Raw genomic sequence first — 56,167 nt, forward strand, 5'->3', positions numbered from 1 at the left:
CCCCGCAGGGGGTCATCAGGTAGAAGGGTTCCTCACGGATCAACCGCCAGCTGAGTTGTTTGCGGCGGGCGCCGTCCGGCTCCGCCACCACCGCCGCGCCGATCTCGCCGGTCTTGACCGCCTCGATCAGATCCCGGGAGCGCCCGGGCACGCAGCGGATCAGGATGTCATGCCCCCGGTCGCGCAGGGTCCGGTACAGCGTCGGCAGCACCGACGGCTGCATCATCCTCACCACGCCCAGCGCCACGCAGCCGCCCAGTGCATCCCGGTCGCCGCCTTTCATTTCAAGAAGGCAGTCCACCGTCGGCCGGATCCGGTCGCTCAACTCCAGGGCGAACCGGGTCGGGCGTACGTGCTGCCCGGAGCGATGAAACAGCGCCTTCCCGAAATAGCGCTCCAGGGATTTCATTTGCATGCTGACCGCGCTGGGCGTGACATGCACCGCCTTCGCCGCCATCGCGAAGCTGCCGGTATCGATGGCTTTCTGAAGCGTGATGAAAAAATCGATCTTCATGGGTTCAGCTCCGCACTAAGGCCCGGGAAAGAACCGCCCCGGGCGCGGCATGGAACCCATCAACTTAATCCATCGCGACGGCGGCGCAATTTAAATGTTTAACCCGCAACAAAAAACACATAAGAAAATGTTTATTCCATAACGAATTTATTTCGTTTGTTCCCGGCACCGTATTTTTCCTACCTTTTCCGTCGCTCCCGGCAATCTTCCAAAAATTATCCATCAAACAATTTTTCGAAAAATCCGGGAATCGTCATCGCATTTAATGACAGGAAAAGGCCAAGTGATGAAAACAAAAATCCATCCGGCCTGCGTTCTGGTGCCACTGTTTCTGTGCACCGGGGTTCAGGCGTCTCCCGAGGTAACGGTTTCCGGCCACATCAACCGCGCGATCCTGGCGCTGGATGATGGAGAAGGGGCCGAGACGTACTTTGTCGATAACAAGAACAGCGCCAGTCGCTTCCGGATCGTGGCCAGCGACCGCATCCACGATGGCCTGCGGGCCGGCGCACGGTTCGAGATGGGCTATGAATCCAACCCCTCGTCGTCGATCTCCCGCACCCGGCCCAGCGTTTCCGCCGAGCTCAAGGAGCGCCGCGCGGAGCTGTTCATAAGCGGCGGCTTTGGCGCCGTCTATCTGGGCCAGGGCGATGGCGCCGCCAACGGCCTGACCCACGTGGATCTGTCCGGCACCAACATGGTGTCGCTGCTCGGCCACGCCCACCTGATGGGCGGAAGCTTCACGTTTTTCGAACAGGGTAACGCCGGCCCGACGCTGAGCGACGTGATGGCCAACTTCGACTTCGAAAGTCGCTACGACCGTATCGCCTATCACAGTGCCGGGCCGGGCCCGTTGACGCTGCGCGCCAGCGTCGGTCGCAAGGACGACATGGTCTATGAAGCCTCCGCGCTGTACAGCGCCCGGGCGGATTTCGCCAAGGTCTCGGTGGGCGTCGGTTATTCCAGCGAAAAGGTCCCCGGCGCCGACGACAACGAAACCCTGGGCGGCTCCGCCTCGGTACTGCTCGACAACGGTCTCAATGGCGCGATTTCGTATTCGCGCCTCGACACCGACGCTTCCCGTTCCGCCACCAACACCACCTTCCGGCTCGGCTACCGTGCCGGCAAACACGCTTCATCCGTGGATTACGGCATCACCGATGACCTGGACCGGCGCGGTGACCGCGCCACCTATGTGGGCGCCAACTATGTCTACAAGCCGTTGGACTGGCTGGAGGTGTTCGGCGCGGTGCGCCGTTTCGAGCTGGACCGCCGCCATGCCAGCTACGACGACATGGCCATGGTGGTCACCGGCAGCCGCATCAAATTCTAGAAATACTCACAACAAAGGAGACCCGCCATGTTCTCTAACCACCCCGCCATCGCCGCGATCACCGCCGGAATACTGTTCCTCTCCGCGCAGACCGCCAGCGCCGACTACCCGAACCGCGATATCGATCTGATCGTCGGCTACTCCGCCGGCGGCAGCACCGATGTACTGGCGCGCACGCTCACTCCCTATCTCGAAGACGAGCTGGGCGGCGACATCACCATCAACGTGGTCAACCGGCCCGGCGGCAGCGGCGAGATCAGCTTCACCGAAATCGCCCACGCCAAACCGGACGGCTACACCCTGGCCATGTCCAATATGCCGGGCATCATCAATCCACTGATCGAGCGGGAGCCGGACTACGCCCTCAAGGACTTCACCTTCCTGGGCAACATCATCCTCGACCCCACCGCCATCCTGGTGAACGCCGACAGCGAGTTCGACAGCCTGGATCAATGGGTGGAGAACGCCCGCGCTCATCCCGGTGAGGCCCGGGTCGGCAACCCGGGCCGGGGCGGCGCCCAGCACACTACCTTCGAACGCTTCCTGCTGGCGGCCGGCGTGGAAGCCACCAGCATTCCCTTCAACGGCGGCTCCCGAAGCCGGGCGGCGCTGATGGGTGGCCACATCTCGGCCAGTTCCATGGGCCTGGCGGAAGCCGCCGGCAACGTGAAATCCGGTGGTATCCGGGTGCTCGCGGTGATGGCGGAGCAGCGCAGCGATCTGCTGCCCGAGGTGCCCACCGCCAGGGAGCTGGGCTACGACGTGGTGGGCGGCTCCTATCGCGGCATGATCGCGCCGGCCGGCCTGGACACGGAGGTGGAGGCCAGGCTGCACGATGCGCTGGCGCGCGCGGTCGCCAACCCGGAATTCCGCGAAGCGGCACGCAAGCGGCTGTATCTGCTGCGCTATATGTCCGGTCCCGAGCAGCAGCGTCTCGCCGACACCCTGTACCAGGAAATGACCGCCCTGTGGGAAAAGCGACCCTGGGTGGACCAGTAACAGGTGCCACGACCGGCCCGACGGATAGGGCCGGTCCCCATTCACCAACGTAAAGGGAGTCCTCATGAGCCGTCACCCCGATGCAGCGGATACCGCCCCCTGGCACGATCTGGTGTTCGCCGTTCTGGTCCTGGCCGGTACCTCCGTTCCGTCGTTCAGCGCGCTTCGCCTCTCCGGCGCCGGTCGCTGGTTTCCTCTGGCGGTGTGCGCCGTCATGGCACTGGCCGGCATGTCCATGCTCTGCGTCTGCGCGCTCAAGCTGCTGCGCCACCGCCCCGCGCGCCCCCCGTTCCCCGAAGGCGGCGCCCTCAAACGCGGCGCCGGCGCCGGCCTGGCTTTCCTTCTGACCTGTGTGCTGACGCCCTGGGTCGGCTACTTCCCGGCGACCACCCTGCTGCTCATCATCGTGCCTTTGGTTCTGGATTTCCGGCACTGGCGGGTGATCGCCTTTACCGCCCTGACATTCGAGGCGCTGGTGTACCTGGTCTTCATCGAGGGCTTCGGCAGGCAGCTTCCCTCGGGCGTTCCGTTTTCGTAATCAGCAACCGGTTTCCCTATGTTTGACTCCATTCTCTCCGCGTTCCTGGTGATCCTGGAACCGGCTAACCTCATCGCCATGCTGGGCGGCACCCTGCTGGGCATCTGCATCGGCGCCCTGCCCGGTCTCAGCGCCACCATGGGCATCGCCGTGCTGATCCCGCTGAGCTTCGGCCTCGATCCCCTGGTCGGGCTCGGGCTGATGGCGGGCATCTACAACGGCGCCATGTATGGCGGCGCGATTCCCTCCATTCTGCTGGGCGTGCCGGGCACACCGGCTTCCGTGGCCACCATCTTCGATGGCCGGCCCATGGCGGAGCAAGGCCGGGGCAAGCTGGCGCTGCGCGTGGCGGTGTTTTCCTCCGCCATCGGCGGGCTGATCAGCGGGCTCGTGCTGTTGTTGCTGGCACCACCGCTTGCCCGGGTAACCCTGTTGTTCGGGCCCTCGGACTATTTCTGGGTGGCCCTGTTCGGGCTTTCCAGCCTCTCCCTGTTGCTGGGCAAAAGCATCGCCAAGGGCGTTTTCGCCGCCGGCTTCGGCTTGCTCATCGGTCTGATCGGCATCGACACCATCGGCGGCCAGGAACGCTTCACTTTCGGCTTCGTGGAGCTGGTGAACGGCGTCAATATCGTGGTGGTGCTGATCGGGCTGTTCGGTATTCCGCCCACCCTGAAGCTTGCCGCGGGTGCCCTCCCCGGCGGGCGGGAAACGGACCGGGCGGAGGACGCCGGCGATGGCCGGCTTCGTCCCTATCTGCCCCAGCTGCTGCCCACCTGGCTGAAATCGTCGTTGATCGGTGTGTTCGTGGGATTGCTGCCCGGGGTCGGCGGCAACATGGCGTCTTTTCTCAGCTATAACGAAAGCAAGCGCTCCGCCCGCGACCCGGCACGGTTCGGCTACGGCGCCGAGGAAGGCGTGGCCGCCGCCGAGTGTGGCAACAACGCGGACAATGGCGCCGCCCTGGTGCCCGCCCTGACCCTGGGCGTGCCGGGCAGCTCGGTGTCGGCGGTGATTCTCGGCGGCCTGCTGGTGCACGGCCTGCAACCCGGACCGGAACTGTTTCAGAGCAACCCCAACGAAGTGTACGGCTTCATGCTGCAGATGGTGATCACCGCCGCGCTGCTGATTCCCCTGGGGCTGCTCGGCTCACGGTTATTCGTGCGGGTGCTCGACATTCCGCCGGCTCTGCTGATCCCGATCGTGCTTTCCCTGAGCATGGTCGGTGTTTACGCGGTCAACAACAGCCTGTTCGACATCCAACTGCTGCTGGTGTTCGGCGCCATTGGCATGGTGCTGTCCCACTTCCAGGTGCCGCTGGCGCCCATTGTTCTCGGCGTCCTGCTCGGCCCCATGGCCGAGGAGAACCTGCGACTCGCCTTCATGCTGAGCGTCGATCCCTGGACCGCGCTATTCCCTTCCCCGCTGTCCGTCGGGCTGGCGTTGTTCACGGTTTCGGTGATCGCCTTTTCATTGCTTAAGCCCCTGACCCGATTCACCCGCGCCCGCCTTCGGCGGGCCGCGGCCCATTGACCGACCGATGTAAAAGGAGAACTCCATGAACCGGAAAACCCAGTGCCGCCCATGGCTGGCCGACGACGTCCGCAACGACCGGAGCTGGATTCGACCGCTCGACCCGACCCTGGGCGACGATCTCGATCGCGCCCTCCAGCACGCCGATGAAACGGGCAAAGCAATGCTCGACTGGACACCGGACGATTTCCCCCTCCGCGAACACGCCCGCGCTTTCTTCAAGAATGCCTTCGACAGCACCCAGCGCGACTGGGGCTTCTGCCTGATTCGCGGCATGCCCGTGGAACGCTGGTCGGTGGAGGAGGCCCGGCGGATCTACTGGGGCCTGGGGCTGCACATCGGCGTGTGCCGGACACAGAACCGGGCCAGCGACATCATGACCTCGGTGAAAGACGCCAGCGGCAGCTACAAGGTCAACGGCGGGCGCGGTTACAACACCAACGCCGGCCTGGATTTCCACGTGGATTTCTGCGACGTGGTGTCGCTGCTGTGCCTGCACCCGGCCAAGGCCGGCGGCACCAGCCTGATCACCAGTTCCCTGGCGGTGATCGACGAGATCCGCCGGACCCGCCCGGACCTGGAAGACGCCCTGCGCACGCCCTTTTATTTCAGCCTGCAAGGCGCCGGCGCCGACGACGAGCCTCCGGTCTACCCCTGCCCTCTGTACGGGGAAAAGGACGGCTTCCCCGCGTTCCGCACCAACCGAAAGAACATCACCGCCGCCCAGGAATACTTCGAGCAGGTGCCCCGGCTCACCGACCAACAGGTGGAGGTGCTGGATCTTCTCGACACCCTGCTGCCGGACCCGCGCTTCTGCTTTTCCATGAACATCGAGAAGGGCGACATGCAGCTTCTCAACAATTACACCGTGGTACATTCGCGAACCGATTTCGAGGACTTCGAGGAGGAAGAAAAAAAACGGCACATGCTGCGCCTGTGGATGACGCTCCCCAATTCCCAGCCGCTGCCGGACGACTGGGTGGCCGCCTTCAAGGACACCCGCCCAGGCTCCGTGCGCGGCGGCAATCGGGGCAAGCACATCACCGAGACGTTCCTTGACTATGAGCGTCGTCAGGCCGGCTACCATGGCATGCGCAACGTGTTTTCATGATGCCGTTCGCATCGACGCCGCCGTCCACCGGGAGCGCAACGCCATGGCCCCGGGGATGACGGATCGCTGGGGCCCACCTTTGCTACGCTCACTGATGGTGGGCACCGTCGGCGGCGTACTGGCCGCCCATATCGGTCTGCCCCTGGCCTGGATGCTCGGCCCCCTGGTGGCCAACCTGGCGGCTTCCATCGGCGGGGCCCGGGTGGCGGTGCCGGAGAATCTGCGGCTGGCTTTCCTTGGCGTGCTGGGGCTGGTCCTGGGCAGCCGGATGACACCGGAGCTGGTTGCCCGGCTGGTGGATTGGCCGATCTCCGGCGCCTTGCTGCTGGCCGGGGTGGCGGCGTCCACCAGTGTCGTCGCCGCCTGGTTCCGGCGTTGCGGTTTCGACCCGGTTACCGCCTGGTTCTCGGCGGCGCCGGGCGCGATGACCGCGATGATCATGATGGGCGAAGCCAGCGGCGGCGATCCGCGCCGGGTGGCGATTTCTCAGTCCCTGCGCATTATTCTGGTGCTGCTGATCCTGCCACCGCTGTTCTGGCTCTACGAAGGCGTGGACGGAGGCCGGGGCGACAACGCCGCGCCGCATTTCGAGAACCTCTGGCTGATAGCCATGCTGCCGCTGCTGATTCCGCTCGGTAACCGGCTGCGCATCCCCACCGCCGCCTTGATGCTGCCCCTGGTGGTATCCGGCCTGTTGTCCGGCTTTGGAGTCGCCTCCCTGCGGATGCCGGACTGGGGCATGAACCTGATGCTGTTGGTGCTGGGCTGCGCCATCGGCTCCCGGTTCCGCGGGTTATCCCTGTCGCTGCTGCGCCGCCACCTGTTGGAGTCGTTCGTGGCGACGCTGCTCTCCCTGCTGATTCTGGCGCTGTTCGCGGAGCTCGTGCATCAAGCCATCGAGGTACCCCGGGACGTGGCGCTGATGGCCATGGCCCCGGGCGGCATCGGCGAGCTGGCGATCCTGGCGGTGGCCTTGAACCTGGACCCCATGTTCGTGGCCTTCCATCACTTACTGCGCATCGTGGCGCTTATGCTGGTGGCACCGCTGTGGGCGAAGTACCTCACCCGCCGCCAACCGCCCGCCCCATAGGAGCAGTGAGGGCCTGGAGGAAGGCGTCGGCCACCGGCGTCAGGTGGCGGGCACGGGGGTGCACCACGCACCAGGAGCGCTTCAGGGGCAGTCCGTCCACGTCCAGGGTCACCAAACGCCCGGCCGCCAGTTCCTCCCGGCAGGCGTCCCGGGGCAGCACCGCCAGCCCCAGGCCGGCGATCACCCCGGCCTTGACCGCCTCCTGGGAGCCCAGTTGCTGCCGGCGGCCGGGGCGCAGCCCACGGCTCTGGCACAACTCCTCGAACACCAGCCGGGTGCCGGAGCCGGGCTCCCGGCTGAGCAGGGGGAATTCCAGGAAACGGGTCAGCGGCACCGCTTCGGTGTCCCGCAGCGGATGCCCCGGACCGGCCACCGCCACCAGATCGTTCTGGCGGAAGGGCACGAAGCGCAGCCGCCGGTCGTCCGGCACCTGGCCCATGATGGTCAGGTCGTAGCGGTCCTCGCGCAGGCTCTTCAGGGCCTCGCCGTGGTTGAGCACGCGCATTCGCACTTCCACTTCCGGGTGACGCCGGCAGAAGGCCGCCAGCCGCTCGGGCATGAAGTACTGAGCGCTGCTTTCCACCGCCAGGGTCAGGGTGCCCTGCATCACCCCGCGCAGTTCCGCCAGCTCCATTTCCACCCGTACCAGGCGGCGCATCAGATCCTGGCCGGCGCGGCGCATGGCCCGTCCCGCCGGGGTCAGGGAAAGCCGTTTGCCTACGTAATCGAACAGTGGCTCGCCGATCAACTCCTCCAGATTGCGCACCTGGGCGCTCACCGCCGGCTGGGTGAGAGCCAGTTCCTCGGCGGCCCGGGAGTAGCTTTCCTGCTGACAGACGGTGAGGAAGATACGCACCTGGCGCAGGGTCAGACGATTCAGATAGGCCGTACTCATTGCTTTCCCAAGAGAGCGAGCGCTCACACATAATGAATTGGTTATGCCTGATGATAGTAATATCAATTTCTTTTGGCCGCCATGTTCCCGGTACCTTGCGGAACATTAAGCGGCCCTTGGGCTGATCGGGAGTACACGCATGGCCATAACAAAAATCCTCATCGCCAACCGTGGTGAGATCGCGGTGCGCATCGTCCGCGCTTGCGCGGAGCTGGGCATTCGTTCGGTGGCGGTTTACACCGAACCGGACCGCTACGCGCTGCACGTGAAACGCGCCGACGAGGCCTACAGCCTGGGCGACGACCCGCTGGCGGGCTATCTGAACCCACACCATATCGTCAACGTGGCGGTGCAGACCGGCTGCGATGCCCTGCACCCGGGCTACGGCTTCCTCTCCGAGAACGCCGAACTGGCGGACATCTGCGCCCAGCGCGGCATTACCTTCATCGGCCCGCGGGCGGAGGTGATCCGCCGCATGGGCGACAAAACCCGCGCCCGCCAGGCGATGATCGAAGCCGGCGTGCCGGTGACGCCGGGCTCGGAAAACAACCTGGCGGACCTGGACGAGGCCCGCCGCGAAGCGCGCCGGGTGGGCTACCCGGTGATGCTCAAGGCCACCTCCGGCGGCGGCGGTCGTGGCATCCGCCGCTGTGACAACGAGGACGAGCTGGCGCGCAACTACGAACGGGTGGTCTCGGAAGCCACCAAGGCGTTCGGCAGCGCCGACGTGTTCCTGGAAAAGTGCATCGTCGACCCGCGACATATCGAGGTGCAGATCCTCGCCGACCATCACGGCAACACCATTCATCTGTTCGAACGGGACTGCTCGATCCAACGCCGCAATCAAAAGCTGATCGAGATCGCTCCGTCGCCCCAGCTCACCCCGGAGCAACGCACCTACGTAGGCGACCTGGCGGTACGCGCCGCCGAGGCGGTGGGCTACACCAACGCCGGTACCGTGGAGTTCCTGTTCACCGGCAACCAGGTGTACTTCATGGAGATGAACACCCGGGTGCAGGTGGAACACACCATCACCGAGCAGATCACCGGCGTGGACATCGTGCGCGAACAGATCCGCGTGGCCGCTGGAGAACCCCTGGCCCACCAACAGAGCGACATCCGCCACCAAGGCTTCGCGCTGCAGTTCCGCATCAATGCCGAGGACCCGAAGAACAACTTCCTGCCCAGCTTCGGCCGCATCAGCCGCTACTACGCGCCGGGTGGCCCGGGCGTGCGGGTGGATACCGCCATCTACACCGGCTACACCATCCCACCCTACTTCGATTCCATGTGCCTGAAACTGATCGCCTGGAATCTGAGTTGGGAAGGCGCCCTGGATCGCGCCAAGCGCGCCATCCACGACATGCGCCTGCAGGGAGTGAAAACCACCGCGCCCTATTACCTGAAAATTCTCGACGATCCCGGTTTCCGTAGCGGCCAGTTCGACACCGGCTACGTGGACGCCCATCCGGAACTGCTGAGTTACTCGGAAAAATCCAATCCCGAAGAGATCGCGCTGGCCATCGCCGCGGCGATTGCCGCTCACACCGGGCTTTAAGCGCAGGAGATCCCGCCATGAATACGAACGCCACAAAAAGCAAGAAAATCGAAGTCACCGACGTGGTGCTGCGCGACGGCCACCAATCGCTGATCGCCACGCGTATGCGCACCGAGGACATGCTGCCGATCTGCGAACAACTGGACACGGCGGGCTTCTGGTCCCTGGAAGTCTGGGGCGGCGCCACCTTCGACGCCTGCGTGCGGTTTCTCAAGGAAGATCCCTGGGAGCGGCTGCGGCAACTGCGCCAGGCGCTGCCCAACAGCCGCCTGCAAATGCTGCTGCGCGGCCAGAACCTGCTCGGCTACCGCCACTACGGCGACGACGTGGTGGACGCCTTCGTGGAACGCGCCGCCGCCAACGGCATCGACGTATTCCGGGTGTTCGACGCCATGAACGACCCGCGCAACCTGGAAACCGCCCTGCGCGCGGTGAAGGCCAACGGCAAGCACGCCCAGGGCACGCTCTGCTACACCACCGGCCCGGTGCACACCCCGGAGCGGTTCGTGGCTCTGGCTCGGCGCCTCGCCGACATGGGCAGTGATTCCATCGCCATCAAGGACATGGCCGGCCTGCTCACACCTTATGCCACCGGCGAGCTGGTGGCCGCCCTCAAGGACGCGGTGGACCTGCCCCTGTTCCTGCATTCTCACAACACCTCCGGGCTGGCCCCGATGTGCCAACTGAAAGCCATCGAGAATGGCGTGGACCATATCGATACGGCCATGTCGCCGTTCGCCGGCGGCACCAGCCATCCGGCCACTGAGTCCATGGTGGCGGCCCTGAAAGGCACGCCTTACGACACCGGGCTCGATCTGGAAAAGCTGCAGCCCATCGCCGACTACTTCCGCGAGGTGCGCAAGAAGTACCATCAGTTTGAAAGCGACTATACCCGCGAGGACATCGGCGTGCAGGTCAACCAGGTGCCCGGCGGCATGATGTCCAACCTGGCCAACCAGCTTAAGGAACAGGGCGCCCTGGACAAGATCGACCAGGTGTTCGCGGAAATCCCCCGGGTGCGCAAGGACCTGGGATACCCGCCGCTGGTCACGCCCACCTCGCAGATCGTCGGCACCCAGGCGGTGATGAACGTGCTCGCCGGCGAGCGCTACAAGACCATCACCAACGAAGTGAAGCGTTATTTGCTGGGCCACTACGGCGCCGCGCCGGCGCCGGTGGACACCACCCTGCAACGGCGCGCCGTGGGCAACGAGGAGGTCATCGACCAGCGCCCGGCGGACCTGCTGCCCCGGGAACTGGACAAGCTGCGCCGGGACATCGGCGAGCTGGCCGGCAACGAAGAGGACGTGCTCACCTTCGCCATGTTCCCGGACATCGGCCGTGCCTTCCTGGAAGAACGCGCCGCCGGCACCCTCAAGCCCGAGCCGCTGCTGCCGCCGGACAGCGGCCAGGCCGCCGCCGAAGTGGCCGGCCAGCCCACCGAGTTCATGATCGACGTACACGGCGAAACCTATCAGGTGGCGATCACCGGGGTGGGCCTGAAGGGCAGCGACAAGCGCCGCTTCTTCCTGACCCTGGACGGCATGCCCGAGGAAGTGATCTTCGAGCCGCTCAACGCCTACCAGAAAGGCGACGGGGAAGGCGGCCGCAAGCAGGCCGGCGGCCCCGGCGACGTGACCACCAACATGCCCGGCAACATCGTCGATGTGCTGGTGGCGGAAGGCGACGAAGTGAAAGCCGGCCAACCGGTGCTGGTGATCGAAGCAATGAAAATGGAATCCGAGGTACAGGCCCCCAGCGGCGGCACCGTGCAGGGCATCTTCGTCGCCAAGGGCGACCGAGTGACGCCGGGGGAAGTATTGATCGAAGTGCGCTGATTTTTCCCTTACGGGGTTCGACTCCACCGGCGCCCGCCCCGGGCGCCGTTTTCACCGCCGCGACGTTCGCCTTAACCGTCGCGGCGTTTTTTTATCCCACCAAAAAAGTAGGCGCGTTCTATCGCGCTTCCAGGAACGCGAGATCCACGTGGTAACGGCGCGGATTGTCCGGCGCCACCCAGACGGTCAGCGGCTGACTGCCGAGGGCCGGGCTCGGGTCGGCCCAGAGCGCGTCGCTGCGAAACACATGGGTCTCGCCACTCACCGGATCGCTCCACTGGCATACGATCCGGTAGGGGTGGCGGCCATTCACTTGCAGTGAGTGGTCCAACACCACCTCCACCGGCTCGGCGGCCACCTTCTGGCCATTCTTGCGCAGCCAGGCCACCTTGCGCGCTTTCCATCTGGGCCACAGCAGCAAGCCGGTTCCCACCACGGTCAGAATGAGGCCCACCACCCCGGCGATCAGCGATAAGCCCCACAGGGAAAAGAAACTCCTGATCCGGGCGTCACCGCTGTCGCCGGGCGCGTACAGCACTTCCACACCCTCGCCCACCGAGTAAGCCGGTGGGCGGCTGCTCATATTGGGCACGAACACCACGCTGCGACCGTCACGGTCGCGGAAATGCACCTTCGGGCTGTACAGGACGTCTCCGTCACTGTCCCGCTTGGGCACCAGGTCGGTAACCACGCCGGAGGTGGTCACCGCCGTCTCCAGAAAACGGGAAGTACTCACCGCCGACGCACCGCTGCCCGCCAGGGTCAGGACACCAAAAAGCAGCAGGCCGCCACCGGCCACGGTAGTGACTTTCATGATTCAGTGCCTCGTGCACGGCGCTCGCGTTCCCGCTCGCGGAGTTTTTCCACCCGGTCTTCCAGGCTGTCCAGACCCAGGGCCCAGCGACGCAGGTTGACCATGGCCGGGTCGGCGATCGGGCACGGTACCGGCCAGCCCTCCTCGTCCATGTCGAACTGGGTGCCGTAGCGCTGCGGCTCGCCGTTGAGCACGCACAGACGGTCGCGCAGATAGGCGGACTGCCAGCCCGGAGCGTCGCCCACCGAGGCGGCCTCTTCCACCGCCGTGGCGCAACGCGCCATCAGGTCCAGCCGTGACATGGCGTGCTGAGCGATCAGCCAGGCCGCCTCGCCACCTGCCTCCCCCGCCAGGGTCACGCCGGGCCAGCCGTGCTCATCGAGAATCCGTTCCAGAGCCTCGGCGTTGCGTTCATGAACGGCGCGCATCTCCGGGTGGTAGTCCGGCGCGGGCAGTTCACCGCGCTCGGTGAGCGCCGCCAGGGTGCGTTTGTCGTCCTCGGCCATGGCCGTGAGTCGATCGGCGAGTTCCTGGTTCATGGTCGTCCTCGTGAGTGTTGGTCCTGCCTGTGGAGGGCGGCACTTTACCAGCTTCACCAATTGGAATCAGGGCGCCGTCGGCGATCAAGACAACACCGATACGAAAACAACGCCGACACGAAACTGCCACCGCCCTGTCATCCCCGCTGTCTAGCCTCGCGGGCTGACCTTTAATTCGAATCCATGGGAGCCGACCGTGTCTTTCCAACTCCGTTTTCCGGCCCTTGCCGTCACAGGCTTGTCACTTTTTCTCGCCGCCTGCGGGGGCGATGATGACCACCATGGCAACGCCTCCGAAGAGGCGAAGCCACTTAACCTCCAGGTTCTGTACACCAATGACCACCACTCCTATTTCGAAGGCCAGAGCTACGACCTGAACATCGACTACGACCCGGACCAGCCTGGCAACGAGCCGGTGCGGCTGAGCCTGGGCGGCTTCCCGCGCATCATCACCGCCATGAACGACTACCGGGACGACCATACCCTGGTGCTCAACAACGGCGAGCTGAACGGCACCCTCTATTTCAGCCTGTTCAAGGGCGAGGTGGACTTCAAAGTGTTCAACACGCTGGGCCTGGACGCCTACCAGCTCGGCAACCATGAGTTCGACGAAGGCGAGGCACACCTTCGCGACCTGCTGGAAACCGCCAACTTCCCGGTGATCACCGGCAACATCCATCCCACCGTGGACAGCCCGCTGTTCAACTCCGACATCAAGCCCTACGTGGTCAAGGAGATCGACGGCGAGAAGGTGGCCGTGATCGGCGTGCTGAAAGTGGAAAAAACCCGGGAGTCCTCCCTGGTCACCGACGCGGTGGAATTCGACGACGAGATCCTGTCCGTGCGCGACCACATCTATGCGCTGAAGGATCAGGGCATCAACAAATTCATCGTGCTCAGCCACCTGGGCTATGAGTTCGACCAGGTGCTCGCCGAAAGCGTGCGCGACATCGACGTGATCATCGGCGGCGACACCCACAACGTACTGGACTCCACCGGCGAACTGGCCGCCATGGGCCTGGAGGTGGACGGCGACTACCCCACCGTGGTCCAGGACCCGGATGGCAAGCCGGTGTACATCGTGCAAGCCTGGGAATACGCCAAGGGCCTCGGGCGGCTGAACATCGACTTCGACGCGGACGGCGTGGTCACCGACATCGACGGCAACATGGAACTGCTGGTGGGCGGCCCCTACCAGGTGCAGGACGGCGGCGGCGCCTGGGTCACCGCCGACGCGGACCAGACCGCCCGCATCAATGGCGTGATCGACGATCTCACCACCATCCGCACCGCCGAGGAATCCCAGCAAATCCTGGACATCCTCGCACCCTATAAAGAGCAGATGGAAAGCTTCAAGCAGGAAACCCTGGGCCAGGTCACCGAGCCGATGCCCTTCGAGCGCATCCCGGCGCCGTTCAACGCCGGCGACACCCCCACCGGCAGCTACGCCGCCTGGGTGGTGGCCGACGCCTTCCTGAAGTATCTGCCCAAGGCCGACGTGGCGATCCAGAACGCCGGCGGCGTGCGCGCGCCGCTGAACGACGGCACCTTCACCGTGGCCAACGCCTACGACATCCTGCCGTTCTCCAACACCGTGGTCACCATCGACATGACCGGCGCGCAGATCGTCAAGGTGCTCAACGAAGGCCTGGACTATGCCCAGGGCATCTCCGCCTCCACCGGCGCCTTCCCCTACTCCGCCGGCCTGCGCTACGACGTAACGCTGGGCGCCCCGGAAGGCACCGGCATCGAAAACGTGGAAGTGCGCGACGACAACGGCAACTGGGCGCCCATCATGGAAAGCGAAACCTACTCCGTGGCCACCAACTCCTTCACCGGCCAGGGCAAGGACGGCTACGTCACCTTCGGCGAGGTACAGGCCAACAACCCGGATGCCTTCGAGGACTCCAACGTCACCTATGTGGTGCCGCTGCTGGAGTACTTCCGCGAAGAGCTGCCGGACCAGACCCTGCCGGCCCTGGACCCGAACCAGTACAGCCTCAAGTCCGTCACCGACCTGCGCTAGTCGCCGGAACGATCAAGCCGGGCGGCATTGCCGCCCGGCTTTTTCTTTCTGAACAGCAGAGCCAGGGTGGCGAACAGAACCAAGGGCCCCATTGGGCCGCCACCACCGCCGCCACCTTCCGCTGAATCGGCGGGGGCTTCCGACAGCGTGCCGATCCGTGCCTTGAGAATCGGGCCGCTGTTTTCATCGCTCTGCTCATACCAGACCACCATCGCGATCTCGTCCGCCAGTGCCACCTTGGTTGTTTCGGAACTGTCGAACAACGCCGCGTCGCTTCGCGCGACTACCACCGGGGCATCTCCCACGGCCTGATCGCCGTTAATCACCGTGGCGTAACGGTCACGGGCGCCATCGTCATGACTGCCCGTCCACGCCGTGATGGCGCCACCCCCAGCGCCGACATCCAGGTCCACCCGATCCGAGGACACGTCGAACGGCGTGGCGCCTACGCGCGCCGAGCCCGCCACCGTGCCATCGGCCCGCCACCGCTGTATACGCTGGCTATAAACCGGCTCGGAACCATCGCTCTCGACCTGCAACCAGGCGCCCATGTAGCCGCCGTCCGGGGTGGCCACCAGGCTGACCGCGCTCTGGTTCAGACCGTCGGCGTCGTGGGCATTGTTGTCAAAGCGGAAGTCACCGCCCCCCAGCGTATCGCCGGACAGGTCGAAGCGGGAAGCCAGCAGAACCGTGCCGGCGCCAGCTTGCTCGGACCAGACCGCCATGCCCGAACTTTCCTGAAGCGCCACCACCATTGGATGGCTGGCTCCACCGGCTTGCCCTCGCGTAACGGGAGCCCCCACACCGGTGCCGTCCTCGCCACGTACCTGCATAAGGTAGTTGTCCTCAAGACCATACTTCACGCTCAGAATGAACAGCCCTTGTTCATTCATTGCGACTTCAAGATTGCAATTGAAGCCGTTCGCGGTGTCCTGGAAAAATTGCGTGGGCGAGGCCGTGCCATTGTTATCCACCAGCCGGAATTGGACGAACCGCCGGCATTCCGAGGCGCCCTCGGCGGCACCGCTATTCCAGACGACCACCTTATTGCCCGCGCCGTTCGTCGCCACGACTGGATCGGAGAGGCGCGGAAAGTTGGCTTGATCGGGGGTGTCATCCACGGTCAGGGCGGCACCACGAGGTTCGCCATTGCGATCGAAACGGGCAAGCCGAACGGATTCGGTCTGATCAACCGAATTACGCTCCACCCAGGTAACCGCGAAGTCATTGTCCGGCAGCGCCGCCACGTCGAAGCCCACGAACCGGGCATCGGCGTCGGCGGCATAAAGACTGACCGGCTCACCGTCATCCAGTACCGAAGCCGGGCTCACACCCGGGCTCATCGCCGCGCCGAGAAAAACCGAGAAAGAGAAAAATCGAAGACCGTCCCGCCCCATGATGAAACTCCCTTTAAAGCAATAATCGAGTGAACAGGCGCGGCCACCTCTGCCCGGGCGGCCTGCGCCTTTCTGAATCTAGCACAACCGAAACAAAGAGGTCCCGGCGGCATTGCCGCCCGGCTTGTTCACAGTAGCCATTCCACCGGCAGCCAGGAGACGAAGCGCACCCAGCCCCGGCGCCAGACACTGGTGGCCGGTTCCCGCTCATGGCGAACGGTGCCACCCTGGTCCGGCTCCAGCCAGTACAGATCGCCGTCGTCATCCCGTTTCACCGCGTAGGCGTTGGCCGGAATCACGGTTTCGAAGGCGGCGTCGATGCGGCTGGCCAGGGCTTCGCTGTGAATCAGGAAGCCCAGCTCGGTGTTCAGGTTCGCCGAGCGCGGGTCGAAATTGAACGAGCCCACGAACACCCGCTCGCCGTCCACGGCGAAGGTCTTGGCGTGCAGGCTGGAGCCGGAACTGCCGAACGGCCCGGCGCTTTCGTTGCGCTTCGATGGCGACAGCCGGCGCAGCTCGTAGAGTTCCACGCCGGCTTTCAGCAGCGCCTTGCGTCGTTTCTGGTAACCGGCGTGCACCGCCGCCACGTCGGTGGCGGCCAGGGAGTTGGTCAGCACTTTAACGGTGACGCCCTGACGGCGCAGGGCGCGGAAGGCGTCGGTGCCGTCGGCGGTGGGCACGAAATAGGGCGAGACCAGCAGCAGCGAATCCCGAGGCGCGCCCAGGGCCGCTTCCATCTGATGGATCAGCAGGCCTTCCGGCTCGGCTTCGTCGAGCCCCTTGGCCGGGTCGTCGCTGACCATTTCCACCGGCACCCATTCCAGTTCCAGGGAACGCTCCATCAGCCGGGTGACGAATTGCGAGGCGGCGATCACGCGCTGGTAGTCCGCCGCCGCCGGCGACGCCTTGAGTGCCTCCGCCCGGGCCACGAAACCGGCCAGTGCGTCCTCTGGCGGGGACGACAGAATCCGCGCCACCGGATAGGCGGAGCGGCTGCCCCAGTAGCGGTCGAAATCCCGGGACGCCGAATCCACCACCTCGCCCACCAGCAGCACATCCAGATCGTTGAACAACATGCCGTCGGAGGCGCCGAAGTATTCGTCACCCACATTGCGACCGCCGGCGATCAGCGCCTGGTTGTCGGCGATGAACGCCTTGTTGTGCATGCGCCGGTTCAACCGGGAAAAGTCGTACGCATAGCCCAGCCATTTCGGCTGGCGCACCACGAACGGATTGAACAGGCGGATTTCGATATTGGGGTGCGTGGCCAGCGCCGCCAGGTCGTCGTCGAGCCCGGCGGTGCCGTTGTCGTCCAGCAACAGGCGCACCCGCACGCCCCGCTCGGCGGCCTGATACAGGGCGCGCAACAGCAGCATGCCGGTGACGTCGTCGTGCCAGATGTAGTACTGCACATCCAGGGTTTTCTCCGCCGCCATGGACAGCAGCACCCGGGAGGCGAAGGCATCGTGGGCGTCCGGCAGGGGCGACACGCCGGTGAGGCCGGGATGGCGCAGCGCCTCCGGGCGCAACGCCCGCCCCAGCGCCGTGGCGCGGCTTTCCTCCGGCGACAGAGCATGGGACACCGAGCGACCCTCCAGGGACGGCAAGGCACACCCGGACAACAGGGACGCCAGCAACAACAGGATCAGGGCGGGGGTTTTAATGGTTCTCTCCTTGTCAGCGCGCCGCCCGGGCAGTGTACCCCAAGCGCGCTCAGCCGCCTCCGGCCAGCAGCGGCGCCCAGGCCGGCAAGCCGACGCCCAACCCCACGCCCGCGAGCACCCCGGCCACCAGGAACACCAGGAACCAGGCCCGCTCACGGGGGCTCATGGCCTGCACGCCCTGCAGGGTGCCGGGCCGTACCAGCAGATAGAACAGCCCCAGAGCCACCGCCAGCGGCCCGATCAGAACCGCCGGGTAAGCGTACTCCACGGACGCCGCGCCAGCGGCCAGCGCACGAGCCTTGCCGCCCATGTAGAAGAGCGTCCAGATAGCGCCCGCCAATAGAAATAACCAACCGGCCAGGCGCACGCCGCCGGGGGTGGCGGCCTGAAGCGGGTCCGGCGAGCTGCCCGCTTGACGATAACGCCACAGCGCCCGGCCGGATCGGAACATACCGATCAGCCCCAGTACCAGAAACAGCAGCCCCATCGCCAGCATGCCCAGCACCACGCCCTGATCGCCAAATTGCCGGTACAGCCAGCCGCCGCGTTCCTCCGCCCGGGCCGGCTCGCCCCAGCGGGCCACCGCCAGCAACAGTGCCACGCCGCCGATCACCGACAACGCCAGCCAACGCCCCAACGACGCCAAGGTTCTCTCCACCGCTGTCCATCCCGCAAACGCATCAAAAGAGTGGACCAACCTACCCAAGCACGGAGGGCGGGGCAACGGGGCCCGCGCCGAACCGTGAAACGGCCCTCGGTGGCAGGGTTTTGATGCAGATCAAAAAGCAACCGCCGCAACGCCTCTAGTCTATTGCTTTCCACTGTTTCTCTTATCGGCACGGGCTCCGTGCCAGGCGGATCGCGATGAAAGTAGAGACCTTCTCCGATGTCCTGGACTGGACCCGGGCCGTGCACCGCAACCTGGCCGACTGCGCCGCTCACTGCGGCGCCGGCAGCCGCCAGGAGAAAGTGCGCATGCTGCTCGACTATGTCCAGGAGCACGAAACCCGCCTCAACCGTATCCTGGAAAGCAGCCAGAAGGACGCCGACCCGGCGGCGCTGCACAGTTGGGCTTACGAATTCTTCGAGAAGGCGCCGGTGCGGCCCCACGAGGCCTGCGCCGCCGACTTCAAGAACAAGAGTACGGACGAGATCATCAGCGCCGTGCTGGCCCAGCACACCAAGATCATCGAGTTCTACCGTTACATGGCCAGCCGCGCGGAAGTGCCCAGCACCCAGGCGCTGATGACCAACCTGCTGGAACTGGAACAGAACGAAGCCAGGCGCATGGCCCGGGACGCCGGCGAGCTGGACGACCTCTGAGTACCGCGCGCCACCTCCGAGACCCATCCATGCCCGATACCACCCCCGCCGCGCCGGAGCTGCTGTCTCCGGCCGGCACCCTCAAGCATTTGCGTTACGCCTTCGCCTACGGAGCCAATGCCGTCTACGCCGGCCAGCCCCGTTACTCCCTGCGGGTGCGCAACAACAGCTTCAAGAACGAAGCCGCCCTGGCGGAGGGCATCGCCGAAGCCCGCGCCCGAGGCAAACAATTCTATCTGGCCTCCAACGTCAGCCCGCACAACGACAAGGTGCGCAGCTACCTGCGCGATCTGGAACCCATCATCGAGCTGGGTCCGGATGCGCTGATCATGTCCGACCCGGGCCTGATCATGATGGTGCGCGAACGCTGGCCGGAGCAGCCCATCCATCTTTCCGTGCAGGCCAACGCGGTCAATTACGCCACCGTGGAATTCTGGCGCCGCCAGGGCATCCAGCGGGTGATCCTGTCCCGGGAGCTGGCCCTGGACGAAATCCGGGAAATCCGTGAAAAGGTGCCGGCCATGGAGCTGGAGGTGTTCGTCCACGGCGCCCTGTGCATGGCCTATTCCGGCCGCTGTTTGCTGTCCGGCTACATGAACCACCGCGACGCCAACCAGGGCGCCTGCACCAACGCCTGCCGCTGGGACTACAAGCCGGTGGCCGCCCGCACCGACGACAGCGGCGACCTGATCCCGGTGCGCGAGCCCCCCTCGCTGCTGGTGGCGGAGCCCAACGACCCGGGCCGCGCCATCGCCCTGCACGAGGACGAGCACGGCACCTACATCATGAACTCCCGGGACCTGCGCGCGGTGCAGCACGTTCAGGCCCTGGCGGACATGGGCGTGCACTCGCTGAAGATCGAGGGCCGCACCAAGTCGGTCTACTACGCCGCCCGCACCGCCCAGGTGTACCGGCGCGCATTGAATGACGCCACCGCCGGGCGGCCCTTCGACATGGCGCTCATGGACGACCTGGAAGCTCTCTCCCACCGGGGCTACACCGAGGGCTTCTTCCGCCGCCATCCGCCCCAGGCCTACCAGCATTACGAAGCCGGCACCGCCCATCTGGGCAGCCAGCAATTGGCGGCGGAGGTGATCGAGGCCGACGACCACTGGCTGACCCTGGCGGTGAAAAACCGCTTCGAGCGCGGCGACCAGGTGCTGTTGATCACGCCGGAGGGTAACCGTCGCTTCCAACTGGACGGGCTGGAGAATCAACAGGGCGACACCATTCAGGTGGCGCCCGGAGACGGCCATGTGGTGCGTATTCCTCGTCCCGACGGCCTGGGTGACGAGGCGCTCGGCTTCGCCATGCTGGCCCGCTGCCTGGACAGGCACGCGCCGGACTCCGGCGCCACCTTGACGCAGATCAATAAACAACCAGTGGTCCACTCCTAAGCTGCTGGGATGTTTGCCCGGCGTCCGGGGCCGGCCCGGGCACCCACCTCGCCCCACGCTGGCCGTGGGGCGGCACGGATCTGAGGGGCCTATGCGGATTGTGGTGCGGCGTGGACTGACCGTTCCCCTTAAGGGCGCGCCGGCGTCCCGGGTCGATCGGGACATCGTCCCCTCCAGGATCGGCCTGCTCGGCGACGACCTGGGCCACCGGCGCGTCGAACCGCTGGTGGAACCGGGCCAGCCGGTGCTGGCCGGCACGCCGGTTCTGCGCGACCGGGCCGACCCCGACCTGCTGTTCTGCGCCCCGCTGTCCGGTCGGGTGGAGCGCATCGAGACCGGCCGGCGGCGCCGGCTGGCCGCCCTTGTCATCGCCGCCGACGGCGAGGATCAGCGGCGCGCCTTCGATGTCTCCCGCGCCGACGACGCCTGGGGCCTGCGCGCCCTGCTGCTCGAAGCCGGCCAATGGCCGGCGCTTCGCGCCCGCCCCTTCGAACGCATCGCCGCGCCGCGAACTTCCCCGGCGGCGGTGTTCGTCACCGCCATCGACACCGCGCCCCACGCCCCGGACCCGCGCCCCCTCATCCAGGAACGGGGCGACCATTTCGCGCGTGGCCTGGCGGCTGTAAGGCTGCTCACCGACGGCCCCGTGTTCCTCTGCCAGGCCCCCGGGCCACCCCTGTCCACCGGGGACGCTCAACTCCGGGTGGTGGATTGCGCGGGCCCGCACCCGGCCGGTCTGGTCGGCACCCACATCGCCAGGCTGTGGCTGCCCCGCCGTGGCGAGGTGGTCTGGCACATCGATTATCAGGACCTGATCGCCATCGGCCATCTGCTCGCCACCGGTCGCATCGACCCGTTCCGGATCGTCGCGCTGTCCGGCCCGGGCAGCCGCGATCCACGCTTGGTGCGCGCGCCCCAGGGCGCCGATCTGCACGCCCTGGTCGGGCCCGATGCGGCCTCCGGCGCCAAGGTGATCCTGTCCGGCCCGGTGCTGGCCGGTCGCGAGAGTGCCTTCCTGGGCCGCTATCACCGCCAGGTCACCGTACTCGACCGGCCACCGCCGCGCCGTACCCACTGGCTGCTCGACGCTCTACGCCAGGCGCGGCGACCGGCGCCGTTCATTCCCACCCAGAGCCTGGAGCGGACCCTGGGCAGCACCGCCCCTGTGGTGCCACTTCTGCGCGCGTTGTCCATCGGCGACGTGGAAGCCGCCACGCGCCTCGGTTGCCTGCATCTCGCCGAGGAAGATCTGGCCCTGGCCACCTACGTCACCGGCGGCCAAACGGATTTCGGACGACGACTGCGCGCCGTTCTCGACCACCTGGAGAGAGAAGCATGAGAGGCGGCGTCTGGCATCGCGACACCCTGGCCTGGCTGATCGTCGCCGCCACCCTGCCGGCGGCGGCCGGGGCCATCGCCGGCTTCGGCGTCGCCGCCCTGGAGGCCATGGTCTGGACACTGCTGGCGGCGTTGGGTTGGCAACTGGTGTTTCTGTGGACCCGCGCCCAACCGGTGTCGCCCATTGCCGTGGCCACGGCGTTCGCCGTGGGCGTGCTGGCCGCCGGCGACTTCCAGCCCTGGCAAATGCTGCTGGCGGCCAGCTTCGGCATCGTGCTCGGCGAACAGATTTTCGGTGGCTGGGGACGCAACATCATCAATCCGGCCGTGGCCACCCTGGCTTTTCTGTACTTCGCCTTCCCGGCCACCCCGGTGCCCACCGGGGGGGCGCCGCTGGCCCTGGCGGTGGTGCCCGGCGCGCTGATGCTGTTGGTCACCGGCGTACTCTCCTGGCAACTGCTGCTCGCCACCCTGGTCGGCGTGATGGCCACGTCCCTGGCCATGGACCAGGCCGCCGGCGCGGTCCTGAGCCAGGGCAGCGCCCTGTTTGGCCTGGTGTTCCTGGCCGGCGACCCGGTGGCGTCCTCGGCGACCCGGCCGGGGCGCTGGTTCCAGGGGGCCCTCGCCGGCGTGCTGCTGGTGCTGTTCGGCTGGCACGACGGCGTTTTTGACGGCCCCCGGGCGGTGGTTCTGGCGACCCTGGTCGCGTCCCTGTTCGCGCCACTGATCGACGCCGCCGTGATCGCCGCCACGATCCGCTCCTGGAGACCGCCCGATGCCTGACCTGAACCCGCTGAGCCTGTGGCGCAAGCTGCTGGCGCTGCCCAATGAGAGCCGCGCCAAGACCCTGGCGGTGGCCTTCCTGGTGTCCGCCGTGTGCACCGTGATCGTGTCCGCCACGGCGGTGATCCTGGACCCGGTGCAACAAGCCAACCGGCGCGCCGAGCAGGCAGCGCGCATGGACGCCATGCTGGCCGCCATGCCGGACATGGCGGCCCTGATCGAGCACACCGGCGGCGACGAGCTGGAAACTCTGATCATCGACCTGCGTACCGGCGAGCCGGCGCGGGACGTCGCCCCCGACACCCTGGACGTGGAGCACGCCTTCAGCGACCCGGTCTCCACCACGCCGCTCGACCCGGAGCGCGACCTGGCCGGTCTCGGCGAGCGCCCCGACCTCGTGCCGATCCATGTGCTGCGCGAGGACGGTCGGCTGAGGCTGGTGATCCTGCCGGTGGTCACCCAGGGCTACCAGTCCACCATCCGCGCCAACCTGGCCCTGGAAGGCGATCTCCAAACGGTGGCCGCGTTCTCCATCATCGAGCAGGGGGAAACTCCAGGGCTGGGCGCGCGCATCGACGACCCGGCCTGGCAGGCGCGCTGGCGGGGCAAGCGCGTGGCCGGCCCGGATGGCCAGCTCCGCTTAAGCGTGGTGCGCGGCGGTGGCACCGACGAGTTCCAGGTGGAAGGCATCACCGGCGCCACCCGCACCGGCAACGCCATCAATAACGGCATTCAATTCTGGCTCGGCCCGGACGGCTTCGGCCCGGTGCTGGAAAGGCTGGCGAAGGACGGGCGCTGAACGATGAAATGGTTGCGCGTGCTGTCCCACCCGATCCTCGACAACAACCCGGTGACCCTGCAGATCCTCGGCATCTGTTCGGCGCTGGCGGTCACCACCTCGCTGACCACCGCCGCCACCATGGCAGTGGCTCTCACCCTGGTGCTGATGGCCAGCAGCGTGATCATCTCGACCATCCGCCGACACATTCCCTCGTCCATCCGGCTGATCGTGCAGATCACCCTGATCGCCTCCCTGGTGGTGGTGGCGGACGAAATCATCCAGGCCTACGCCTTCCCGATCAGTCAGCGGCTGTCCATCTTCGTGGGGCTGATCGTCACCAACTGTCTGGTGCTGGGGCGCGCCGAGGCCTTCGCCATGCACAATCCGCCGGGGCCGGCGGCCCTGGACGCCCTGGGTAACGGCCTGGGCTACTCACTGATTCTGCTGATCGTCGCCTTCCTGCGGGAGCTGTTCGGCGCCGGCACCCTGTTCGGCTGGCCGGTGCTGCCGGTCGCCACCGACGGCAGCGGGTTCACGCCGCTCAAGTTCATGCTGCTGGCACCCAGCGCCTTCTTCATTCTCGGCCTGCTGATCTGGGCGCTGCGCTCCGTGCGCCAAGGGCAGATCGAGCCGCCGGACTTCAAGATCGCGCCGGACACCGAGGAGAGACGACCATGATCGATCTGTTCCTGCGCTCGGTGTTCGCCGACAATCTGGCGCTCAGTTTCTTTCTCGGCATCTGCACTTTCCTGGCTGTTTCCAAACGCCTGAGCACCGCCGCCGGCCTGGGCATCGCCCTGATCGTGGTGCAAACCATCACCGTGCCCCTGAACTTCCTGATCTTCGAGTATCTGCTGCGGGCCGATACCTGGGCCGCCCTGGGCCTGGCGGGCATGGACCTCACCTTCCTCAAGCTGATCGCCTTTATCGCCGTGATCGCCGCCATGGTGCAGATTCTGGAACTGGTGCTGGACCGCTACCTGCCGGCGCTGTACCGCACCCTGGGCATCTATTTGCCACTGATCACCGTGAACTGCGCCATTCTCGGCGGCTCCCTGTTCATGGTGGAGAACAAGTACACCTTCAGCGAAAGCCTGGTGTTCGGCTTCGGCAGCGGCGTGGGCTGGGCACTGGCCATCGTGGCACTTGCCGCCCTGCGCGAACGGCTCAATTACGCCGACATCCCCGCCGGGCTGCGCGGGCTGGGCATGGCGTTCATCGTCACCGGCCTGCTGTCCATGGGCTTCACCGCGTTCGCGGAGATCGGGCCATGACGCAGACGCTGCTTGCCACCGGCCTGATCGTCGCCCTGATCCTGGCGCTGTCGCTGCTGGTGATGACGGCCCGTTCCGCCCTGTCGCCGGCCAAACCGGTGACGCTCACCGTCAATGGTGATCGCGAGGTCACGGCCACCACCGGGGAGCGCCTGCTCGGCGCCCTCAATAACGCCGGCATCGCGGTGCCCTCGGCCTGCGCCGGCGCCGGCACCTGCGGCCAATGCCGTCTGAAGGTCACGGCGGGCGGCGGCGCCGCGCTGCCCACGGAGCAGGCCCTGCTCAGCGCGGCGCAGCTGCGTGACGGCCAGCGGCTGGCCTGCCAGGTGGTGATCCGGGGGCCATTGTCGGTGACGGTGCCGGACGACATTCTGGCGGCGGAGCAGTGGACCTGCGAAGTGGAGCGGGCCACCCAACTGGCGCCGCTGATCCGGGAACTGGTGCTGCGCGTGCCGGACGACGCGGAATTCCGCTTCCGGGCCGGCGCCTATGTGCAGATCGAGGCACCGGCCTACGCGCTCAATCTGGCCGACCTGCCGGTGGAAGCACGCTTCGAGCCGGCCTGGGAGCGGCTCGGCGTGAAAACGCTCAGCGCGCACAACCCGGCGCCCACCCACCGGGCCTACTCCATCGCCAGCCGACCGCGGGACCAGGGCCGCATCGTGCTGGACATTCGCCTGGCGCTGCCGCCGGTCGGCGCCGGCCCGGTGCCGCCGGGCATCGTTTCGTCCTACCTGTTCAGCCTGAAGGCCGGAGACCCGGTGGCGGTCTCCGGGCCGTTCGGCGATTTTTTCGTGCGCGATACCGACAAGGAAAAGATCTTTATCGGCGGCGGCGTGGGCATGGCGCCGCTGCGGGCCATGATCCATGATCAGCTCGCCCGGGGCGGCACCCACCGCATGAGTTTCTGGTACGGCGCGCGCGGCCTGGCCGATCTTTTCTATCGGCAGGAGTTCGATGACCTGGCGGAACAGCACGGGAATTTTTCCTGGGCGGCGGCCCTTTCCGAGCCGGACCCGGAGGACCACTGGACCGGCCGCACCGGCTTTATCCACGAGGTGGTGTACGAGGACTACCTCAAGCACCACCCCGCGCCCCAGGACTGCGAATACTACCTGTGCGGCCCGCCGCTGATGATGGAGGCGGTGCTGACCATGCTTGATGAGCAGGGCGTGGAGCCCACCGCCATCCTCAACGACGAATTCAGCGCCTGACGCGGCCGGCGCTCATTGCGCCACGTAGCCGCCATCCACCGGAATGTTGGCGCCGGTGACGAAGGACGCCCGGGGCGAACACAGCCACACGATCAGCTCCGCCACCTCCTCCGGCGTACCGATGCGGCCGATGGGGTGCAGCGGCTCCATCATGTCCCGGGAAGATTGCGCGCCGCCGCTGGCCTGGTCCGCCAGGGAATCCAGCATGCGGGTATCGATGCCGCCGGGGCACACGGAATTGACGCGGATGCCCTGCTTGCCGAACTCCAGGGCGGCGTTCTTGGTCAGGCCGTTGACCGCGTGCTTGGACGCCACATAGGGCGCCAGCCCGGTGAAGCCGATCAGCCCGGCGATGGAGGCGAGATTGACGATGGCGCCGCCGCCGTTCTGGAGCATCTGCCGGATCTCGGCGCGCAGGCACAGAAAGGTGCCCTTGGCGTTGACCCTCATGACCGCTTCGTAGTCGTCCTCGGACTGGTCGGTGAACGGCACCACCGCGCCCTCGATGCCGGCGTTATTGCAGGCGCAATCCAGGCGGCCGAAGCTGTCCACGGCGGTGCGGATCAGGGCGTCCACCGCCGCCGCGTCGGTAACGTCGGCACGGGTGAATAGCGCCTCGCCGCCCTGCTTCTTGATCAGCGCGACGGTTTCCTCGCCGCCGGCCACGTTCAGATCCGCCACCATCACCCGGGCGCCTTCTTCCGCGAATTTGAGTGCCGTGGCGCGGCCAATGCCCGCGCCGGCGCCGGTTACCAAAGCCACTTTATTGGTCAGCATCGCCATTGCTCATCTCCTGTGTTCCCGGCCACGTTCATGGCACGGTGAATTTGAAGTCATGACACTGGGCGCAAAAGTTCTCCGATGGGCCATGCACCCGGTGGCACAGGTCGCATTCGGCGAACGTGGCGCCGTGGGGCGTGGAATGGGGATTGGTCGGCGACACCTTCTCGGTGAGGGCCCCCAGGTCCTCCAGCGGACCGTGGCAGCCCAGGCACTGTTCGGTGGCCACCGCCGTGGGCGGCTCCGCCGCCCCGTGGCAGGCCTGGCAGGGCACGTCGTTCAGGGCGTGGTGCTGGTCGAGCTGCGCCGCCGCTCCGGCGGCGAACCCGACCAGCGCCACCAGCAAGACCAGCCTCAAGCCCAGGCGATCCTGCGCCTGTCTCATGCCCAACGCTCCTGCGCGGCGGCATTACGCCCCGCGATGCGACCAAAGGTGAGACAGTCCGCGTAGGCGCAGGAGCCCAACCGGGACGCGCCGTGCACGCCGCCGCTGGCCTCCCCGGCCACATACAGGCCAGGAATCGGCTGGTTGGACAACACGTCCAGAGCCTGGGCCCGGCTGTTGATCGCGCAGCCCCCCATGGTGTGGTGGATCTTCGGCGAGAGGCGCATGACGTAGTAGGGCGGCGTGTCGATCTTGTCCACGTTGGCGGCCATGTAGCGGCCGAATTCCGAATCCTTGCCGGCGTCGACGCTGTCGTTGAACGCCTTCACCGTGGCCTTCAGCTCGCTCACCGGAATATCGTGGGCCCGCGCCATCTCTTCCAGGGAACCGTATTCCATCAGGGCGCCGCTCCGTTTCATCCGCCCCAGGCGCTGCTGCGAGGTATCCATGGTGCCTTTGCCATAGCCCTTGGCGTCGGCGAAGGCGATGGTCTTGTTGCCGGCGGCGAGAATGGCGTCGGCGCGGGTCTTGCGGTCCGCCAGCTCGTTGACGAAGCGCTTGCCGGTGCGGGTGTCCACCCACAGACCGTAGGAGGCGGTGACGCCCTGCACGAAATGGGGCGCCATGCCGAAGCCCCGTTCATCGGGGCTGGTCCAGGGGCCAAGCTGAATCCAGGAGGGCTGCACCAGAATGCAGCCGGCGTGCAGCGCGGCGCGCAGCGCCTCGGCGGTGGCACCGGGCTGGTTGGTGGTGTCCAGGTCGCCGCCCAGGCGCGGGTCCTGGAGGGCACGGAACACCGGGTCGGCGCCGAAGCCGCCGGAGGCCATGACCACGGCCCGCCGCGCCTTGATGGCCACCGGCGTGCCGCTTTCCAGGTCCGGATGGCGGAAACCGCGATGGACGATCACGCCTTTTACCCGCCCATCGTCGTCGCGCAACAGGCGCTTCAACAGCATGCCGGTACGCGGCTCCACGGCCAGCTCCTTGAGCCGGGCCAGCTGCGGCTCGATGATGCCGGCGCCGCTGCCGGACGCGACGCTGTAGGAGCGCGGCACCGCGTGCCCGCCCATGTGCGACAACCCGGAATACTCCACGCCCAGTTCGTCGATGGTCCACTGCACGGTCTCCACCGATTGGTCGGCGACGATCCGCGCCAGTTCCGGCTGGTTCAAATAGAGACCGGCCTTGAGCATGTCCTCATAAAGGCTGTCCGGCGAATCCTTGATGCCCTGCTTGGCCTGCAACGGCGAACCGGCGGCGGCGATCACGCCACCACTGATGATGGAATTGCCCCCGGGGGTGCGCATTTTCTCCAGCAGGGCCACGGACGCGCCGGCCTTGGCCGCCTCATGGGCGGCGGCCAGCCCGGCGAAGCCGGAACCCACCACCACCACGTCCACCTCTTCGTCCCACTTAGCCGGCATCTTGTCCGGCATAGCCTCGGCGCGGGCCTGGCGGCTCAGGCCGGCGGCCCCCAGGGCCAACCCGCCGAGCATCGAAGCGCCGCCGGCTTTCAGCAGCTGGCGGCGGGTCAGGGCCTGAAAACGATGCGTTTGCTTATTGCTCACGACAAACCTCCCGTTAGCCGTCGGCCAAGCGCGAACGTTCCCAGCGAAATAACGCGAGACCGAAAGGATTGATCACGAAGTATTCAGATTCGCAGAGGCTCCCCGGACCTCCTTGACCCAGGTCAAGAAAGGCAATTTCCCAGAGATGCCCGCGGGTGGGCCGCGCTGTGTACCCAGGCAGCACTCAGTCCAGCGGCCAGCTCATCAGTAAACGGCCGCCCACGCCGTGCAGGGTGGCGCCGTCCGCCGAGAAGCTCAGGTCCGCCAGGGCGCTGGCGGGGGGCGCCAGTGTCTTGGCCACGGTGCCGGCGCGGGGCCGCCACAGGGTGAGCGCGCCGCCGTCGTCGTACAGGGCCAGGTAGCGGCCATCCGGCGAGGCCGCCGCCAGCCGCACGCCGGTGGCGCCGGGCAGAACGATGGAAGCGAGCACGGTGCCCTTGTCGGTGTCCAGCACATGAACGCCGGCCCGGGCATCCGGGCCTTCCACGGCGAAGGCCGTGGCCAGCCAGCGGCCCGCCTCCGACACCGTGCCCGTGCCCGCCACCAGGGCGGTGCGCGGGTCCAGGCCGTCCGGGTAGGTCACCGCCGGCGCCCCGGCCACACGCGGCGGTACCGGGAAGGCGCGACGGGTCGCGCCGTCCTTCCAACTCAGCGCCGCCACGCCGTGATCGTCCTCCACCCACAGGCTGTCGCCGCCGCCCAGCACCCGTAAGCGCCCGGGCATTGCCGTCACGCGCGGCACCGCCCGCCGGGGCGATAGCGCCCCGTCCTGCCAGGCGCGTATTCCGTCCACGCCCCGCTCCACGAGTTGCGACCGGTCGCCGGTGGCGACCCAGGCACCGCCCTGCAGGGCGCGGCGGCGGTCTTCCGGCAACGGCAGGTGCGTCACTTCGCCATCGTGATAACGAAACAGGGCGGGCAGCGATTCGCCGAACGGGCGGCCGGAAAAATACACGCCGGAGACCGTGGCCGTGAACCGGGCGGCGCCCTCCGCCGCCCGCCACAGCACCTGGACCTGCTCCGCCTCCGAGTCCAGGCGCCATAGCTCGGCGATCATACGGTCCTCGCCCTCCACCCGCGCCTGGCGGTCCACGCCCAGCAAAAAGGCGCCGTCGCTCCCCGGCGCCATGGCTTTCAGTTGCAGGGCATCGTCGCTGCGCAGGTCCCGGACCCTCGGCTTCAACGGCGCCCCCGCCTTCTCGGGCGTTCGCCAGCGGCGCGCTGGCAGAGTCTCCGGCACCCGCATGTCAGGCACCCAGAGCGCCACCTCATCGGACAGGCGCAGCGCCTGCTCCGGCCAGTGGCCGGCCAGCGCCTCCAGGGTGGTGGTCAGCCAGGAGGCCGGTACCACGCATTGCCGCTTAAATTGAGGCGCCGCGCCCCAGTTACCCGCCACCGGTTCCGGCAGCGGAATGGACTGGCAACGCTGCAGCACGATGGCGGAGGCTGGCCGCCCGAGGATCGGGCTCAGGTCCAGCAGCCGGGCGGAGTCCGTCACCGGCACCTTGTCCTCCCGCCTTTCGTGGACGAAGCGCGCGCCCGCCAACCGGCTTGAAAAGCCGGGCAGGCCACGCATCCTTTCCGGGTCGGACGCCACATTGGCCAGCAAGCGCCGCTGGCGGGCGGCGCTTTCCGGTTCCGTCAGGGCGCCCTGGCTCACCGCCCGCCGCAGCGCCGGCGCCAGCCCCTGGTCCACCCAGGCACGGCGCGCCTCCGGGCTGGCCGCCAGCCACCAGCGGCGCCAGGGGTCGGGCCAATCCGCCACCGTTTGCGGCGCCGTATCCAGCGTCCACCCAAGCCTGGCCCAGGCGGGCTCGATCACTTCAAGCACCGTCTCGTAGTCGGCGTCCACCAGCACCACCGCCCGCTCGGATGCAAAGCGACGGCCTTCGCCAAACACCACCACCGGCACCCGCAGCGCGGCGGGGGTGCGCGGCAAGAATGCCTCTCGCTCCGTGGACGCCCGCCAATCCGCGCGGCTTTTTTCGGGAAAGTCGCCGGCATCCGCCGGGGCCATGAACAAGGACATAGCGACTCCCGCGAGCGCTCCGACCAGGCTCCGCGCCTTCCGCGCTTTCCGCGCCACCCGGCTCATGGTTGAGGCCTGGCCATCAGTTCAACGTCGAACGGTGCCGGATCGGTCCTTCGCATCCAGACACCCCGGAAGCCGTCCGCCTCCGGTTCCAGAATGAACATTTCCCGCCCCGCCGGCGTGTCGCCCTCCCACTTGAGAACCAGCGCCTCGTCTTTCCGGCGGGTCAGACGCAGGGGAATCGGCGTGCCCACGTTTCGGTAGGCGTAGGAACCACCGTCCTCGCCATCCAGCACCAGCACGATCCGGTGCCGGTCAATGCGCCCGAAATACACGCCCTTCTCGCCGTAGGTGCGTGGGCACGATGTCCGGTCACCGGCGAGCGCGCAGGCCCCGAAGTCGCTGAGCCAGGGCCGTAACGTTTCAGCATCGCCGTCGGCTTGCAGCGTGCCGAGCTCATCCAGGGCCCGGTAGGCGCGGCCGAAACCACACTGCCAACGCACATGCAGGCCCGCGTCATCCACAAAAAAATCCCAGGACGTTCGCGAATCCTTCAGAACGTCGAGACAGTTTTCGTAGTGCTCGCGCTGTACCTGGCGGTCCTCGTCGTCCAGCTCCGAAGGGGCCGACAGCAACGCGCGGATTTCGTCCCGCCACTGTCGTTGTACCCGCGCTTGGAAATCGCTCAGGCCGTCCTTGCTAAAGAAATCCGCCAGATCCAGGGGCCGGCCAGTACCGGCATCAAAGGTAAAGTGGCTTTGGTACTGAGTGTCGTAGGCGCCGAGGAAATCGCCGTCGATGGCCAGCGACAGATACGCCGGGGTGTTGCCGGTGACCTGATAATCCAGGCGGCGGATGCCCCAGCCGTGCGGGTCCAGGCCGACGCGCTCCAACGGCGCGATTTCCGTGGAGAACGGATAACGCTCCAGCACCTGAACCTGCAGCCAGGTATTGATGGCCTCCGCTTCCACACCGCCGGTTACCAGTGGAAAGCGGTACGCTTCCGCCTGTTCCGCATCGTCCAGGGGCAGGGGCATGACCGACAAAGGCGCGGCCAGCGAGATCGGAGACAGCAGCACCACCAGGGACAAAACGGAGCGAGCAGAAGATCGGGTATCGGCCATGATGGTAGAAGGGGCTCCGCCCCACCGGTCGGTTCGTTATCCAGAACCTACCCGGCGGGGCGCAGCGGCGCAACGCGGTGGCTCACGGAGCGTGAGCCGGGCCGCATTGCCACCGCCAACCGATTACGGGTCCGCGCCGGGCCGTTACTCCAGCGCGCACTCGAACGAGGCCGCTTCCATGGGATCGCCGCCGTCGATATAGCGCGGCCAGGCCGGATAGTCGCACAGCGGCCGGGTGCGGCCCGGTGCGCCCACGGTGTCCGTGGTCACCTGGTTCTCCGGCGCGGTGCCCTGTTCCACCCATTCTTCCAGCGCGGTGAGCGAATCCCAGGTGGCGTTGAAGCTGAGGCTGGCCGCGTGGCCGAAGCCCGCCACTTCATAGAAGCGCACGAACGAATCCACTTTTTCCGCGCCCATCTGGTTCAGCAGCCGACCGTAGTACATCTCGGTGGCGCGGGTGCTCACCAGCACATCCGACATGCCGTGGGCCAGCAACAGCTTGCCGCCGCGCGCCTCGAACGCGGAAATGTTGGTGCCCGCGTTCAGGCCCACGCTCAGCTCGCTGATGCGCTGCGCGTACTGGGGCGCCGGGTTGATCGGGTCCAGGTTGTAGGAGTTGAACGAGGCGTCCCGGGCCACGGAGTATTTCACCCACTGATCCACCAGCACGCTCAGGTAGGGCGCGTACTGCGGCATGTTCGGAAACACCGGCGCGGTGTAGCCGAAGTTCAGGAAGGTGATGGTGTTGCCGATCGGCGTGCTGGTGTCGATGCCCAGATCCGCGCCCCACACGTTGGAGCCCGGGTAGCCGGTCTCGCCGCTGGCCAGCGGGAAGTTGAAGGTCACGCCCTGGTCCATGGTTTTCAGGGCGTTGATCTGCGCGTCGGACAAGCAGCTGTCGCCGTCGTCACCGCCGCCGGGGCAACGCAGCGGGTTGCCGTTCACCATGGCCGTGGACGGATCGAAGATCGCATTGCACTGGCGCTGGTCATTGATCAGCTCGTCCGCCAGCCCGTCCAGCTCGTCGCAGGCTTCCAGGGCCGCGTCCAGCAGCAACTGCCGCTTGGCGAAGCTCGGGTAGGCGCCGGGTTGGGACAGGGCGCGGCTGTAATGCTGGCCGGCCAGCAGCGCTTCCGCGTCGTTCCAGGCCGGGTACCAGGCGATGGCCCCGTCCCAATCGTCCGGCCAGCGCTGGATGCTGGTCAGCGCCTCGCGGCCGCCGGTGGAACCGCCGGCGAAATAGCTGTGCGCCGGCGCGCTGCCGTAACGCTTGTTGATGATGAACATGGAAGCATCGCGGGTTTTCTTCAGCGCATCGCCGGCGAAGTTGTCCACCGCCTCGTCATTCAACCCCCAGCGGCCGTCCTGGGACCCGAGCGCATTGGCTTGGTGCCCGGAGTCGCTGGCGAAGGTGGCGTAGCCGCGCGCCACCGGCAGCGGCTGGTCCACCGCGCCCTGGGCAATATTGCCGGTGATATTGGGGATGGAACCGTTGAAACCGCCGCCGCCGAACATCAGCGCTTTCTTGTTCCAGTCGGCGGGCAACGCCACCTTGAACAAAATATCCGGCGCCGCCGGGTCCACCGGCGCGATGCGGCCCTCCACCAGACAGTGCTCCGGCAACGCCGCCGCGCCGCTGCCGCTGGCGGCCACCACCGTGGCCGCCGTCACCTCACCGCCGGAGGTCGCCAGCGCGAACGCATCGGCGGGAATCGCCAGCCCGGGCAACTGCTCGCAGCTCAAGGATTGGGGTTGTTCGACGTCGTCGTGGTCGCTATCGCCACCGCAGCCCACCAGGGCCAGGGCGGACAGGCCGCACAGAGTGATGCCCAGCCGTTGCAGGCCGTTTGTTGTTTTCATGATGCTCTCCCGGTGTTGTCGTTATTGGTCGGGTTGTCTGTCTTGGCACCGTGCCCGGCGCGGGCACGGTGTTCTGGCATCATAGGACGGCAGGCGACCATATTCACTCGAACGTTAGTGAATAAACATAAAGGTGCTTTTCGGCTATCGGCCTTTGTTACACGCCAGGCATCGCCACGAACCCCGGCAACGCCTTGATGCGCTCGATCCAGGCGCGGATCGCCGGGTATGGCTCCAGCGTCACCCCGCCTTCCCAGCCCAGGGCGATGTAGGGGAACACCGCGCACTCGGCCAGGGTCGGCCGGCCCAGGGCCATCCAGCGATGCTCGCTCAGGTGCCGTTCGATCAGCGGCAACACCCGGTCGCTCACCGCCAGGGCCCGCGCCTTATCCAGCGGGTAACCGAACTTGTCGATCAGCCGCGCCACATTAGGGCCCGCGTGGATCTCGTTGGCGGCGGTGGACAGCCACTGCATCACCTCGCCCTGATGGACCGGGCTGTCCGGCCACCATTGATGGCCGCCGTATTGGCGAGCCAGATAGACCAGAATCGCCTGGGAATCGCGCAGCAGCACCTCACCATCCTCCAGCACCGGCACCTGGGCCCAGGGGTTCAGATCGATAAACGGCGATTGCTGGTGCTCGCCGGCGGCCAGATCCACCGGCACCCGCTCCAGCTCGATGCCCACCAAAGCGGCGAACAGGCGCACCTTGTAGCAGTTACCGGACAATTCCATATCGTACAGTTTCATGGCGAGACTCCTTATTCGGTTTCCGGAAGCAGCTGGTTGAACTCCAGCACGTTGCGATCCGGGTCGCGGATAAACAGGGTGATGCGGCGCGGGCCCAGGCGATGGATGCCCTCGGTGATCTCGATGCCCGCCTGATCCAGCCAATCCTTCAAGGCATACAAGTCATCCACCACGAACGCCGGATGGGTCACGCCCGGCAGCTTCACCGGCTCGTCCAGCAGCACGTTGCGGCCATGGAGCAACCGCGTGCCGTTGAAAATCAGATTGATGCGCACGCCACCCGGCGTCTCCATCTCGTTGGCTTCCGCCTTCTCGAAGCGTCGCACCTCCGTGAACCCGAGCTGCTCATAGAACGCCACCGCCTCCTGGCGATCGCTGACCCGGATGCCCACATGGTCGTACTCGCGAATGGGCTGCGGCTGTTTCATCACTGGCTCCCTCTGTGAAAAAGAAGCCCAGTACACGCTTTTCTTTAAGTTCAATAAATGGCGCCAACCTGTTAGCTTTATTCAGCTTTTCGCAAAAATGGAGCCGCACGCCTCCCATGGACAAACTCAAAGCCATGAGCACCTTCGTCGCCATCGTCGACCAGGGCAGCCTCTCCGCCGCCGGCGACAAACTGGACCGCTCCCCCGCCGCCATCGTCCGCACCCTCGCCGGCCTGGAACAGCACCTCGGCGTGCGCCTGCTCAACCGCAGCACCCGCCGCCTCGCCCTCACCGACGAAGGCCGCGACTACCTGCAACACTGCCGCCAGATTTTGGCCGACATCGACACCGCCGAAGCCCGCCTCGACAGCCACCGCAGCGAACCCGCCGGCACCCTCTCCATCACCGCCCCGGTGATGTTCGGCCACCTCCACCTCACCCCCCTGCTCAACCACTGGCTCAAACAACACCTGCACATGCGCGCCGAACTCACCCTCCTCGACCGCGTCACCGACCTGCTCGAAGAAGGCTTCGACCTCGCCCTGCGCATCGGCCACCTCGCCGACAGCACCCTCATCGCCCGCCCCCTCGGCCACACCGGCTACGTCCTCTGCGCCAGCCCCCACCTCCTCGAACAACGCGGCCAACCCCAACACCCCCAGGACCTCGCCCACTGGCCCACCGTCTGCTTCGCCCCCGCCGGCAGCACCTGGCGCTTCCAGGTGGACGGCAAACCCTGGCCCCAACGCATCGACCCACTGATCCGCGCCAACCAGATCGACACCCAACTCGCCGCCGCCCGCGACGGCCTCGGCCTCTGCCGCGTGCTCAGCTACCAGGCCCAACAGGACTTCGAACGCGGCACCCTGGTGCCCGTGCTCACCGCCTACAACCCGCCGCCCATGCCCGTGCAGTTCGTGTTTCCGCACAGCAGGCTGCTGTCGCCGCGGGTGCGGCATTTTATCGAGGCGGTGGAGGGGGCGTTGAAGGAGCGTTTGGCGCAAATGACTTGAAGCCTGATCGAGCCGAGAGCAGGTTATTCACAGAATAGATTCAGCTGAATCACTGGAAGAACGGCCATGCCGGAGCAACCACAATGAAAAAGCTACCCGCCCGTTCCGATTGCGACATAGAACGGATCACTTTACACATGGATGCGACTACCAAGACGCTGTTGCAGCGAGCGGCTGACGTCAGCGGTCTGCGCTTAGCGGAGTTTATTCAAGGCAGCGCCAAAGCCCGCGCTCAGCGCCTGCTCAGCCAGAGCGTGGTCACCCGCGTCAGTAACGAGGACTTCTGCCGGGTGCTCGACACCGTTGAAAACCCGCCTGCACCCACCGACGATCTAATTAAGGCACTGAGCCGTTCAACCTGATTCCTGCCAGTCGTCAACCTTGCAGGCGCAACCGCACCGAAGCCTCGACATCGCGGGCCACCCGAATCATCGCGGCCACCAGCGATTCGTCAACTTCCAGATGGCCTTCGTACTCAGCCAGATTGCGTTTCCGGTGGGCTTGGTCCAGCACCCGCCACTGAGCGTTCGGCAAATCCGCCGTGTGCTTGAGACACTGAAAGACCAGATAGCGGCTTTCCGAGCGGTAGCCCTGCAAGCGAAGGGCGGTAAGCGCCAGCGTATGGGCCGCGTTGTAGGCCAGATCGAAGCGGCTCTCCAGGCTCAGACTTTCCTGCTCGGCATCGGCCAGTCGACGCTGGCCGGAGAGGAACAGGCCGTTGAGTTCGGCCTCGGCGGGCGGTTCAGGTTTGAGCTGGCCGGTGCGGGCCAGATTCTCCAGAGGATCGGAAGTCATCGGGTAAGCGTCCTTGCAACAGTATCGTGTCCCCTGAAAGCACCTTATGCAGGAACGGATTGCCGTCCCGCAGCCGCTTCTCGAACTCCGCGTTGGTGTACAACGTCGGATTAATCGGCCGCCCCAAGGTGCTCTCCACATCGGCCAGCATCCCGTAGGCCGATTCAAGAGTCAGGGTATCGGACACCAGCAGCAGGTCAATATCGCTCGCCGCCGTCGCCCCACCCTTCGCCACCGAGCCGTAGACCAGCGCCAGATCGACGGCCTCCGGAGAGGCCGCCAGCGCCCCCCGCAGCGGCCCTACCAGCCCCACGGTCTTGCGAATCAGCCCCACCAGCTCGGCATGGATCGGCGATTCCGGATTGGCCTGGTAGTGCTTCTGATTCCCCACCCGAAACACCCGGACCAGCCCACTATCGGCCAGCTTCTTCAGCTCCCGCTGCACCCCGCCGGACCCCATGCCCAGCAGGCCGATCACCTCGGCGCCGAAGAAGCTCCGCTCCGGCTGGCCGAACAGCAGCCCGAGCACCCGCTGCTGGGTGCTGGAGAACAAGGCGTCGGCCAGGGAGAGGCGGCCGGGATTGGTTTCGATACCGTGATTTATACCCATAATGGGTAACTATAAACCCAATATGAGTATCTTCATATGAGAAAACTCATATTGAGTCCCCAGAACCCCAAATTGGGTACCCAGCCAGCAACAGCGCTCAAACACCGCCCCGCCTACTTCCAGTACAAAGGACAATCGGCTCACGCTCGGTCGCCTCGGTATCGTGCGCCACCTCCGCCCGCAGCCAATAACCACGGGACAGGCCGAAGAAACGACACAGCCGCAGATCCGTATCCGCGGTGATGGCGCACTTGCCGGCGACGATATCGCCGATGTGCTGCGCAGGTACGCCGATTTCCTTGGCGAGGCGATTATTGCGGAAGAGACACAAATTATTGCTTACCCAATAGCGATATCGTAAAAGGGATAAAAAAACACTGACAAGGAAAAGTTGGGGGATGTTATGGCTACTCGAAGAGCCAATATTCTTATTCTGTGCAAGACCTACCCATCACCGAGCAAGCGATACGCTGAAACATCCTGCGTGGCCGGCATGGAAGAGACCGGGCGCCTGATCCGGCTTTATCCCGTTCCTTTCCGGTTCCTCACCGAGGAGCAGAAATTCAGAAAATGGCAATGGATCAACGCAAGGATCGAAAAGACCAGGGACGATCATCGCCCGGAAAGTCATCGCATCTACGTCGACGACCTGGAGCGTCAAGAGCCGCTTTCTACACGCCAAGGCTGGCTAGAACGCCGGCAAGCGATACAATCAATCCCCATCTTTAGCAGCTTCGATGATCTGGAGCGCGCCCGAGTAGAACAAGACATCTCGCTCGGCTTACTCCGCCCCAAGAAATTGGTGGAGTTGGAAATTAACCCCACCAAGGAAAAGGACTGGACGGCGGAGGAGCTGGATAAATTGATGCAGCTCCAGAAACAAGGTGAGCTTTTTCAAGAGACCCGAAGCAGCGTTCGTGTTCTCCAGAAGATCCCCTTTGATTTTCACTACCACTACGAGTGCAAAACCCCGGCGGGACCACAAATTCATAAGAACAAATCGTGGACTGGGAAGTCTGCGCCCTGTATCGCAAACTCATCGCGCAACACGGGCCGCAAGGCTGGCAAGCACCGTTCCGGGATAAGTTAATGCGCCAATTGGGCGAAACCGACTTGCTCTTTCTAATGGGCAATATGCACCGGCACAGGCATCAGTGGCTGATCGTCAGCCTGATCTATCCACCTAAAGAGCCGCAGCAAACTCTTTTCTGATCGACAGATGATCGATAGTGAGGCGAGGCTGAATCTTCTGGCTCGCCTCTGCCACCAGGCGACGATGGCAGAAGGTGGCGTCCGCCTCGAAGCAGATCAGGCAGGAATACGTAGCACGTGACTGATCCACCACTTGATTCAGGGCTGCCTCCTGGCTCTTGATGTAACGCAGAAAGTCCTTCTCATACCGGGACCAGTCGCCATCAAGCTTATATTGCTCCCGGATCGGCTTGGGGCACCCCAGCTCCCGGATATGGCGGTAGGCAATACCGGCCTCTGCCAGCTTCTCGGAGAACGCCGTCTTAGAAAAGCCCCGCTTACGGGAAATCGGATACTGGCGCACATCGATGATCTGGTCGACACCGGCGTCTCTGAGACCCTGCACGAAGGCCTCGATATCAACACCTTCATAACCGGCGGTGTAGAGCAACATAGTATTTACCTGCGGAATGACAGCACTTCTGGCAGAGCATTGTCCATGGGCCAACGGCCCCTGTCCATGTCCGATCTCTTACCCCGCAAGCCGCCGAGAGTTACGCTCATGAGCCGGAGAGCCGAGATTCTGCGAAGTTTACGACGCACCCTCAGCAGCTTTTGCAATCTGTACCAGCCGGGCATTAAAGCTCACCGCATCCCTGGCGTAATGGGCCCGCCGATGACAATTCGGACATAGCGCAATCACGTTCTCGGGGTGGTCAGGCCCACCATCGGCCACACGGTGAAGATGGTGACACTCAAGATAAGGACCTTGTGACGAGGAAAACGGCGCCGGCTGGGCACAGCCCTCGCAATAGCCTTTGGCACGCCCCAATGCATAGCGTCGAATAGCTTCCGCCCGGTAGTAGGCAACTCGCATTCGAGTCTGTGGCTCGACGGTGCTAACGGCCTTCGGAAGCGCCGCATCCCGAAGCTGCGTCAGCGAATAGCGCTTCAGCCTATCTGTATCGCCCGGGTCGTAGAGCGGCCGCGCCTCCCGCACCAACGTGGAAGGAGGCGACGAATTCACATCGAGATGAAACACCAAGGCCTGACGCAGCTCGCCATGCCGGTCAAGACGCTCTTCCTGGTGGTAACCAATGCAGTCCGCCTGACCGATATAACGAACGTACCCACGGCGCGTGTATTCGAAGAGGTGCAACGTCTTACCATCTTGCTGATGATGAGCAATGGCGCGATTGCCGCCGGTGAACGCCATGTCCCCGACTTGCCCCGCCCCGGTGTAGAAGAACACGCCCTCTTTGAATTCGTCCGTGTAACCGTGCCGACCGCCGGTCTCTGAAATGAACAGGAACACGTAGGGAGCGTTCTTTGGCGTGGAAATACCGCCTTGCTGCTGCCCGCCATACACCTCATGGATCTGCGAACGGCGGTGATACTCCTTCCCCACTTCAAACACTGTGCTTCCCCAAGCCAATCGAACTGCCTAGACGCGCAGGCCAAAGCCAGAGCGTCGACGACTATTGTTCGCCAGGGATCATAACGGGTATGCGCTCTTGGTTGCAGCCTTGCAAAGGGCAGAAATCAAGGGATCGATGAAAAGATCTAAGGGTACAGAGTGACAGGAGAGCGTTAAAACGGCCGTAAAGCGAGGCGGGTATCTGAGCGACCCTTCACTGGCGCTTAGGGGGAGGCGGCCACGAAGTGGCCCGCCTCCGCCGTTCAGGTCTGTATGAGCGTCAAGCCGCGACTAATGAACGGGCCACACTGAGCTTGGCCGCCAGCGTTTCGCTGTGCTTGGCCAGCCACATGTCGTTGAGTAGCTGCAAGTTGAGCCAGAACTCCGGCGTGGTGCCCAGTACTTTAGCAAGCAGGAAAGCCGTTTCAGCGGTGACGCCGCGGCGGTTACCGCAGAGCTCGTTAACTGTTTTCCGGCCCACGCCCATTGCCTTAGCGAGTTCGCCTTGGGTAACCCCCAAGGGTTCAAGAAACTCTTCTTTGAGCATCAAACCAACACTCGTGGGTTGATGCGCCGGGATCCTCAATGCTTCAGCCATAACGCACCTCATTTTCTCGTCACCGGTAGGTATGTGGGTCCAGATAGAGACCTCGGGCCTCACCATGGTCCCACTGAAAGACCAGCCGGTATTGCTTGTTGACTCTGATTGAGCACCATCTCTTCAACTTACCGCTCAAGTGCTCAAACTTATTGCCGGGAGGAACCATAAGATCCTTCTCTCCCTTTGCGGCATGGATGATTTGAAGCTTTCGCCTTAACGCACTCTCTATGTTGCTGGGAATATGCCGTGTTGATTGACCACCAAAGTAATAGTCATCCAACCACTGATCTCTGAACTCACTGATCACGACGAATTGTACCCTGTATCGCTACATGCTACAAGCCAGGATACTCGTTGCCTATGGGCCGATCCCTGGCTCCCCCAGTTCGCATCCTATTGTTTTTGATCGCCTTTATTGGTGGCAGCAGTAAAGCCAGACCAATGTCCTTACCCAGCCCAGCAGAACATACTGGCCGGTAAACGCAACCCTTGAAGGAGGACGCCCGGCGACACAAGCTTGCTGGAAAGCCGCCGCCCGGCAAGGCGGCGGCGCGGGCGGCGGTCAGGCGCCGGAGGGCTCTGGGGCCGCCGAGATCACCAGGCGGCCTTCGCTGACTTCCACCTCCAATTGGGTGCCGACGACGAAGCCGGCCTCGGCGAGCCAATAGCCCTTTACGTGGACCCAGGGCACCGGTGGCTTGGGCGGTCGGCTTAGGTGGAGATACAGAGGGCCGCCGGACGAGTAGTACTGGCCGGGGTGGACCTTGAGGTGGCGAATATAGGGAAATTCGCGGTTGGGTTTGGGGGTTTCGCTTTTACCCACGCGGGCGCGTGGCTTATGATTGCGAGCAGCCATGATGGACTCCGTATCAGTCTGTTGTGGTTAGCTGCCTTCGGGTGTTGCCGCACCCGGAGGCAGTGTCTTCATGCTCTCACACCACCCAAAGAAAACAAAATAACTTATAGTTATTTTCCTTCCCTTTCTTCCACATGCTTCGTCACATGGACCGGAATCATACTCATATTAACAAATTGATACTTGTTCAAATTTATCAATCGCTCATAAGTTAACTTAATCTCGTACTTTGCCATCAGCGGCAAATCATTTTTTAAGGGCTTCGAGCCAGTTTGGTCATAGAGAATCCATAACCGAACACCATAATCCTTTCCGTTAACATCCTTTATGCTTCCACCAACCCTATCAAGAATCTCGTCTTTATAATCATAACCAGATTCACCTATATGCCCCCTTATCTCATCAAGAAAAACTTGATCAGAAAGAAAGAATTGGCAGTAAAACCTAGCCTGTGAAAAGAGATAATTCAGGGAGCTGGAACCACCGTATCTCTTCACATGCGTTATATATATAACATCATCATCCATCTCAAGGATGTCGCAAAATTCCTTATCTTTCTTACTACCACCAATCTTCAACTTGGCCTGATCAAACTTCACAGCAAATATATTTTTCTTACAATACTCGCTGTTAAAAATCGCCTCTTTATTCTTCTTGTCTTCTTCGTCAAATATATCAATCCACTTATATTCATCATCGACCTCGACCTCCTGGAGCTCGATCTCTATAAAATCTTCTATAGATTGATAAAAATCAGAATCAATCTTTCTCCACCTTCCATCAAAGAGAAAATAACAATCCCCATCAACCTCTATATCGACCACAATGCATGAGTACAAGAACCAAAATTTATATCCTAGTATCGCATCTTCATCATGTGAATAAGCGTATATCTTTTTTCTCTTTAGGGAATCAGCAGAAAGCTGATCAACATCAATGGCTTTCTCACTCCAAAGATGAGAGACCTCTATGTAGGAGTGTATCCTGTTATTTCTTTTACTATTGGCAGAGTATGAAAAACTATATTCATCTTCAGGAATAAACTCTGGAATCGCCAAATGCATCCTATCAACATCTCTATTTTTGATCTTTTCAATCAATAATTCATCAAGCCTCCCAATCATTTCTTCTTGCACGTCTTGGAAGTTTGGATAATTAGGGAAAAGCTCCTTATATTCATCAGAGCGATAATTATCCAGAAAATTTCGCGCATACCCGATCATTGTTTCCCAATCGATCTTGTCATCACCAATAACTTTTACGGTAAGGCTATCTTTACCTTGCAAAGTAACTCGATTATTATCTTTTAGATGCGCGGACATAAACTCTAAGTATTCCGACTCCTCCATACCTATCGTTGAAGACTCCGAGGGCCTACTCAAACTTCTGCTTATACTTTTAGTGTCGACCGTTCTGTGACTGGACCTGGTCTGACGGATCTCTTTATTTCCACACATATTCATTGCGGTAATAATACCGAAATCTGGCTCGCAATTGAGCTTTTCCAGCCAACTAGCCCCATGCACACCGAAGCACGCCGCGAGCACCCTGTCATTTATACTAATAAGCAGCAACCCGCTAGGGCGCATTACGCTTGTTGGGAAGTTTATTTTATCGCTTTCATCTTCAATCTTTTCATTTATGAAATCCAACCAGGCCGGATTCTTACTGTCATTCTTCCTAATATTCCCACAGAAGAATCTAACGAAAACCCCATCCAACTCGATATCTCTTATTTTGAAGTTTTCGGTCTCCCCCGGGATTTTCTTTTCCTTGACTATAGATTTAAAATCTTGCCCCTCTTTACCCAAAAAAAATGAAATTTTGGCTATTTGCTTATCCATCCTGGCTCCTTATTATTTTTGCCTCTCTGGCAGAAAGAGCCAAACCAGCTCTTAAGTAAGTTTTTAGCACAAAAAAAGGCCGCCCCAAAAGGAGCGGCCATCACCAAGGAAGCCTGAATTTAAAGAGTAAGGACTAACTCACCACATGGCGGTTATGCGTCCCCTTTCTTCTTCGCCACCAGCGTGAGGATGTCGTAGCTGGCGACGAGTTCGTCGTTCTGGTTGGTGACCTGCACGTCCCAGACCACCACGCCTTGGGGGGTGCCGTCGGGGGCGGCTTTGCCTTGGTCGATTTTGCGCTTGCAGGTCAGGCGGGCGCGGATGGTGTCGCCGGCGCCGACGGGGGTGATGAAGCGCAGGGTGTCGAGGCCGTAGTTGGCAAGGACGGGGCCGGGAGCCGGGGAGACGAAGAGGCCGGCGGCGGCGGAGAGCAGGAAGTAGCCGTGGGCGATGCGTTTGCCGAATTGGGAGTCCTTGGCGGCGATGTCGTCGAAATGCATGTAGAAGTGGTCGCCGGAGAGGCAGCCGAAGTTGACGATGTCAGCCTCAGTGACGGTGCGGCGGTGGGTGAGCAGGGATTCGCCGATGGCGAGGTCGTCGAAGTGGCGGCGGAAGGGGTGCACTTCGGTTTCGAGGACGTCGGCGCCGCGTACGTATTCGCCGGTGACGGCGACGAGCATAGAGGGAGAGCCCTGGATGGCGGTGCGCTGGAGGTAGTGGCGCACGGCGCGGATGCCGCCGAGTTCTTCACCGCCGCCGGCGCGGCCGGGGCCGCCGTGTTTGAGCATGGGCAGGGGCGCGCCGTGGCCAGTGGATTCCTTCGCGGATTCGGCGTTGAGGATCTGCAGGCGGCCGTGGCGGGCGGCGAGCACCGGGATGGCGCGGGCGGCGTTGTCCGGGTCCTTGGTGGCGAAGGTGGTGACTAGGCTGCCTTTACCTTTGTCGGCGAGGGCGATGGCTTCATCCAGGTCGCCGTAGCCCATGAGGGTGCTGACCGGGCCGAAGGCTTCAATGTCGTGGGCGCCGCCGTCGGCGTGGGGGTCGTTGCTGCGCAGCAGGCGCGGGCCGAAGAAGGCGCCTTTGTCGGTGCCTTGGCCGATGGGCTGCGGGTCGCCGTTGCCGCCGAAGATACATTCGGAGGTGTTGAGCAGGTCGTTGACGGCGGCGGCCACGTCTTCTTTCTGGTCGAGGGAGGCGAGCGCGCCCATGCGCACGCCCTCTTCGTCCGGGTCGCCCAGGGTGATTTTTTCCAGGCGTTGGATCAGGCGGTCGGCGAAGGCATCCAGATGCTGGTGCGGCACCAGGATGCGGCGGATGGCGGTGCATTTCTGGCCGGCTTTGACGGTCATTTCGCGGACCACTTCCTTGGCCAGCAGGTCGAACTCCTCGTCGTCGGGGGTGACGTCCGGGGCGAGGATGGCGCTGTTGAGGGAGTCCGCTTCGGCGTTGAAGGGGATGGAGCGGTTGATGATGTTGGGGTGCGCGCGCAGCTTGCGGGCGGTGTTGGCCGAGCCGGTGAAGGTGACCATGTCCTGTTCGTCGAGCTGGTCCAACAAATCACCCGTGCCACCGATGATCAGTTGCAGGGCGCCTTCCGGGAGGGCGCCGGAGTCTTGCATCAGGCGCACGCAGGCGGCGGTGAGGTAGCTGGTGGCGGTGGCCGGCTTGACGATGCACGGCATGCCGGCGAGGAAGTTGCCGGCGAATTTTTCCAGCATGCCCCAGACCGGGAAGTTGAAGGCGTTGATGTGCACGGCGACGCCACGGCGCGGTACCAGGATGTGGGTGGCGGCGAAGTGGTTTTCCTTGCCGAGGGGGACCGCCGGGCCTTCGTGGAGGACATTGCCGGAGGGCAGCTCCTTGCGGCCCATGCTGGCGTAGGCGAACAGGGTGCCGAAGCCGCCGTCGATGTCGAAGGCGTTGTCGCCTTTGGTGGCGCCGGTGTGGCGCGAGAGTTTATAGAGCTCTTTTTTGTGTTCCTGCAGGTAGAGCGCCATGGCCTTGAGGCGGGCGGCCCGTTCCTGGAAGTCGAGCTTGAGCAGTTCGCGGGTGCCGGTGGTGCGGGCGTAGTCCACGGCGGCGGCGAAGTCGGGGGCGTCGTCGTGGGTGTGGGCGACGATTTCGCCGTTGATGGCGCTGGCCAGGGGTTTGGCGGGCTGCGTGCCGAGCCATTGGCCGGCGAGGTAGCTTTGGAGAACGGTCATGGCGTGGCTCCTTGTTTGTCTGCGTATGGGCGCGGCTTCTTGGGGCCGCGGCCTGGGTTTTGTTTGGGTCGCCGTGATGTGACGGCGGAAGGCTGTGCTTCCTGGTGACCCGTGCCGCATCTGGCGGTGTGCCGGTTTTTGGCGTTGGTTATCGCGACTGAAGTCGCTCCTACAGCCCGGTCCGAAACCGCTGTAGGAGCGACTTCAGTCGCGATTGGTTTTCAAGCATCTGGCATCTGGCATCTGGCATCTGGCATCTGGCGTCTGGCGTCTGGCGTCTGGCGTCTGGCGTCTGGCGTCCGGCGTCCGGCGTCCGGCGTCCGGCGTCCGGCGTCCGGCGTCAGCAAACAGCGTCCCACGCTTCAATGCATTTCCTACGGCTGATCGAAGTCGAGCACGACTTTGTCGGTAACCGGATAGCTCTGGCAGGAGAGCACGTAGCCGGCGGCGACTTCGTAGTCTTCCAGGGCGAAGTTGTTGTCCATTTCCACTTCGCCTTCCACCACCTTGCAGCGGCAGGTGGAGCAGACGCCGGCCTTGCAGGAGAACGGCAGGTCGGCGCCGTTTTCGTTGGCGGCGTCGAGGATGTTCTTGCTGTCCCGGGGCAGTTCGACGAGCACTTCGCGGCCGTCGGCGATGATGGTGACCTGGGTTTTGTCTTCGTCGTCGGTCACTTCTTCCGGGGCACGGTGCTTGCGCTGGGTTTGCCCTTCCACGCCGAACAGTTCGAAGTGCACGCGGCTTTTGTCCAGGCCGTTGGCGACGAGACGGTCGCGGACGGTTTCGGTCATGGATTGCGGGCCGCAGAGGAAGGCGGCGTGCAGGTTCGGGGTGTCGAGCCAGCGGGAGAAGATGGCGTCGCATTTGTCGGCGTCGATCCGGCCGTTGTAGAGGTCCACGTCCTGTTGCTCGCGGCTGAACAGGTAGATCACGTTGAAGCGGCCGAGGTAGGCGTTCTTGAGGTCGCTGAGCGCTTCGCGGAACAGGGTGGAGTTGCTGGAGCGGTTGCCGTAGAGCAGCGTGAACTGGCTGTGGGGCTCGGCTTCCAGGGTGGTTTTTATGATCGACAGGATCGGCGTGATGCCGCTGCCGGCGGCCACGGCCAGATAGTGGGCCTCACGCTCCGGGTCCAGCTCGACAAAGAAGTGGCCGCTTGGGGGCATCACTTCCAGGGTGTCGCCTTCTTTCAGGTCGCCGTTGGCGAAGCCGGAGAAGCGGCCGCCGGGGACTTTTTTCACCGCCACGCGCAGGTCGCCGTCGTGGACGCCGGTGCAGATGGAGTAGGAGCGGCGCACTTCCTCGCCGTCCATGTGGGTGCGCACGATCAGGTGCTGGCCCTGGGTGAAGCGGAAGGTGTCGCGGAGCTCCGGGGGGACGTCGAAGGCGATGGAGACGGCTTCGCGGGTTTCCGGGCGCACTTCACGGATGGTCAGGGAATGAAATTGGTTCATGGCGCGAACTCTTCACTTTTCGGTTTCGAGGGGCCGCGTGCGTTGGCGGCGGCCCGCTCTTGATTCAAAAGACCGCATTCAGGTGGCCGATTCAGAGGCACTTGAAGTAATCGAACGGCTCCAGGCAGTCGCGGCACTTGTAGAGCGCCTTGCAGGCGGTGGAGCCGAATTCACTGACCTGGACGGTGTCGGTGCCGCCGCAGTGCGGGCATTCCGCCGGGCCGGGGTCGTGCAAGGTGTCACGGCCCTGCCCTTTCGGCGGCGGCGCGATGCCGTAGGCCTGGAGCGCGGCGCGGCCCTGGTCGGTGATCCAGTCGGTGGTCCAGGCCGGGGCCAGCACCCGTTCGATGCGCGGGTTCTTGAAGCCCGTGTCTTCCAGGGCCTCTTGTACGTCGCGCTCGATCACTTCGGTGGCCGGGCAGCCGGAATAGGTGGGCGAGACTTTCACCTTGAGGCGGTCGCCGTCCCATTCCACCGCGCGGATCATGCCCAGATCGACCACGCTGACCACGGGCACTTCCGGGTCCATCACCTCGGTGAGGCATTCCCAGGCCCGGGGCAGGTCGTCTTCGCCGAGCGGCATACCTTGGTAGGCTTTGCGCTCGCGGTAGATCAGATCACCAGGTTGCATCGGGGTAGGCCCGGGGCAGGTACTGCATCTCGGCCAGCAAGAAGCCCAGATGCTCGGTGTGTTTGCCGTTCTTGCCGTCCATGTAGAAGTGGCGCGCCGGTTCCGGCAGCGCCAGGCCGGCCTCGGCGAACACGCGGGCCACTTCGTTGCGCCAGGCGTCGCCCACGTTGCCGGCGCCGATGCCCGCCTCGGCGAGCTGGTCCTCGATCTGGTCGGTGTCGGTGAGCTCGTAGGTGAAGCGCCACAGGGTTTGCACGACGTCGGTGAGACGGCGGTGACTTTCGTCGGTGCCCTGCCCCAGGCGCAGCATCCATTCGGTGGAGCGGCGGCGGTGGTAGGTAACTTCCTTCAAGCCCTTGGCGGCGATGCCGGCGATGCGTTCGTCGTTGGATTCGGTGAGGCACGTGAGCACCAGGTGGTGCCAGACGTCGAAGAAGAACTGCTTCGCCGTGGTCACCGCGTAATCGCCGCGGGGCTGTTCCGCGATCAGCAGGTTGCGGTATTCCCGTTCGTTGCGGCGGAAGGCGAGAAAGTCGGCATCGTGGCCGTCGTCGCGCAGTTCAGCGACGTAGTCGTACCAGTTGCGCGCCTGGCCGATCAGGTCCAGGCCCACGTTCATCATGGCGATTTCTTCTTCCAGCGCCGGGGCGTTGCCGCACCATTCGCAGAAGCGCTGGGCCAGCACCATGTCGGTGTCGGCCAGGCGAAGCAGGTATTCGGTGAGTGCTTGATCGTTAGTCATCGTCGCGCTCCTCACATCTGGTCCACTTCCGGGGGCAGCTTGTAGAAGCTGGCGTGGCGGTAGACCTTGTCGTCGGCCGGGTCGAAGAAGGGTTCTTTCTCGTCACCGGCGCTGGCGGTGATTTGCTCGGCGGGCACCACCCAGAGGCTCACGCCTTCGCTGCGGCGGGTGTACAGCTCGCGGGCGTTTTCCAGGGCCATGGTGGCGTCGGCGGCGTGCACGCTGCCCACGTGTTTGTGGTTGAGGCCGTGCTTGCTGCGCACGAAGACTTCGAAGAGGGTCCAGTCTGCCATTGTCGTGTTCCGGTTGTGCTGCGTTTGCGTTTGTTGTGGGGATCGCGACTGAAGTCGCTCCTACAGCATGTGGATGCCTCCCCGTAGGAGCGACCGGGCGGCGTTCCGCTTTAGCCGCGATCGCCTTCAGGCGGCGTTGTTCGCTTGTTTCTTCTCGGCGTAGGCCACGGCGGCGTCGCGCACCCACTGGCCGTCGTCGATGGCTTTCTTGCGCTGCTGGATGCGCTCGATGCCGCAGGGGCTGTGGCCCTTGAGCACGTCGAAGAATTCCTGCCAGTTGATCTCGCCGAAGTCGTAGTGGCCGGTTTCCTCGTTCCATTTCAGGTCCGGGTCCGGGGCGGTGCAGCCGAGGAATTCCAGCTGCGGCACGGTCTGATCCAGGAAGCGTTGGCGCAGTTCGTCGTTGCCGTGGCGTTTGATTTTCCAGGCCATGGATTGCGCGGAGTTGGGAGAGTTTTCGTCCGAGGGGCCGAACATCATCAGCGACGGCCACCAGAAACGGTTGATGGCGTCCTGCACCATCTCTTTCTGCTCGTCGGTGCCTTCGCGCATCATGGTCAGCAGGATTTCGTAACCCTGGCGCTGGTGGAAGCTCTCTTCCTTGCACACGCGGATCATGGCGCGGGCGTAGGGGCCGTAGGAGCAGCGCTGCAGCGGCACCTGGTTAACGATGGCGGCGCCGTCCACCAGCCAGCCGATGGCGCCCATGTCCGCCCAGGTCAGCGTCGGGTAGGTGAAGATGGAGGAGAACTTCACTTCGCCGCGATGCAGCTTCTCGATTTCCTCGTCGCGGTCGGCACCCAGGGTTTCCATGGCGCTGTACAGGTACAGGCCGTGGCCGGCCTCGTCCTGGATCTTGGCCATCAGCTGCAGCTTGCGTTTCAACGAAGGCGCCCGGGTCAGCCAGTTGCCCTCCGGCAGCATGCCGACGATTTCCGAGTGGGCGTGCTGGGAGATCTGGCGGATCAGGGTCTTGCGGTAGCCGTCGGGCATCCAGTTCTTGGGCTCGATGCGGACTTCCCCGTCCACCTTCTCCTGGAAGTGGCGTTCTTCCGGGCTCATCTCGTCCAGGCTCTTCAGGCCCTTGCTGCCGGTGTCCACCTGTTGTGCGTACATGGTGCCTCCTTGATGCGTGGGCGGAACGCCGGGGCCGGGGTTTCCGCCATGAATGGCTCCTTTTTATACGACACATAATTTAGTGTCAATATCTCAATTACGTATCATATTGATGATGGTCGTTTTTCTTGCCGCCATGAATATACATAAATCCTTGTTTTTTATGGCAATACCTCTGCCATTTCCTGGTGTTACCCAGGCCCCGTCGATGGCCTCCCAACCCCACCGTCATTAACAATACGATACAGAGCCGGTACTGCGGGGCTCCCTCTATGAGGCAAGAACCAAAAGACAACGCGTTAACACCTCGGAAAGCGGCGGCCCGCCACCGCTTTTGCTACCCTTTTCGCGGGGAGTTGTTGTCGCGGATGGGGCTGTATGCCGAATGAAATCGTGGTCGCCGGCCTGACGGGCTCGGGCGTGGATACCTGGGCATTGTGGGCGAAGATCATGGCGGTGGGCGCCACGGGCACCCTGTCCAGCCTGCTGGTGGTATTCACCGTGGCGCTGTACCGCAACGGCGACCGGGAAGCGCCAGTGGCGCTGCATTTCACCGTGGCCAACCTGTGCGCCACCACCTACGTGGCCGGCGACATCGCTGTGCGCATCTGCCTGATGGAAAACCGCCTGGAAAGCGTCATGGTGCCGTACCGGGTGTCCCTGAGCGCGGTGATCCTATCGCTGGCCTCCCTGGTGGCGCTGCACCAGGTACTGGGTGACCGTCGCATACCATCAAGGCGCTTATTGCCGATCTATCTGCTGGGCGCCCTGTTGGCCGGGCTGTTCTGGGTCGACGACCCACGGCTGGTGATTGCCTCCGACCGGTATCGGGTGACGCCGGTGGGTGTATTCGCGGATTACGGCGCCCTGGCCGCGCCGGTCTACGTGGCCTGCCTGGCCACCCTGGTGGCGGTTGCTTTCGCCATGCTGCGCCGCGCACGCCGGGCCCACGGGCGGTTGCTGTGGCGAATGACGGTGTTCGGTTTCACGGTATTCTTTCTGGCCGGGGTGCATGACACCTTGCGGGAGCTGGGGCTGGAGGCGCTACCTTTCAGCGGCCTCACGCTGGGCTGCGCGGTGTTCCAGATCGGTGCCTTCGCCGCCATGGCGATGCATTACTCCAAAACCCTGCGTGAGCGCACCCACTATGATCACAAGATGCGCCGATTGGAGGATAAGGCCACCCGGGACCCGCTTTCCGGGCTGTTTAATCGCGCCTACATGGAGCAGCACCTTGACCGGCTGCCGGATGGCGCCACTGGCGGGCTGCTGTTTATCGATCTTGACCACTTCAAGGCGGTCAACGACCTCCATGGCCATGAACAGGGCGACCGCCTGATCCGAGCCGTGGCGGACGGCATCCGCCATACCCTGCGCGAGCAGGATCTGGCTTGCCGCTGGGGCGGCGACGAGTTCGTGGTCTATCTAAGCGAGGCGGACAGTGACGCGGCGCTGGCGGTGGCGGAGCGGTTGTTGCACGCATTCCGCCATCTGGATACCGGCACGCCGGGCCTGGAGATGAGCGCCAGCGTGGGCTTCGCGGAGCTGACCGACGACAATTGGCGGGCGACTCTGGAGCGCGCCGACCGGGCGCTGTACCGGGCCAAGGCGGAGGGCCGCAACCGGCTCGCCATCGCGCCCTGAGCGTCAGGTCCGAGGCAGCGTCAAGCCGGAGTCAGGGTCAGGCGCAGATCGTCGCCCAGATGGCGAACGTCCGTCCAGCGCAGACGCATCTGATCAGCCATGCGTTCCAGGGGCAGGTCGAACAAGGCGCGGGCGTCACGGCCCAGCAGGGTGGGTGCCATGTAGACGATCAGTTCGTCGAACAGGCGCTCACGCACGAAGGCGCCGGCCAGGGTGGCACCGCATTCCACCAGCACCTCGTTGCACTCACGGCGGGCCAGCTCCGCCAGCAGCGCGGCGAGATCCAGGCCGCGCCGCCCCTCCGCCCGGGCCGCTTCCGCGGCGCCCTCCTCCGGGCGCGGCGCCAGAGGCAGGACGAGCAGCTCGGCGCCGGCGCACTCAAGCGCCGCCCGGGGTTCCGCCGGGGCGGCCTCGCCATGGGCAATCAGGCAGGGGCCATCGGCGGTGACCACCGGGCTGTCCGGCGGCGTACGCAGGGCCGGGTCCAGGATCACCCGCAGCGGCGGGCGCACCTCGCCGTCGCCATAATCATGGTAACGGCCCAGAATCCATTGCTCCGGGCGCACCGTGTAGGAGGGCCGGTCCGCCAGCACCGTGCCAACGCCGGTGACAATGGCGGAGCTGCGCGCGCGCAGCCGCTGCACATCCTCCCGGGCTTGCGGCCCGGTGATCCACTGGGATTCGCCGCTGGCCATGGCGGTGCGCCCGTCCAGGCTGGCGGCGGCCTTGATGCGCACCAGGGGACGCTGGCCGGTCATGCGGCGAATGAACCCCGGGTTCAGCGCCCGTGCTTCCTGCTCCTGCAGGCCCACCTCCACTTCGATACCGGCGTCGCGCAGCTTGCGCAGGCCGTTGCCAGCCACTCGCGGGTTGGGGTCCTGCATGGCCACTACCACCCGGGCCAGGCCAGCCTGGATCAGGGCATCGGCGCAGGGACCGGTGCGACCGGTGTGCGAGCAGGGTTCCAGGGTGACGTAGGCGGTGGCGCCCCGGGCGGCATCGCCGGCGGCGGCCAGGGCATGGCGTTCCGCATGGGGTTCACCGGCACGCGGGTGGAAGCCCTCGGCGATGATGGCGCCATCGCGGGCCAGCACGCAGCCCACGCGGGGGTTGGGGTCGGTGGTGTAGAGCGCGCGCCGGGCCAGGTAGAGGGCGCGCAGCATGCACTGCTGATCGAAGGCGGCGTCGCTCATGCGCCGCCCTGGTCGTCACCCGGGCCGTCCTTGCGGCCGCCCTTGCGCAGGCGGTCCACCTCGGCGGCGAATTCGGAGATGTCCTGGAAGCTGCGGTACACGGAGGCGAAGCGCACATAGGCCACGTCATCCAGTTCCCGCAGGGCTTCCATGACGAACTCGCCCACTTCCCGGGCCGGCACTTCCCGCTCGCCGGTGGCCCGCAGCCGATGGCACAGACGGCTGATCGCGGCTTCCAGGTCCTCCATGCTCACCGGTCGCTTTTCCAGGGCGCGGAGCATGCCGGCACGCAACTTACTTTCGTTGAAGGGCTCGCGGGTGCCGTCGGATTTAATCACCCGGGGCATTACCAGTTCGGCGGTTTCGAAGGTGGTGAAACGCTCCGAACAACTCAAACACTCGCGGCGACGCCGCACCTGGCCGCCGTCGGCGACCAGGCGGGAATCGATAACCTTGGTGTCCTGAGCTCCACAGAAGGGGCAATACATGGTGTTCTCCGAAGCGGCCTTCGGCCGCGATACAAGATGCAGGTTACAGGATACAGGGAAAATCGGCCGATCCCACGGTCGCCCTTCATCCTGAATCCTGCATCCTGTATCGGCTTTTTAGCGCTCGTACACCGGCAGACGCTTGCAGATCTCGCTGACCTTGCCGCGTACCGCGTCAATCACGCTCTCGTCGCCCATGTTGTCGAGGATGTCGCAGATCCAGCCGGCCAGCTCGGTGGCGTCCTGTTCGTTGAAGCCCCGGCGGGTGATGGACGGGGAGCCGATGCGCAGGCCGGAGGTGACGAACGGGGAACGCGGGTCGTTGGGCACGGCGTTTTTGTTCACGGTGATGTGGGCGCGGCCGAGGGCGGCGTCGGCGTCCTTACCGGTGATGTCCTGCTTGATCAGGCTGAGCAGGAACAGGTGGTTCTCGGTGCCGTTGGAAACCACGTCATAGCCACGGTCGATGAACACCTTGGCCATGGCCTTGGCGTTCTTCACCACGTTCTGCTGGTAGGTCTTGAACGACGGGTCCATGGCTTCCTTGAAGCAGATCGCCTTGGCGGCGATGACGTGCTCCAGGGGCCCACCCTGACCGCCGGGGAAGACCGCGGAATTGATCTTCTTCTGCAGATCCTCGTTGGCCTTGCCCATGATCAGGCCGCCGCGCGGGCCGCCGATGGTCTTGTGGGTGGTGGTGGTGGTGATGTCGGCGATGCCCACCGGGCTCGGGTAGACGCCGGCGGCGACCAGGCCGGCCACGTGGGCCATGTCCACCAGCAGAATGGCACCCACTTCGTCGGCGATGTCGCGGAAGCGCTGCCAGTCCACCACCTGGGAGTAGGCGGAGAAGCCGGCCACGATCATCTTCGGCTTGTGCTCGCGGGCCAGTTTTTCCACCTGGTCGTAGTCGATCAGGCCGGTGTCGTTGTCCAGGCCGTACTGAACGGCGTTGTACATCTTGCCGGAGAAGTTGGGCTTGGCGCCGTGGGTCAGGTGGCCACCGGCGTCCAGGCTCATGCCCAGCACGGTGTCGCCGGGCTTGAGCACCGCCATGTAGACAGCGGCGTTGGCCTGGGAACCGGAGTGCGGCTGCACGTTGGCCCAGTCGGCGCCGAACAGCTCACGGGCGCGATCAATGGCCAGTTGCTCGACCACGTCCACGTTCTCGCAGCCACCGTAGTAGCGCTTGCCCGGGTAGCCCTCGGCGTACTTGTTGGTGAGCACGGAGCCCTGGGCTTCCATGACCCGCGGGGAAGCGTAGTTCTCGGAGGCGATCAGCTCGATGTGCTGTTCCTGGCGCTCGCGCTCGGCGTCGATGGCGGCCTGGATTTCCGGGTCGAACTCGGCGATGGACATGGATTTCGGGAACATGGGTTACCTGTCGTCGTGCAATGGTGGGTGTCAGGGGCGCGTATTCTACCCAAAACCGCGCCGGATGGCACTTGAAGGGGATTCAGGAAAACCATGACCGGGGCTCAAGATGACGCGGGATGGGTTTCGCGGCGGAGGCCGCTCCCATGGAGGCCCGAGAGCATCGTGGAAGCGGCTTACGCCCGTGGCCCCCGGGTTTCAGGCGGCCAGGTCCTTCCCGCCGCCGGTGCGATCCGACGGCACCGCGCGGAGCATCGGCGCGCGGCTTTCCGGTTGCCCACCGCCGCCATCGCTCAGGCGGAAGCCGGCGATCAGCCGTGCCAGGGCCGCCGCCTGCTGGCGCATGGACTCGGCGGCGGCGCTGGTTTCCTCCACCAGGGAGGCGTTGTGCTGGGTCATGGTGTCGAGCTCGGTAACCGCGGTGTTCACCTGGCCGATGCCCTGGCTTTGCTCCTGGGCGCCGGTGCTGATGTCGCTGATCACCCGGGTCACCTTGTCGATGCTTTCGACGATCTCCTCCATGGTGCGGCCCGCGTTCTTGACCATGCCGGCGCCGTTCCGGGTGGAGCTCACGGAGCGGTCCACCAGCGCGCGGATCTCCCGGGAGGCGTCGCCGGAGCGACCGGCCAGGGTGCGTACTTCCTGGGCCACCACGGCGAAGCCCTTGCCGTGCTCGCCGGCCCGGGCCGCCTCCACGGAGGCATTCAGGGCGAGAATATTGGTCTGGAAGGCGATGCCATCAATCATCGCGATGATTTCGTTGATCTTGGCGGACGAATCGCTGATTTCGTCCATGGTGGCTTCCACCTCGCGCATCGCCTCTTGCCCGCGACGAGCCACGTCCACGGTGGCCTGGGCCATGCCCTCGGCCTGCCGGGCGGCGTCGGAGGTATTGCGTACCGTGGTGGTGATCTGCTCCATGGAGGCGGAGGTCTGCTGCAGGTTGGCGGCGGACTGCTCGGTGCGAGAGGCCAGGTCCTGGCTGCCCTGGGCGATCTCATCGGAAGCCCGGTTGACCCCCACGGCATTGTCGCGCACCGCTTGCAGGGTGGTGTCGATGCGCTCGATGAAGGCGTTGAACTCCCGCGCCAGCTCACCGATTTCGTCCCGGCGGTGGCTGTCGATGCGGGCGGTGAGGTCACCATCGCCCTGGGTGATCTCGCGGATGCGCTGGCTGACCTGGCGGATCGCCTTGGACATCAGGTGCGGGCCGATCAGTGCCACCGCCACGGCCATCAGCCCCACCACCACGGCGAAGCCGATCACCAGGGTCTGCTGGCGCGCCACCTGGGCCAGGGTTTCCGCTTCCAAAGCCTGGACCCGGGCATCCACGGCCTGCCCGGTTTCATCGTAAAAGCCGCGCAGCGCCTGGAACGCATCCCGGGAGGCACCATCAAGCTGCTCCATGGCACCACCGATATCCTGGTCGTCATACAGGGTGAATACCCGGGTAGCGTCCTCGCGCCAGGTGCCGTAAAGCACCTGGAACCGCTGCAATTGCTCGTCGGTGTCGGTGTAGGGCGCCAGCAGCGCCGCCACCTGCTTAAGACGGTCCCGGGCCTGATCCGCGTTCTCCTCGAAGGCCTGGCGGCTGGCTTGCGCCTCGGCGGTATCCGGCACCGTGGCCAGATAGGACATCTCCGCGATGCGTGCCTGATACAAGTCGCGGTCGGCGTTCAGCGTCAGCGACAAAGCCTGGTTGAATACCTCCGCCACCTCCACCATGCGCGTCTTCACGGTGTGCACCAGCATGGCGTTGGCGGTGACCACCACCAGCAACGCCAAGGCCACGCCGATAAAGGCCGCGCCATACTTCACAT

55 protein-coding genes (2 of these 55 cut by a window edge) are annotated in these 56,167 nt (G+C 64.6%); 21 read left to right on the forward strand and 34 right to left on the reverse strand.

The annotated features are described in order from the left end of the window. Positions 1–514, reverse strand: the 5' portion of a protein-coding gene (locus JF515_RS08330; RefSeq protein ID WP_203103030.1) for a LysR family transcriptional regulator. The gene continues 362 nt to the left of window position 1, outside the view; only the first 514 of its 876 coding nucleotides appear in the window; its start codon is at positions 512–514; the stop codon falls past the left edge of the window. 286 nt (positions 515–800) lie between these two features. On the opposite strand from JF515_RS08330, the gene JF515_RS08335 reads away from it, so the two are divergent. The 6 genes from JF515_RS08335 (at position 801) to JF515_RS08360 (ending at position 7,115) form a co-directional block, all read left to right on the forward strand. Then, positions 801–1,847, forward strand: a complete 1,047-nt coding sequence (locus JF515_RS08335) for a porin (protein ID WP_203103033.1) — start codon at positions 801–803, stop codon at positions 1,845–1,847. A 27-nt stretch (positions 1,848–1,874) separates the two neighbouring features. After that, positions 1,875–2,846 (forward strand): tripartite tricarboxylate transporter substrate binding protein, encoded by a 972-nt coding sequence (locus tag JF515_RS08340; protein ID WP_203103035.1) that lies wholly within the window; start codon positions 1,875–1,877, stop codon positions 2,844–2,846. 64 nt (positions 2,847–2,910) lie between these two features. After that, complete coding sequence (locus JF515_RS08345) at positions 2,911–3,384, forward strand: tripartite tricarboxylate transporter TctB family protein (protein ID WP_203103037.1); 474 nt, start codon at positions 2,911–2,913, stop codon at positions 3,382–3,384. Between the two features lie 18 nt (positions 3,385–3,402). Next, the gene (locus JF515_RS08350) at positions 3,403–4,914 is read left to right on the forward strand and encodes a tripartite tricarboxylate transporter permease (RefSeq protein WP_203103047.1); all 1,512 of its coding nucleotides are present in this window, start codon (positions 3,403–3,405) and stop codon (positions 4,912–4,914) included. 25 nt (positions 4,915–4,939) lie between these two features. Further along, positions 4,940–6,025, forward strand: coding sequence for a TauD/TfdA family dioxygenase (locus tag JF515_RS08355; RefSeq protein WP_203103056.1), 1,086 nt, complete (start codon positions 4,940–4,942; stop codon positions 6,023–6,025). A gap of 43 nt (positions 6,026–6,068) precedes the next feature. After that, a complete protein-coding gene (locus JF515_RS08360) occupies positions 6,069–7,115 on the forward strand; it encodes an AbrB family transcriptional regulator (RefSeq protein WP_425305603.1) in 1,047 nt (348 codons plus the stop codon). Here the strand turns inward: JF515_RS08360 and JF515_RS08365 are convergent. Continuing rightward, positions 7,087–8,010 (reverse strand): LysR family transcriptional regulator, encoded by a 924-nt coding sequence (locus JF515_RS08365; protein WP_203103058.1) that lies wholly within the window; start codon positions 8,008–8,010, stop codon positions 7,087–7,089. The genes JF515_RS08360 and JF515_RS08365 overlap by 29 nt on opposite strands. Positions 8,011–8,149: 139 nt before the next feature. Here JF515_RS08365 and JF515_RS08370 point away from each other — a divergent pair, with 139 nt between their 5' ends. Continuing rightward, positions 8,150–9,568 (forward strand): acetyl-CoA carboxylase biotin carboxylase subunit, encoded by a 1,419-nt coding sequence (locus tag JF515_RS08370; protein WP_203103060.1) that lies wholly within the window; start codon positions 8,150–8,152, stop codon positions 9,566–9,568. Positions 9,569–9,585: 17 nt separating this feature from the next. Next, on the forward strand, positions 9,586–11,406 hold the full coding sequence (gene oadA / locus JF515_RS08375; RefSeq protein ID WP_203103062.1) for a sodium-extruding oxaloacetate decarboxylase subunit alpha: 1,821 nt from the start codon (positions 9,586–9,588) through the stop codon (positions 11,404–11,406). Positions 11,407–11,524: 118 nt separating this feature from the next. Here oadA and JF515_RS08380 read toward each other — a convergent pair whose 3' ends face one another. Both JF515_RS08380 and JF515_RS08385 read right to left on the reverse strand, forming a co-directional pair. Further along, positions 11,525–12,220: a DUF3592 domain-containing protein gene (locus JF515_RS08380; RefSeq protein WP_203103064.1), complete on the reverse strand. Its 696-nt coding sequence runs from the start codon at positions 12,218–12,220 to the stop codon at positions 11,525–11,527. Further along, positions 12,217–12,759: a DUF6624 domain-containing protein gene (locus JF515_RS08385; protein ID WP_203103066.1), complete on the reverse strand. Its 543-nt coding sequence runs from the start codon at positions 12,757–12,759 to the stop codon at positions 12,217–12,219. Before JF515_RS08385 ends, JF515_RS08380 begins: the two co-directional genes overlap by 4 nt. Before the next feature lie 196 nt (positions 12,760–12,955). Here JF515_RS08385 and JF515_RS08390 point away from each other — a divergent pair, with 196 nt between their 5' ends. Beyond that, positions 12,956–14,785: a 5'-nucleotidase C-terminal domain-containing protein gene (locus tag JF515_RS08390; RefSeq protein WP_203103068.1), complete on the forward strand. Its 1,830-nt coding sequence runs from the start codon at positions 12,956–12,958 to the stop codon at positions 14,783–14,785. Here JF515_RS08390 and JF515_RS08395 read toward each other — a convergent pair. From JF515_RS08395 to JF515_RS08405, 3 genes are all read right to left on the reverse strand, one after another. Further along, positions 14,782–16,182 (reverse strand): hypothetical protein, encoded by a 1,401-nt coding sequence (locus JF515_RS08395; RefSeq protein WP_203103070.1) that lies wholly within the window; start codon positions 16,180–16,182, stop codon positions 14,782–14,784. The two genes, JF515_RS08390 and JF515_RS08395, sit on opposite strands and share 4 nt — an antisense overlap. Positions 16,183–16,310: 128 nt before the next feature. Next, on the reverse strand, positions 16,311–17,819 hold the full coding sequence (locus JF515_RS08400) for a phospholipase D family protein (protein WP_238400942.1): 1,509 nt from the start codon (positions 17,817–17,819) through the stop codon (positions 16,311–16,313). 76 nt (positions 17,820–17,895) lie between these two features. Further along, complete coding sequence (locus JF515_RS08405; protein ID WP_238400943.1) at positions 17,896–18,492, reverse strand: hypothetical protein; 597 nt, start codon at positions 18,490–18,492, stop codon at positions 17,896–17,898. A 218-nt stretch (positions 18,493–18,710) separates the two neighbouring features. On the opposite strand from JF515_RS08405, the gene JF515_RS08410 reads away from it, so the two are divergent. The 8 genes from JF515_RS08410 (at position 18,711) to nqrF (ending at position 25,956) form a co-directional block, all read left to right on the forward strand. After that, the gene (locus JF515_RS08410) at positions 18,711–19,169 is read left to right on the forward strand and encodes a hypothetical protein (protein WP_203103074.1); all 459 of its coding nucleotides are present in this window, start codon (positions 18,711–18,713) and stop codon (positions 19,167–19,169) included. 29 nt (positions 19,170–19,198) lie between these two features. Beyond that, complete coding sequence (yegQ, locus tag JF515_RS08415; protein ID WP_203103086.1) at positions 19,199–20,566, forward strand: tRNA 5-hydroxyuridine modification protein YegQ; 1,368 nt, start codon at positions 19,199–19,201, stop codon at positions 20,564–20,566. 91 nt (positions 20,567–20,657) lie between these two features. Continuing rightward, entirely contained in the window at positions 20,658–21,905 is a 1,248-nt protein-coding gene (locus JF515_RS08420) for a hypothetical protein (RefSeq protein ID WP_203103088.1), read from the forward strand. Continuing rightward, a complete protein-coding gene (locus tag JF515_RS08425) occupies positions 21,902–22,687 on the forward strand; it encodes an RnfABCDGE type electron transport complex subunit D (RefSeq protein WP_203103098.1) in 786 nt (261 codons plus the stop codon). Before JF515_RS08420 ends, JF515_RS08425 begins: the two co-directional genes overlap by 4 nt. Then, positions 22,680–23,486 carry a Na+-translocating NADH-quinone reductase subunit C gene (locus JF515_RS08430; RefSeq protein ID WP_203103100.1) on the forward strand — a complete coding sequence of 269 codons (807 nt, stop codon included), beginning with the start codon at positions 22,680–22,682 and terminating at the stop codon, positions 23,484–23,486. Before JF515_RS08425 ends, JF515_RS08430 begins: the two co-directional genes overlap by 8 nt. 3 nt (positions 23,487–23,489) lie before the next feature. Next, a complete protein-coding gene (locus tag JF515_RS08435; RefSeq protein WP_203103102.1) occupies positions 23,490–24,146 on the forward strand; it encodes an NADH:ubiquinone reductase (Na(+)-transporting) subunit D in 657 nt (218 codons plus the stop codon). Continuing rightward, a complete protein-coding gene (nqrE, locus tag JF515_RS08440) occupies positions 24,143–24,742 on the forward strand; it encodes an NADH:ubiquinone reductase (Na(+)-transporting) subunit E (protein WP_203103104.1) in 600 nt (199 codons plus the stop codon). The genes JF515_RS08435 and nqrE overlap by 4 nt, the downstream gene beginning before the upstream one ends. Further along, positions 24,739–25,956: an NADH:ubiquinone reductase (Na(+)-transporting) subunit F gene (gene nqrF / locus JF515_RS08445; RefSeq protein ID WP_203103106.1), complete on the forward strand. Its 1,218-nt coding sequence runs from the start codon at positions 24,739–24,741 to the stop codon at positions 25,954–25,956. Before nqrE ends, nqrF begins: the two co-directional genes overlap by 4 nt. A 12-nt stretch (positions 25,957–25,968) precedes the next feature. Here nqrF and JF515_RS08450 read toward each other — a convergent pair whose 3' ends face one another. The 8 genes from JF515_RS08450 to JF515_RS08485 all read right to left on the reverse strand — a co-directional run bounded on the left by JF515_RS08450 (position 25,969) and on the right by JF515_RS08485 (position 34,884). Continuing rightward, positions 25,969–26,739, reverse strand: coding sequence for an SDR family oxidoreductase (locus JF515_RS08450; protein ID WP_203103108.1), 771 nt, complete (start codon positions 26,737–26,739; stop codon positions 25,969–25,971). 28 nt (positions 26,740–26,767) lie between these two features. Continuing rightward, the gene (locus JF515_RS08455; RefSeq protein WP_203103110.1) at positions 26,768–27,121 is read right to left on the reverse strand and encodes a cytochrome c3 family protein; all 354 of its coding nucleotides are present in this window, start codon (positions 27,119–27,121) and stop codon (positions 26,768–26,770) included. Further along, positions 27,118–28,689 carry a flavocytochrome c gene (locus JF515_RS08460; protein ID WP_203103112.1) on the reverse strand — a complete coding sequence of 524 codons (1,572 nt, stop codon included), beginning with the start codon at positions 28,687–28,689 and terminating at the stop codon, positions 27,118–27,120. Before JF515_RS08460 ends, JF515_RS08455 begins: the two co-directional genes overlap by 4 nt. 184 nt (positions 28,690–28,873) lie before the next feature. Next, positions 28,874–30,718 carry a WD40 repeat domain-containing protein gene (locus tag JF515_RS08465; protein WP_203103113.1) on the reverse strand — a complete coding sequence of 615 codons (1,845 nt, stop codon included), beginning with the start codon at positions 30,716–30,718 and terminating at the stop codon, positions 28,874–28,876. A 62-nt stretch (positions 30,719–30,780) separates the two neighbouring features. After that, on the reverse strand, positions 30,781–31,845 hold the full coding sequence (locus JF515_RS08470) for a hypothetical protein (RefSeq protein ID WP_203103115.1): 1,065 nt from the start codon (positions 31,843–31,845) through the stop codon (positions 30,781–30,783). 144 nt (positions 31,846–31,989) lie between these two features. Next, positions 31,990–33,705: a tannase/feruloyl esterase family alpha/beta hydrolase gene (locus tag JF515_RS08475; protein ID WP_238400944.1), complete on the reverse strand. Its 1,716-nt coding sequence runs from the start codon at positions 33,703–33,705 to the stop codon at positions 31,990–31,992. A 157-nt stretch (positions 33,706–33,862) separates the two neighbouring features. Next, positions 33,863–34,456, reverse strand: a complete 594-nt coding sequence (locus tag JF515_RS08480) for a glutathione S-transferase family protein (protein ID WP_203103117.1) — start codon at positions 34,454–34,456, stop codon at positions 33,863–33,865. Between the two features lie 11 nt (positions 34,457–34,467). Further along, entirely contained in the window at positions 34,468–34,884 is a 417-nt protein-coding gene (locus JF515_RS08485) for a VOC family protein (protein WP_203103127.1), read from the reverse strand. A gap of 116 nt (positions 34,885–35,000) precedes the next feature. Between JF515_RS08485 and JF515_RS08490 the strand changes: the two genes are divergently transcribed. Both JF515_RS08490 and JF515_RS08495 read left to right on the forward strand, forming a co-directional pair. Beyond that, on the forward strand, positions 35,001–35,897 hold the full coding sequence (locus JF515_RS08490) for a LysR family transcriptional regulator (protein ID WP_203103129.1): 897 nt from the start codon (positions 35,001–35,003) through the stop codon (positions 35,895–35,897). Positions 35,898–35,980: 83 nt separating this feature from the next. Then, positions 35,981–36,259 (forward strand): DUF1778 domain-containing protein, encoded by a 279-nt coding sequence (locus tag JF515_RS08495; protein WP_203103132.1) that lies wholly within the window; start codon positions 35,981–35,983, stop codon positions 36,257–36,259. A 13-nt stretch (positions 36,260–36,272) separates the two neighbouring features. On the opposite strand, the gene JF515_RS08500 is transcribed toward JF515_RS08495, so the two are convergent. From JF515_RS08500 to JF515_RS08510, 3 genes are all read right to left on the reverse strand, one after another. Continuing rightward, entirely contained in the window at positions 36,273–36,692 is a 420-nt protein-coding gene (locus JF515_RS08500) for a hypothetical protein (protein WP_203103134.1), read from the reverse strand. Continuing rightward, positions 36,640–37,302 (reverse strand): nucleotidyltransferase domain-containing protein, encoded by a 663-nt coding sequence (locus JF515_RS08505; RefSeq protein ID WP_203103136.1) that lies wholly within the window; start codon positions 37,300–37,302, stop codon positions 36,640–36,642. The genes JF515_RS08500 and JF515_RS08505 overlap by 53 nt, the downstream gene beginning before the upstream one ends. Positions 37,303–37,399: 97 nt before the next feature. Further along, positions 37,400–37,633: a HigA family addiction module antitoxin gene (locus JF515_RS08510; RefSeq protein WP_203103138.1), complete on the reverse strand. Its 234-nt coding sequence runs from the start codon at positions 37,631–37,633 to the stop codon at positions 37,400–37,402. Positions 37,634–37,705: 72 nt separating this feature from the next. Between JF515_RS08510 and JF515_RS08515 the strand changes: the two genes are divergently transcribed. Next, on the forward strand, positions 37,706–38,392 hold the full coding sequence (locus tag JF515_RS08515) for a hypothetical protein (protein ID WP_203103140.1): 687 nt from the start codon (positions 37,706–37,708) through the stop codon (positions 38,390–38,392). A 93-nt stretch (positions 38,393–38,485) separates the two neighbouring features. Here JF515_RS08515 and JF515_RS08520 read toward each other — a convergent pair whose 3' ends face one another. From JF515_RS08520 to paaA, 12 genes are all read right to left on the reverse strand, one after another. Then, positions 38,486–38,947 carry a DUF488 family protein gene (locus JF515_RS08520; protein ID WP_203103142.1) on the reverse strand — a complete coding sequence of 154 codons (462 nt, stop codon included), beginning with the start codon at positions 38,945–38,947 and terminating at the stop codon, positions 38,486–38,488. Positions 38,948–39,085: 138 nt separating this feature from the next. Continuing rightward, positions 39,086–39,910 carry an HNH endonuclease signature motif containing protein gene (locus JF515_RS08525; RefSeq protein ID WP_338015188.1) on the reverse strand — a complete coding sequence of 275 codons (825 nt, stop codon included), beginning with the start codon at positions 39,908–39,910 and terminating at the stop codon, positions 39,086–39,088. Between the two features lie 280 nt (positions 39,911–40,190). Further along, complete coding sequence (locus JF515_RS08530) at positions 40,191–40,508, reverse strand: HigA family addiction module antitoxin (protein WP_203103144.1); 318 nt, start codon at positions 40,506–40,508, stop codon at positions 40,191–40,193. 19 nt (positions 40,509–40,527) lie between these two features. After that, positions 40,528–40,818 carry a type II toxin-antitoxin system RelE/ParE family toxin gene (locus JF515_RS08535; protein ID WP_203103154.1) on the reverse strand — a complete coding sequence of 97 codons (291 nt, stop codon included), beginning with the start codon at positions 40,816–40,818 and terminating at the stop codon, positions 40,528–40,530. A gap of 255 nt (positions 40,819–41,073) precedes the next feature. Then, positions 41,074–41,367, reverse strand: coding sequence for a SymE family type I addiction module toxin (locus JF515_RS08540; RefSeq protein WP_203103156.1), 294 nt, complete (start codon positions 41,365–41,367; stop codon positions 41,074–41,076). Between the two features lie 110 nt (positions 41,368–41,477). Further along, positions 41,478–43,211, reverse strand: a complete 1,734-nt coding sequence (locus JF515_RS08545) for a DUF6119 family protein (RefSeq protein ID WP_203103158.1) — start codon at positions 43,209–43,211, stop codon at positions 41,478–41,480. 152 nt (positions 43,212–43,363) lie between these two features. Beyond that, entirely contained in the window at positions 43,364–45,415 is a 2,052-nt protein-coding gene (gene paaZ / locus JF515_RS08550; protein WP_203103160.1) for a phenylacetic acid degradation bifunctional protein PaaZ, read from the reverse strand. A 374-nt stretch (positions 45,416–45,789) separates the two neighbouring features. Then, positions 45,790–46,866, reverse strand: coding sequence for a 1,2-phenylacetyl-CoA epoxidase subunit PaaE (paaE, locus tag JF515_RS08555; protein WP_203103171.1), 1,077 nt, complete (start codon positions 46,864–46,866; stop codon positions 45,790–45,792). A gap of 91 nt (positions 46,867–46,957) precedes the next feature. Then, the gene (paaD, locus tag JF515_RS08560; protein ID WP_203103179.1) at positions 46,958–47,497 is read right to left on the reverse strand and encodes a 1,2-phenylacetyl-CoA epoxidase subunit PaaD; all 540 of its coding nucleotides are present in this window, start codon (positions 47,495–47,497) and stop codon (positions 46,958–46,960) included. Beyond that, positions 47,484–48,239, reverse strand: coding sequence for a 1,2-phenylacetyl-CoA epoxidase subunit PaaC (gene paaC, locus JF515_RS08565; protein ID WP_203103188.1), 756 nt, complete (start codon positions 48,237–48,239; stop codon positions 47,484–47,486). The genes paaD and paaC overlap by 14 nt, the downstream gene beginning before the upstream one ends. Before the next feature lie 11 nt (positions 48,240–48,250). Next, positions 48,251–48,532 carry a 1,2-phenylacetyl-CoA epoxidase subunit PaaB gene (paaB, locus tag JF515_RS08570; RefSeq protein ID WP_138772655.1) on the reverse strand — a complete coding sequence of 94 codons (282 nt, stop codon included), beginning with the start codon at positions 48,530–48,532 and terminating at the stop codon, positions 48,251–48,253. A 126-nt stretch (positions 48,533–48,658) separates the two neighbouring features. Further along, positions 48,659–49,648 carry a 1,2-phenylacetyl-CoA epoxidase subunit PaaA gene (gene paaA, locus JF515_RS08575; protein ID WP_203103190.1) on the reverse strand — a complete coding sequence of 330 codons (990 nt, stop codon included), beginning with the start codon at positions 49,646–49,648 and terminating at the stop codon, positions 48,659–48,661. Positions 49,649–50,026: 378 nt separating this feature from the next. Here paaA and JF515_RS08580 point away from each other — a divergent pair, with 378 nt between their 5' ends. Continuing rightward, complete coding sequence (locus tag JF515_RS08580; protein WP_203103192.1) at positions 50,027–51,292, forward strand: GGDEF domain-containing protein; 1,266 nt, start codon at positions 50,027–50,029, stop codon at positions 51,290–51,292. 20 nt (positions 51,293–51,312) lie between these two features. Here the strand turns inward: JF515_RS08580 and ribD are convergent, their stop codons facing one another. The 4 genes from ribD to JF515_RS08600 all read right to left on the reverse strand — a co-directional run. After that, a complete protein-coding gene (ribD, locus tag JF515_RS08585) occupies positions 51,313–52,485 on the reverse strand; it encodes a bifunctional diaminohydroxyphosphoribosylaminopyrimidine deaminase/5-amino-6-(5-phosphoribosylamino)uracil reductase RibD (RefSeq protein WP_203103194.1) in 1,173 nt (390 codons plus the stop codon). Continuing rightward, on the reverse strand, positions 52,482–52,973 hold the full coding sequence (gene nrdR, locus JF515_RS08590) for a transcriptional regulator NrdR (RefSeq protein ID WP_203103202.1): 492 nt from the start codon (positions 52,971–52,973) through the stop codon (positions 52,482–52,484). Before nrdR ends, ribD begins: the two co-directional genes overlap by 4 nt. 117 nt (positions 52,974–53,090) lie before the next feature. After that, positions 53,091–54,347 (reverse strand): serine hydroxymethyltransferase, encoded by a 1,257-nt coding sequence (gene glyA / locus JF515_RS08595; protein ID WP_203103204.1) that lies wholly within the window; start codon positions 54,345–54,347, stop codon positions 53,091–53,093. A gap of 198 nt (positions 54,348–54,545) precedes the next feature. Next, on the reverse strand, positions 54,546–56,167 hold the 3' portion of the coding sequence (locus tag JF515_RS08600; RefSeq protein ID WP_203103206.1) for a methyl-accepting chemotaxis protein. 25 nt of this gene lie beyond the right edge of the window; 1,622 of the gene's 1,647 nt are visible here — the last part of the coding sequence; the start codon falls outside the window, past its right edge; the stop codon is at positions 54,546–54,548.

Source organism: Alloalcanivorax marinus (genome assembly GCF_016785095.1).
Lineage (GTDB): Bacteria > Pseudomonadota > Gammaproteobacteria > Pseudomonadales > Alcanivoracaceae > Alloalcanivorax > Alloalcanivorax marinus_A.

What these genes read in the sequence shown, in the direction of transcription:
- JF515_RS08365 (WP_203103058.1), bottom strand. Translation starts at nt 8,010, where the DNA reads ATGAGTACGGCCTATCTGAATCGTCTGACCCTGCGCCAGGTGCGTATC.
- paaA (WP_203103190.1), bottom strand. Translation starts at nt 49,648, where the DNA reads ATGTACGCACAACAGGTGGACACCGGCAGCAAGGGCCTGAAGAGCCTG.
- nqrF (WP_203103106.1), top strand. Translation starts at nt 24,739, where the DNA reads ATGACGCAGACGCTGCTTGCCACCGGCCTGATCGTCGCCCTGATCCTG.
- JF515_RS08335 (WP_203103033.1), top strand. Translation starts at nt 801, where the DNA reads ATGAAAACAAAAATCCATCCGGCCTGCGTTCTGGTGCCACTGTTTCTG.
- JF515_RS08515 (WP_203103140.1), top strand. Translation starts at nt 37,706, where the DNA reads ATGGCTACTCGAAGAGCCAATATTCTTATTCTGTGCAAGACCTACCCA.
- JF515_RS08350 (WP_203103047.1), top strand. Translation starts at nt 3,403, where the DNA reads ATGTTTGACTCCATTCTCTCCGCGTTCCTGGTGATCCTGGAACCGGCT.
- JF515_RS08430 (WP_203103100.1), top strand. Translation starts at nt 22,680, where the DNA reads ATGCCTGACCTGAACCCGCTGAGCCTGTGGCGCAAGCTGCTGGCGCTG.
- JF515_RS08410 (WP_203103074.1), top strand. Translation starts at nt 18,711, where the DNA reads ATGAAAGTAGAGACCTTCTCCGATGTCCTGGACTGGACCCGGGCCGTG.
- JF515_RS08540 (WP_203103156.1), bottom strand. Translation starts at nt 41,367, where the DNA reads ATGGCTGCTCGCAATCATAAGCCACGCGCCCGCGTGGGTAAAAGCGAA.
- JF515_RS08505 (WP_203103136.1), bottom strand. Translation starts at nt 37,302, where the DNA reads ATGGGTATAAATCACGGTATCGAAACCAATCCCGGCCGCCTCTCCCTG.
- JF515_RS08370 (WP_203103060.1), top strand. Translation starts at nt 8,150, where the DNA reads ATGGCCATAACAAAAATCCTCATCGCCAACCGTGGTGAGATCGCGGTG.
- JF515_RS08475 (WP_238400944.1), bottom strand. Translation starts at nt 33,705, where the DNA reads ATGAAAACAACAAACGGCCTGCAACGGCTGGGCATCACTCTGTGCGGC.
- JF515_RS08520 (WP_203103142.1), bottom strand. Translation starts at nt 38,947, where the DNA reads ATGTTGCTCTACACCGCCGGTTATGAAGGTGTTGATATCGAGGCCTTC.
- JF515_RS08360 (WP_425305603.1), top strand. Translation starts at nt 6,069, where the DNA reads ATGGCCCCGGGGATGACGGATCGCTGGGGCCCACCTTTGCTACGCTCA.
- paaE (WP_203103171.1), bottom strand. Translation starts at nt 46,866, where the DNA reads ATGAACCAATTTCATTCCCTGACCATCCGTGAAGTGCGCCCGGAAACC.
- JF515_RS08455 (WP_203103110.1), bottom strand. Translation starts at nt 27,121, where the DNA reads ATGAGACAGGCGCAGGATCGCCTGGGCTTGAGGCTGGTCTTGCTGGTG.
- JF515_RS08465 (WP_203103113.1), bottom strand. Translation starts at nt 30,718, where the DNA reads ATGTCCTTGTTCATGGCCCCGGCGGATGCCGGCGACTTTCCCGAAAAA.
- JF515_RS08385 (WP_203103066.1), bottom strand. Translation starts at nt 12,759, where the DNA reads ATGAACCAGGAACTCGCCGATCGACTCACGGCCATGGCCGAGGACGAC.
- JF515_RS08425 (WP_203103098.1), top strand. Translation starts at nt 21,902, where the DNA reads ATGAGAGGCGGCGTCTGGCATCGCGACACCCTGGCCTGGCTGATCGTC.
- JF515_RS08490 (WP_203103129.1), top strand. Translation starts at nt 35,001, where the DNA reads ATGGACAAACTCAAAGCCATGAGCACCTTCGTCGCCATCGTCGACCAG.
- ribD (WP_203103194.1), bottom strand. Translation starts at nt 52,485, where the DNA reads ATGAGCGACGCCGCCTTCGATCAGCAGTGCATGCTGCGCGCCCTCTAC.
- JF515_RS08355 (WP_203103056.1), top strand. Translation starts at nt 4,940, where the DNA reads ATGAACCGGAAAACCCAGTGCCGCCCATGGCTGGCCGACGACGTCCGC.
- JF515_RS08580 (WP_203103192.1), top strand. Translation starts at nt 50,027, where the DNA reads ATGCCGAATGAAATCGTGGTCGCCGGCCTGACGGGCTCGGGCGTGGAT.
- JF515_RS08530 (WP_203103144.1), bottom strand. Translation starts at nt 40,508, where the DNA reads ATGGCTGAAGCATTGAGGATCCCGGCGCATCAACCCACGAGTGTTGGT.
- JF515_RS08470 (WP_203103115.1), bottom strand. Translation starts at nt 31,845, where the DNA reads ATGGCCGATACCCGATCTTCTGCTCGCTCCGTTTTGTCCCTGGTGGTG.
- JF515_RS08395 (WP_203103070.1), bottom strand. Translation starts at nt 16,182, where the DNA reads ATGGGGCGGGACGGTCTTCGATTTTTCTCTTTCTCGGTTTTTCTCGGC.
- paaD (WP_203103179.1), bottom strand. Translation starts at nt 47,497, where the DNA reads ATGCAACCTGGTGATCTGATCTACCGCGAGCGCAAAGCCTACCAAGGT.
- paaZ (WP_203103160.1), bottom strand. Translation starts at nt 45,415, where the DNA reads ATGACCGTTCTCCAAAGCTACCTCGCCGGCCAATGGCTCGGCACGCAG.
- nqrE (WP_203103104.1), top strand. Translation starts at nt 24,143, where the DNA reads ATGATCGATCTGTTCCTGCGCTCGGTGTTCGCCGACAATCTGGCGCTC.
- JF515_RS08485 (WP_203103127.1), bottom strand. Translation starts at nt 34,884, where the DNA reads ATGAAACAGCCGCAGCCCATTCGCGAGTACGACCATGTGGGCATCCGG.
- yegQ (WP_203103086.1), top strand. Translation starts at nt 19,199, where the DNA reads ATGCCCGATACCACCCCCGCCGCGCCGGAGCTGCTGTCTCCGGCCGGC.
- JF515_RS08420 (WP_203103088.1), top strand. Translation starts at nt 20,658, where the DNA reads ATGCGGATTGTGGTGCGGCGTGGACTGACCGTTCCCCTTAAGGGCGCG.
- JF515_RS08380 (WP_203103064.1), bottom strand. Translation starts at nt 12,220, where the DNA reads ATGAAAGTCACTACCGTGGCCGGTGGCGGCCTGCTGCTTTTTGGTGTC.
- JF515_RS08345 (WP_203103037.1), top strand. Translation starts at nt 2,911, where the DNA reads ATGAGCCGTCACCCCGATGCAGCGGATACCGCCCCCTGGCACGATCTG.
- paaB (WP_138772655.1), bottom strand. Translation starts at nt 48,532, where the DNA reads ATGGCAGACTGGACCCTCTTCGAAGTCTTCGTGCGCAGCAAGCACGGC.
- JF515_RS08545 (WP_203103158.1), bottom strand. Translation starts at nt 43,211, where the DNA reads ATGGATAAGCAAATAGCCAAAATTTCATTTTTTTTGGGTAAAGAGGGG.
- JF515_RS08480 (WP_203103117.1), bottom strand. Translation starts at nt 34,456, where the DNA reads ATGAAACTGTACGATATGGAATTGTCCGGTAACTGCTACAAGGTGCGC.
- JF515_RS08500 (WP_203103134.1), bottom strand. Translation starts at nt 36,692, where the DNA reads ATGACTTCCGATCCTCTGGAGAATCTGGCCCGCACCGGCCAGCTCAAA.
- JF515_RS08450 (WP_203103108.1), bottom strand. Translation starts at nt 26,739, where the DNA reads ATGGCGATGCTGACCAATAAAGTGGCTTTGGTAACCGGCGCCGGCGCG.
- nrdR (WP_203103202.1), bottom strand. Translation starts at nt 52,973, where the DNA reads ATGTATTGCCCCTTCTGTGGAGCTCAGGACACCAAGGTTATCGATTCC.
- JF515_RS08495 (WP_203103132.1), top strand. Translation starts at nt 35,981, where the DNA reads ATGAAAAAGCTACCCGCCCGTTCCGATTGCGACATAGAACGGATCACT.
- oadA (WP_203103062.1), top strand. Translation starts at nt 9,586, where the DNA reads ATGAATACGAACGCCACAAAAAGCAAGAAAATCGAAGTCACCGACGTG.
- glyA (WP_203103204.1), bottom strand. Translation starts at nt 54,347, where the DNA reads ATGTTCCCGAAATCCATGTCCATCGCCGAGTTCGACCCGGAAATCCAG.
- paaC (WP_203103188.1), bottom strand. Translation starts at nt 48,239, where the DNA reads ATGACTAACGATCAAGCACTCACCGAATACCTGCTTCGCCTGGCCGAC.
- JF515_RS08340 (WP_203103035.1), top strand. Translation starts at nt 1,875, where the DNA reads ATGTTCTCTAACCACCCCGCCATCGCCGCGATCACCGCCGGAATACTG.
- JF515_RS08435 (WP_203103102.1), top strand. Translation starts at nt 23,490, where the DNA reads ATGAAATGGTTGCGCGTGCTGTCCCACCCGATCCTCGACAACAACCCG.